The sequence below is a fragment of the Bacillus sp. ISL-45 genome, from assembly GCF_018613195.1.
Lineage (GTDB): Bacteria > Bacillota > Bacilli > Bacillales > Cytobacillaceae > Mesobacillus.
In genome coordinates this window covers 1-57671 of sequence record NZ_JAGGQQ010000019.1, presented here as the reverse complement: position 1 = coordinate 57671, position 57671 = coordinate 1, and the positions used below count along the sequence as shown (strand labels likewise).

The window sequence follows — 57671 nt, the reverse complement described above, 5'->3', positions numbered from 1 at the left end:
CACTCGCTTTGTCACTCTGACTTCAAGGACGCCTTCCTCATTCAAGGTTCCGGCAAATACTTCATCCTCGCTTTCTTTTGCTACAGGTATTGATTCACCGGTTATTGCCGCCTGATTGACAGATGAAATTCCTTTTACCACCATTCCATCCATAGCAATTTTTTTCCCTGGCTTGACGATCATGATATCTCCGATTTCAATATCATCCACTTTCACCAGTTGTTCTTGATTTCCTCTGCGGATCAATGCTTCTTTAGGAGCGATATTCATCAGTGACCGAATGGACTGTCTTGCTTTATCCATTGAATACGTTTCAAGCGCCTCACTGATTGCAAAAAGGATGACTACCATGGCCCCTTCCCCCCATTCGCCAATGGCCGCAGCACCAATCACAGCAATGGTCATCAGTGTTTTCATATCAAACTCAAGCCGGCCAAGGTTCTTCAATCCAGTCAGAAACAGGCGGGACCCGCCAATCAGCATGGAGGCTGCGTAAGCCAAAACAGATGGAACGCTGCCTTCTCCGTTCAATTCTCCTGCCATCCAGCCTATAATCAGAAAGATCAGAGATCCAATGACCGGACTATGTTTTTGTAAGAAAGGCTCTTTCTTTTCTTCGAATCGCTGTTTCTCGGGAATGACCTTTATATTTTCAAAAGCCCCAGCTTTTTCAAGCTCTTCTATCGTTGTATTTCCATATACCGTCAGCTTCGAGGCGCCGAAATTTACACTTGCATCAGAAACACCATCCAGGTGTTTTACGTTCGTTTCGAACTTTGTGGCACAGCCTGCTCAGGTAAAACCCTGGACACGGTATACACTTTTTTGCACATCTTTTTCTGTCATAGCATTACTCATGTGATTGAACCTCCTTCTGGTGGGCAAAAGCAACCTGGATCAATTGCTTTACATGCTCATCGTCGAGTGAATAGAACACCAGCTTGCCCTCTTTGCGATATTTAGCCAGGCCTAAATTCCGCAAAAGCCTTAGATGGTGCGAGGCAGTTGCTGTGGAGCAGCCGACGATATTGGCAACATCACAGACACAAAGCTCATCTTCCTCACTTAATGAGAAGGCAATTTTAATTCTTGTATCATCGGCCAATGCTTTAAATATCTGAGCTACAGCCATTGTATTTTGCTGAGAAAGAGAATTTTTTACTCGAGATACTTTTCCCTCATCCACACAGGTGATCTCACACATATCTTTGATTTGCTTCAACTCATTCACCACCCTTTATTCAAATATTCGTTTGATTATAAGTATATGTTAAAAATCGACAAACGGTCAAACGATTGTTTGTTTAATTTCGTTTTATCCTTTTATTGTTTTGCAAAACTCTGGCAATGCTCGTTTTTGTCCAGATTTACTGCCTACTGCCAATATTCCCAGTACATAAAAAAGTGAAAAGACTAATTGGTCTTTTCACTCTAGTACTGTCGTAGAAAAAGGCCAATTCTCTCTTTGCTAGATTCTTACTAAACTCTGCTTTGATGTTACCTAAGAATTCTTGAAGCTCCATGTTCTTTCCCGTAGATAGTCAAATACCTTCATTTCTTGGACGTATTTTTAATTTCACTGCACCCTTAAGCTGAATTAAAAAAAGAAACGGTATATATCGTGCATACCTATCAAAAAATAAAAAAACTATATATGAGAAGAGGGATATATTTTGGAACAAGAAGAAAAATTAAAAACTGCGGTAACAGCAATGGGAAGTGATTTAAAGGTACAAACCTTCGGAGGTGCTGAAAAGACGACCGATACTGTAGTCGGGATAAACATGGTCGAAAGTATTATAAATGATTGGAACGCTATGTCTAAAAACCAAGCAAATCATACAATCCAACAATATGGTCCGCCTAACGAGGCAACCCAGAGCAGGCTGATCTGGTATAACAATGGACCATGGAAGCGCACCATTGTTTATCGTGATGAAATTCCACACGACTTTCCACAGCCTCACACCGATGTAATTGAAAATTATATCAACTACACCGTTCCGCCTGAGATGTTCAGTGAACTTGCGAAATTTGATGGCAGTGTCATCGTTGAGAGAACAAGAGGAGAAGTATCTTCCCGTTGTGATATGGAGGCAGCCAATATTCTTGCTCTTAATTTAATGAATGATATTGTAACAGGCAAATTAAGTGCAGAAGAAGCCCGTGATAAATATTGTGAGGAAACTTCCGCCTTTATGATGAATAGACCAGCCCCTTATGCAGAGAAACTTCAATTCAACGTATCGAATATCGAAAAGTATGATACAGACGTAGTCATGATTGTCGATGAAATGGCGGAACAAGCTGTGGAAAAAATGAATGATATAGCAGATAACAATATTGCGAATAACAGACTTCATTAAACATTTAAAAAAACTGCCTTATGGCAGTTTTTTATTGGCAGCGTCTTACCTTTTGGGCCTTTTATAAATGAAGATTTTCACAATCTTTGTGTATGATACTAGCTATAACTTGCTAATGATATTGAGTTACTTACTTATAAAGCGTTTGACCGGTCATCATTTTAAAAAGCAAAATTGAATTATTAATAAATAAAATGTAACACTAATAAGAAAAAAATGGAGATGGCTTATTTGGATGACGCAGTAAAAGAGTTACTCTTTTATCAACAAGAATACTCAAATTTAGCTATTGAAAATTGGTTGGAACACTCCTTGTTTACTTGGGGTTGGTGGTTCCTTGTCTTTATTTTTGTTGTACCATGGATGATATTCGTAAAACTTCTTGATAGAGAGCATACCCTTAAGGTTTGGAGTTTTGGTCTAATTGTCATTATTTACAGCCTTTATTGATGATCTAGGCAGTGAATTATGTGCTTGGATTTACCCGACTAAATTTGTTCCAGTTGGTCTTCTTGCATTACCATTCGACTTTTCCATTATACCAGTGTCATGCATGTTGATATATCAATATTTTCATACATGGAAAACATTTAGTATCGCCCTTGTTTTTCAAGCTGCCATTTTTGCATTTATTGGTGAACCTATTTCAGTTATGCTTGGAACAGTTACATATTTAAAATGGAAATACATATATTCATTTGCTTTTTACATAGTCACTGGTATTGCAGCTAGGTTCATTATTCAGAAATGGACAGCAAATTAATTTTACACCCCCAAGCGTCCATCCTTTCTAGTTCATCGAAATTTAAGTTTTTAAGTTCATTAAAGTAAATAACCCTTCACTGAATTTGCATCAAACTGGCCCATAGAAAATCATCTACAAATATCACCGGGTTATAATCCTCCCTGGACAGGCATAAGGTTTAATGTAACTTGAATAAAAGGAGCCATTAAATTGATGCGAATATTAGGATTATCCGCTCTCTTGCTATTCTGTATATACCTGGTTTTTGCCTATCCCCCAAATGTCCAAAAAAACGCTGAGCTCGAATATTTGGAGACCGACGCCAGTGTCCACAATGACATTTTAGAGACTATCTTACCTGAATTTGAGTACCTGCACATAGAGTCTCTCGACAAGGAGGTAGACGGATATATCGTTGAAACCTACAGGGAATATGAAATTCACCGTGACCAGGAAGGCAAGATCCTAAAACAGATCCCCACTTCAAACTATGAGTATGTAAGATATAAAAGTTACTAAATAATAGGGTAAATTTATTCTGTATTATTTGTATTTCTTAAATGATGTTCAACTCAGCCTATAATTTTATACCGGTTTACCAACTTTTTTGTACGGGATCAGAATATGTGGCTGATCTGGAGCTGTAAAATCTTCAATTCCTGATTGGTTTATATCGGGAGTGAAATATTTCCGCCCCCACTTCATGAAGACAGTTCCAGTAATTCCTTTTTTGACCTGCTAAATGGAGTTAAATTCCTCATTACAAGAAATGAATACTCAGTAAAGTATTGTGTATCTATTATTATTTGTATTCTGTAAAGGTTTTTTTCTAAGCCTATCATGCCATCACCTACAATAAATTCAATAATAATCTCTATGTATAAGATGATAAAAGGTTTCTATATCAACTTAATAACAATAAAATTAACAAGCCAATATAACAAAAGAGCCCACAGCAGGATGATCACCGCACCTGCTATCCAATTCTTCTGTTTTACCTTCCCTGCAGCAGCCACTTTTTCACGTGAATCCTGTATAACCTGATCTGGCAGTAGTTTTAAAAGAATGGCAATTCCTAAGGGGATTAGGATCAAATCGTCCAGATACCCAAGGAACGGGATAAAGTCAGGAATTAAATCGATGGGACTGAAGGCATAGGCGACAACTATTATTGCGATTAGTTTTGTATAAAAAGGTGTATCGGGATGTTTGTATGCCTCAGCTACAATAAAGATGTCTTCTTTGATTTTGCTCATCCGCTTTTTAAATGTTTGCCTAGCTTTCCCCATAATATTCCCTCCGGCTTTCTATTCTAATTATCTATTACTATATAAATAAACAGAGCCTGGCACAATGGCCAGACTCCTCAAGCTTTTGTGAGAAAAGAGCATGCAAACTTAATACCGACCTGCAAAATGGCTTACATTACGTTAAAATCGGCTTTAGGATTTTAACAACAATCTTTACGAAAACAGCCTTTATTTAACAAGCAGCTTCGGTCTTCATCAGACTGTCCCATGCCGAACATCTTTCATTCCCCTACTGCAAAATAACGTTCAATCAAACCACATTCTGCTGATGCTGTTCGATGAAAGCTGCTAATGCTTCTTTAAATTGCTGGATTTCTTCCATGGTATTATATGGAGCCAACCCGATCCGCACCCATCCGCCTGTTGGATAGACATCGAGTACCTCAGCCATCGTGGAGGCATAGAAGTCCCCATCTGCGACACACATATTGTATTTTTCCGAAAGCCATGCCGTGACCTCGTGGGAGTTGTGACCTTCAATAGTAAAAGCAAATGTTGGTGTCCTCCGCCCAGAAGCTGCGCGATATAGTGTCACTTCCGGGAGGCTGTGCAAAAAGCTTTCCACTTCTAATGCAAGTCCACTTTCATATTCATCGATTGCTTGCATTCCGGACACCAATCGTTCCCTTCTCGTTTCACCATATCCCAGCTCTTCGATAAACTGAATAGCTCCCATCACCCCGGCGATGCCTTCATGATTCTGAGTTCCTGTTTCAAGCTTGTAAGGTATTTGGGCAGGTGCAGGCTTCAGCTTGTAGACCTGAAGTTTTTCAAATAAACTCTCCCTCACCACAGCGATGCCGACATGCGGCCCGAAAAATTTATAAGCTGAACATAGCAGGATGTCACACCCAAACTTTTGAACATCCATTGATAAATGCGGCACTCCATGTACAGCATCAACAACCGCCAGGGCGCCAACTTCCCTCGCACGTTCAATTATTGGCTTTAAATCCGTTACAGTCCCTGTCACATTCGATGACATTCCAGCGGCCACCAGCTTTGTTTTATCTGTAATGATTCCGTCTAAATCATCTAATTTCAAAGTAAAAGTTTCATGATCCAGTTCGATGAATTTTACCGTTGCTCCACAGTCCCTCGCAAGGGTAATCCATGGATCAACATTCGCACGATGGTCTAGCTCTGTGACCACAATCTCATCACCCTCATTGATAAAACCAGCCAGACTCCGTGCAATCGCAAAAGCATGTGTCGTCATATTGGCACCAAACGCCACTTCATTCGCCTGGCATCCAAGCAAATCCGCAACAGCCTCCCTGGCTTTGTCCAGCATACTATCTGTGTCAGCACTGGTGTTGAAGGTCCCATGAAGATTTGCCATGCCATTCCTTATGTACCGATACATAGACTCCATTGCAAAATCGACCATTTGTGTACCGCCCGGCCCGTCAAAGTAAATCACTTGTTTTCCATCGTCTTTTCGATTTAATGCCGGGAATCTTTCCCTCACCTGTTCAATTGGAAATAAATTAGCCAACCCCCATCACTCCTTCTGCCAAACTGATATCAACATAATTATGTCATAATTTTCTAATAATTTCAGTTTAATCTTTCGACAAACGAAAGAGGAACCATAAACAACGGCTCCTCATCTGCTTCTTCTCGAACAGGAATGATCCTTAATCTTAGGAATAAATGGAACGCTATTCACTTCATGGACGCAAAAGAAATCAGCTAAATCATCCTCTTTTCTATCCATCCTCTCACCCCCATATTACCAAAGGTATTCATGGAGGGAGGCAAGGGTATGGATGTTCGGTCTTGAATGAAGGAATTAGGCGCTCTCCATCACTGCTTATTAATTACAATCGATAGCTTATAGCTCACATAATTGCTCAAGTCTGTCAGAAATTCATCCAAAATTTCATTGGATGGAAATTTGCATTCTAAAAGGTAACAGCTTTCCCCACTGACTTTATAATTGTTCATCACGTATGTTTTTTTTTCTGTCAAGAACGTGAGGTAAGGCTGATGATTCGTCGTTTTCGTAAAAATATGTATGATTGCATAAATTGGATACCCCATTTTTATTTGGTTCACTTTAATGGTATACCCTTCAATGATTCCGTGATCCTCTAACTTGGCGACCCTCGCTGAAGCAGCCTGGCCAGTCAAATGGACCTTTTCACCAAGTTCCTTCATGGTGATCCGGCTGTTCATGGTAAGCTCTTCTATAATTCTCATATCGGTGGAATCCAACATTGTCTCAAATCCTTTCAATAATCAAGTAAAAGAAGAAAAAGACTTGATTTTCACTATGTAAGTCAAAAGCGGTCTTATTATAAACTATATATACATTATAGAAAAGGAGCTAATGAATATGAATTTACAACAAATTCGAAATGCAACTTTGGTTGTGCAATATGCTGGGAAGAAGTTTTTAATCGATCCATTTTTGGCAGAAAAAGGAGCATATCCTCCCTTTCCCAATTCATTAAGGCAAGACCAGAATAATCCTTTAGTCAGCTTACCGGTGTCCATTGATGAAATGATCGATGATATAGATGCTGTCATTGTAACTCATTTACACCTCGACCACTATGATGAGGCTGCCAAAGAGGCGCTTCCGAAGAATCTAAAAATGTTCGTACAAAATGAGGAAGATGCCAATGCAGTCCAAAATGACGGTTTTAAAAATGTTGAGGTTTTACAGGAAGATACAGTTTTCGAAGCCATTCAATTAATTAAAACAAAAGGCGAGCATGGCAGAGGGGAAATATTAAAACTTGCCGGCCTCGTGTGTGGTGTTATATTTAAACACGATACCGAGAAAACCTTATATGTCGCTGGAGACACTGTCTGGTATGAAGGTGTACAAGAAGCCATCGATACCCACACGCCAGAAATCATTGTTGTAAATGCAGGAGATAATCAATTCCTTGAAGGTGGATCACTCGTCATGGGTAAAGACGACGTGTATGAAGTGCAAAAAGCCGCTCCCTCTGCAATAATCATCGCCAGCCATATGGAAGCTGTCAACCACTGGACACTTTCAAGGGAAGAATTGAAAAGTTTTGTTGATGAAAATGGGATCTCCTCAAGTGTTATCGTCCCAAATGACGGTGAGTCATATAGATTTTAATAAACCAGCAGTGCACACAAAAGCTCGGGAGCCTTCTAAAAGGCCCTGAGCTTTTACTGTAATTAAAACTAACTAGAAACAAAAAATGTTCCAATACAAAGAGTTTGAAAGTAAATACATATTAACAACCAAGTATGATACACTTTATTGATAATCTGTTTTATTCGATGGGGTGCTAATTTGGAAAGTACGCAGTTAATGAAAGTTAATGAACTTGCAGGCCTTACCAAGGGACACGGACTATATTTCTTTGGAAACCAAGAACGGTATGTTACTCGAGTGGTTGACTTCGTCATTTCGGGTCTGGAACGTGGTGAATATTCCATCATTGTAGAAAATGACCGGATGATACCCTTGATTATCAGAAAACTCATGGAGTCAGTGGATGAAAGCAGTTTGGAAAAAGTAAAGTTCATCAATAACTTTGACTTTTATTATGCCAAGGGAGACTTTAGCGTAAATTCCATATTTGATTTCCTTCCGAACCTGATCGAAGGTTATTCAAAGCTCGATGTAGTCATTCGTAGCTGGGCTCATGTAGAATGGCGGGATGAGCAGCAGATCAACAGAAAATTAATCGCTTCTGAACAAGAAGCCGATACCATTGTGACCGAAGCAAAATTTCTAGCTGTTTGTGCCTACGATTCTGAAAGGGTTAGCCAAGAATTAATAGAAGGCCTTATAAATTGCCATAACTTTATTATTAATGATGAAGGATGAAAGAAATCAGGCTCACCTATCGGGTGAGCCTGATTCATTATTTTCTAGGTACTTCATTTTTGCAGAAGCTTGATGGCCGATCATGCATGTATAGAACAGGATACCTTTTTTCGACAGAACCAGAAGGTACATACACTCTAATTTTTCTTTCTTCTCCAAACAATGACACTGGAAAACTTTTAATCATTTCTTACACATACTTTCCTATTAAATTGAAGGATATTTTACCGTATCATTGGAGTCCATACTAGAAAAAGTTGCACAAAAAGCATTTTGCATGGTCACCTCTCGCTGCAAACGAGATCCGTCCAACGAAAGAAAGGCAAGGGAATGTCTCCCTTGCCTTTCATTATCAACCTGCTTTCCTAGCTATGCAAACTCCCTTTTAACCATTGACGTGGTCGATATGAGCCGATTGGTATCTGGATTAGGCTGGTTTTTCCTTTCATTCGATAAAGCTCGTCGGCCCTGCTTGCATCGAACCCTAGCAGGGGATGGCCTCCTAACCCAAGTGCAGATGCTGTTAAAAGTAAATTTTGAACAAGCATTCCTGCTTCCATTTGTAAGATCCGGTAGCCTCTGTATCCTAATTCTCCTTGAAAAAATTCCTTATTGCCAGCGACATGCAGGCAAATTGGTACCTGCATCAGGTTGACGTTATCAATTGACAACCCTGTTTGTAAACCCAAACGATGGTCCCCTTGCTGAATTTCTTGTAAAGCATGTTCTGCAAAGTTGTAGTAGTAGGCTCCATTGGGGATACCATCTGTATTATAGAAACAGCCGTATATTGAAACTCTGGGATCCTGACTGCAATAAATTTCGTCCAAATCATTCCTGTATGAAAAAGCTGCCATTGACTCTTGCAGTAGGGATGCCAGCTTCTGCTGACTAATCCTGGTTAAAACAAAATCCATTTCTGGAGAAGAACGTTTTTTGCTTGCCTCTGCCAAATCGAATGGTAATGACTCAGTTTGCGGGAGTGTGATCTTTCGATTTCCCTCTACTTCACAAGGCGGGTTACATAGCCTGTTAAACGACTCGGTCGACTCCAGTTTTGAGGCCTCTTTCAATGCTATTAATTTCGGAAACTCTAAAACTTTCCTCGACCTTTCATATCTCTTAAATACAACCGGTTTCAGTTCCCTTTTCAAATCCTCAGACATTATGTTATTGCGTGAAGCTGCTCCATTTGCAGACCAGTTGGTCGTTTTCACTGATAGGGGAATAATTGAATATACACTCTCCTCCTGCTCACATAATCCGAGAAGATGATTGATTGCCGAATCCAGATACTGAAAGTAAACACCAGAAGCGAAACCAAAACGTTTTGCCGTTGCCAGAAGCTGCCCCATAAGTACCCCAGCATCCAGTCCTTGCAGCCGGTAGGAAAAGTTATTGTATTTAAAGAAGTTTTTCCAAAACATCGTAGAAACGAATGCAGTCCCAAAGCAGGAAGAGATATCGCAACGGTCTCCAAGAGCGGAAGCAATATAGGAATCGAAGTTTCCAGCCCGAAGCAAAACAAGGCGGTGATGGGCTGGGTCATAATGGTAGATCCCTTCAGGCAGATCCTCTAGCTTTAAATATAGATAAAGTTCGTTAGGATAAAGGCCCCCGCCCGAAGGAGCATGCCTCCTATAGGTATGGGCTGGATATACCTCATCAGAAAAAAGCGACTCGCTTACTTGCGTAATTCCATAAACATACCAGAGGAAATGTCCAATCTCCTTGATACCCGGCGTTGCTGGCTGGCTGTTTTCTGCCAGGGACAAAGGCACCTCCCCTGACAGAGGCACTACTGGCAATCCTCGATAAAGTTTATATGGTAGTGGAGCGTCTTCCCAGTTAGGTTCCCAGTTTTCCTGATTGGCACGTTCTATATTAAACTGAAGATCCATTAAAAATTGTTCAAGATTCATTCTGCTGCCTCCTAAGGGAACGGATGCGGAAAGTGATTTAGTTCTTCAAATGACAATGGTTTATTCACATAACCAAGCTTCATCGGGACGTACAGCACCCGCTCAAGCCCTTTGAGGCGAGTCAGATGGTGCCCAAAGGTCATTGGCAGCATCCCCGGTATCAATACTTTCACACAATAAAGCCCATTTTTCCTTAATTCGGGAGGAGTCTGGTCGACAACGATGACATTGAGCTCCAACCGTCGGAATTCTATGAGGATATCCTTCAGATCCTCCGTCAGGTCCACATGACGTGATTCTTTTTGAAAAGCGCCTTGAAAACTTTGTAATGGCCGGTCATCATCGAGCAGGAACCCTAGACGACCCTCTGCCTGCAGCAATCCGTATAACATTCCATGGTCATCCATTTCCCGCACTAGTGAGTCATCATCAAGCATTTGCAAGTATTTCTCCTTGTTCCCTTCCAATTTCCCATCGAGATTGAGCATCATACCCGCGAGCTCCTGAACAGCACTTTTGGCAGCCTTAACCGGATCAAGATGGGCCCCTGCTGCACATATTATGTTCAATCCTGTATCCTTCCTGTTCTTTGCCAGCGCCCAGACACTTGGAATACCATGCTCCATGGTGGCATTAAATAAATATAAATCATATCCAGCTACAGCTCGCATCCGCTCCGTCATCAATAGCAGTTCTTCATCTTCAGCCGTTTGAAGATCGAGGCGTGGCAGTTTCAATTTTGAATACCAGGACAACAGGAAGGAGTCACGCTCTACCACTTCCATGATGCCGTAGAAAATCGCCTCTTCCCTGCTTCCGCCAAGCGCACAGCCATTTGACGTTTCATAGACAAATCCGGCTGACCCGCATCCAAGACTATAATAGGAAAGCAGCTCTGGAACGAGAATCGCCCGCTCTTCTATCAGCGAGTAGCCCCAAACCCAATCCATCGGCCTGTCTGGGTCGAATTTTTGAAAAGGAAATCCGGGCTTTTCATATTCTTCATCTGCATGGATACCTACTTCTAATGGGTTCAATGCCTGCTTTTCGAGGTTTCGGTAACTATCATGGATGACGGTCCGCTTCCCGCGGGGCTGAAGACCACAGTGGCGCTCAAGTCCTTCCAGTATGGCAGTCAATTCGCTTTCTGCGTAGCACTGTGTCCTGCCGGCTGTGCCTTCATTGCCGCCAGTAATCATTGGCAGATTGACGCTCGCATCGGCGAATGGGGTGACCAAATCGTACATTTTACTGTTTAACAGCCCTGTCCGATTGTCAAAATAATCGGCAACGAGCACTTCCTTCATCTTATCAAGCGGTGTACATCGGTAGCTGCCGGCACTGATCTTCGGACTTGGATTTAATGCGATTTTCGCAAGCGAAGCTGAATCGTCTGGAATGGTACTGCATACCTGGCACAGCGAATCTGCCAGGAAGGAATGCCAGGATCCACTCAATGTTTTTAAGTCTGTAAAATACATCCGTCCTGCCAAAAGGCTCTTCTTGCCCGCTAGAACCCGGTCTGCTTCGGTTACAATTAAATGAACGAGATGCAGAAGGCCATTTTTCGATGCCCATGAATCCGAAGGTGTTTCTTTTTCGGCTTCCAGCTTTCGCTTCACCTCACGCATTTCGCTCCGCTCTTGCCCCCCAAGCAGCTTCCTCAGGTCAGCACATTGCGAACATCCAGGTGTGCCAGGCCTGACGAGCGGCCCAATGATTCCCTCTCCAAACGAAACAAAGGCTCGGAGCCAGGGACTGCCAGTCAGTTTTACAGCTTCTTCAGCTTTTTGATGCGCTATGGGGTTCCAATAATCATGAAGGACAAGCATCAACTCTGACTTTTCGGGCAGCCCATTCTCAAAATCAATCCTTCTGAACACTTGATAGCGTGCGGATAATTCCTCAGCAACCGAATCAGCCAGCCAGCCTTCTCCTATAATTATTACGAAGGAACTCAACTCGATCCCTCCCCGCGCAGCGATACACCATATACCCCTTCAAGTTGCTTATTGAAAATCGGTTCAATACTTAATTCATACACTGACATTTGGGTTTTGTTTTGTTTAAGAACCTCAATGGCTGCCTGCAGGATTTCACGCTGGATCCTTCCAGTATCTTCTGGAATTTTTAAGCTTTGCATACCTCTTTCTGAAAAATGAACTTCTGGCTCTTGCAGGGCTTGAGCTCCATCCCCAGCTGGCTCATTTTGATAATCGAATAAAGCATTCTGCAAAGCGTTTCTTAATGCCAAAGTCGTATTCAGGCCAGCACTTCCATACCAGCCTCTCTTTGTTCCGATCCAGATAACAGGGAAACCACGAACTTCCTTTCCGATCCCTGCTAGAGGTGCTCCCTGTATCGTAGTGAGAGCCTTAATATAAAAAGCGCAACGCTGGTCTTCAATCGGCTCGAGGTCAACAAGGGAGATCGACTCTTTTTCAATGAGCATTCGATTATCCAGTTCTTTTGTGAGACACTTTTGCAGACCTCGCCCAACAGCTTCCGCAAAAGTTTCACCGGCACCGACACCCAGAATCCCGCCGTTTTCAATCATTTCTGCCAGGCGGGCAGCATATGATTCAATCCCCGTCAACGCCGCCTCCGTACGTGCTTCTTCATGTGTGACCCCTGAACAAATCCTTGCTGCCAGTAATTCAGACGGCCCATCTGACAGCAGATCGGCTGCCTGGACCCTGCATTGTGCCAACGGAAGCTGCTTAAGGTCCCCCTCCTCCCATTCATGTAATATCCCAGTCTCTTTTGAAGTCAATAGACTAAAATACTGGAGAAGTTTTTCAGGTTCAGCTTTCCTAAAATCCTTGTCAAGCCGATCTTCAAGATCTCCTACTTTTATGGATGAAAAAGCTCCAGTCACTAATGGATGTGGGGAAACAGGATGCCATCTTCCCTCAAAAGTTTCTAAATCTAGCAAATAGATCCGGTTTCTTTGTTCAGTTTTCGTAACGCCCGTAAGTTCTTTATATAATTCAAATGTCATAACGTTAGCCAGCAATGCTCCAGTGGTCAAGGATACGGCAGAGTCTATAGGCTCTTTTTCCAAAACAGTAAAATGCAATCGCCTCCACGCCGACTCCCAGCAGAGCTCAGAATCAGGAGCAAACAATGGACCTGCTACGCCTGTTTGTTTGAACTGGATAGCGGGAATGAATGTTTTCCTCTCCTCCTTGCAAATCGATTGCAAAAGCCTCAATTCTTCAACATTGCCATTTTGTGAAACATACAAGACCGAGTCGAAAGACATCAGCAGCTCGTTCCAGTCTCCATCCTTACAATTGAACTCCTCGTACTCCACCTCCAAATCTGTTTTTCGTGCCTGATTCACGAGCTCTGCCATCCTATTTCTATTGGTCCGGATTTCATCTGTAATAGCGACATTCACTTTCTGCAGACCTGATTCCAGCAAAGTGGAAACGACCGAATTCAACATGGGACCAGAGCCGACGGCCAAAACGTTAGCGTAGCGGAATGACTGGAATCTTGATGCTCCAGAACCAGCTAAATTGTCAACAAACTCTATTTGCGAAGCGAACTTTTTCAGGACTTGCTCAGATAAATGATGCTGTTCATCCTGGCTCACATCCCGGACAAAACCATTCTCAAGAAGAACCTCAGCAATTTGACAAACTTGCTTCCTATAAGGTTCAGGCAGGCCATCGGTCAATGTCCCAAGCGAATACTCCCCGTTAAACATTGGCAGCAGCTTTTCAACCCACTGGTCAATACCATTACCTTCAAGACGGAATGAACATGAATTATTCCTTAAATACACACCCCGGTTCGGTTCTGCGAGATAAAACGTATCTCTTTTCACCTTCAATATCATAGAAGGGTCCAGCTTCACCATTTCACTCCTCCTCAGGCGCAAATGCCTTTATTCACTTCATTGACTCCATTATCATCGTATGTAGCGCAATTTGTCCCTTATGTCTCGGGATGAAATAAGAAAAACCCCTGCAAGAACTTCCACAGGGGCAAAATTCTGGATTGGTTAACTTATCCACGATGGCAGCGGCCACAACCACCACAGCGTCCGCAACCACCGCAGCGTCCGCATCTTCCACAGCGGAAACAGCTAAAGCAGCTAAAGCAGCCAAAGCAGCTAAAGAAGCAAGAAAAACCGAAGCAACTGCCAAAACCACCCAATCCTAGAAAAATCCGCTCATCCCCTGATTGGTACTGGTTTTGATCCCAGCTAACCGGCTGAGTTGCCTGGAAATCACCAACATTCAGCATTTGCAGTTCATTTTGAAAGTTATTCATCATTTATTTACCTCCTCGATAAATTCACAGGGCTCCACTTAACCAGAAACAACGTTGAGCAATATGCAAATATTTCTGTATATAAGGTTAATACACTAATTAATAAGAATACTCTTCAACAATTTATGTAGACTAAGTGGGCATTGTCACATATGCAAGAGCCTATTTTGAGTTGTGAGGATCTCTAAAATGAATCGGATGATCTTCTTAAGGCGAAAATCCTAACTGTTTCGGCCTTTAAACTAGTGCTGAGACAGGGAAAGCAAGTGCTTACCATTAAAATGAAATTCTTGACGCATAACAGCCAAAATTATTCATGATTCCCGAAGTAATACCCTTTCAAAAATTCTGCAACTTCCAATGTAAAGTTGATGTTTCTTGAGGGAAAAGCATTGAGAAACCATGAAATTGATTATAAAATTTACGGCGATGGCATGCAGTTTGTAGAGGTTGAGCTCGATCCGAATGAAACGGTTGTAGCTGAAGCAGGCAGTTTGATGATGATGAATCAGCAAATTGAAATGGAGACGATTTTTGGCGAGGCTCCGGTAGTGGCGGCTGCTTGGTTGGCAAACTGTTTGGTGCCGGAAAACGGTTATTGACTGGTGAGAACCTATTCATGACCACATTTACGAACACTGGACGTGATGCGAAGCATATATCCTTCGCATCACCTTACCCTGGCAAGATTATTCCAATGGATTTAAGCCAAAATGGCGGCAAGATCATATGGTAAAAAGACAGCACTATTTGGCGGAGAAGGTCTTTTCTTTGCAACACTCAGATGACCAGGCACTGTTTGGATCCAATCACTTGCATTCAGCCGCCTTGCCAGCAGAGTATTTGCGGCCGCTTCACAAGCTGGAGGACAAAACAAAGGCGAAGGCAGTGCCCTTGGCGGAGTCTTCAGAATGATAGATGGCGAATAATGTATACAAAAAAGGATGGTTCCTGAAATATCGGAACCATCCTTTTTTACATTAATATTGTGTTACGCAAAGGCTCTGCAGCGGGAAGCATCAAGTTAGTATTGCAGGGCTCTCTGCTTTTACCGTTTTCATCTTCTGGGCACTTTTTCGGGCAATGCAGCGGCAATTTCTAATTTGTACCCTCACCTTGCAACGGTATATAACCAATTTCCTCAATCAGCTTCTGGCCTTCGGGACCCTGCATCCATTCAAGCATCGGCTGCACCGATTTTTTCGGATTGTCTTTTATCGTGATAGCATATAAGTTGACCACATAAGGATATTTACCAGACGCGATATTCTCTGGTGATGGCTCTATTCCATCCAGTGAGATCAGTTTGATTTTTTCATTCGGGTTCATGCCGGTTGTGAAAAAGCGGAATGAGTACCCGAGGGAGTTCTTATAATTGCGATAGTTGGCAACCTCCTCCATCAAATCGCCCATTCCTGCCACTTCTTCTTTCAGCGCGGGCATTAGTGGCGTATCACCCATGAAGTTTTCCATGATTGTCTGGCTGCCAGAGTCTGCTGGCCGCTGGAAAGCTAAAATCTTGTTATTTTCACCGCCAACATCATTCCAGTTGGCAATTTTACCAGAGTAGATTGATTTAACATCATCTGAAGTCAGACTTTTAACTGGATTTTTTTCATTTACAAAAAACACAAATGCTTCCTTCCCAACTGGAGTGAGGACGAGTTCCTTCCCCTTACTCTCTGCCAGGCTTTGTTGCGAAGCCGAGGGCTGGGCACCGAAAAATATGTCTACTTCACCTGATACTAGTCTTTCAAAGGCATAGATCGTATTCGTAAAACTAACGACCTCTTCACCAGTCGGAAGCGTGTTGTTACTTCTTATCTCCTTATATGTCGCGTTTGCGAATGCTGCATATACTGGATAAGCTGCCTCTGCCCCATCCAAAATCGGCATATCACTTTGAGTTTCCACACTAAAACTTGCCGGGCCTCCCAGCTTAGGTAATTTATTATTTGGATTCGTCACATAGTACGGTTCTAAGTCAACACTCGAGAAGCCATTGCCATAATCAAACCCATATGACGGCGGGAGGATATGCTTGCTCCGCTCAATATAGATTGACCCAATCACAGTCAAGAGCAGCGCAATAATACCGACGCCTGCGATCAGATTTCCCTTCTTGATGCTGACTTTCGTCTGGCTCCTCCGTTCAGAAGCGAAAAAGCCGATCAAAAAGAATAAATAATAAGAGAACGGCACAGCAAATGTAAGAATAAATTCTCCCATCAATGCTGAAATAAAAGAATTCGGCAAAAACGGGAACAGCCCGAATACGAAGATTCCCCAAACCTGATGACCGAAAAACCCTTTGGAAATAAGCATCCCAATGGAAGCAAGCAACACCGTCAGTAAAAGTGGAGCATAAACCGGAAGATACCGACCATGAAACGAGACAGCCTGTGGCCTTTTTCCAAAACGGTACCCTATAATCAGAGCAAGAATCGAGATGATCAATACCATAATGGGCGGCCCATAACTCTCAATTGCTAAAACCGCCATCCCTAAAAATGATAGAAAAAGAGGCATAAGTATTAAGTAAATAATTAAAAACCCGGCATCCTTCTTCATTTCGAAGACCCCCAGTAACATATATTATTTAGTGTAATTTTACACTAAATGAATATTTTAGTAAATATGTTATTGTGAAAGCAACCATAAATTTTGGAAACTAAATGAATGGAGTCGACATTGAAATCTATTGGTGATATAAAAAACTAGATTTTGAGTAAACGGGGCACCAATGAACACAATTGATGATCTAAATATCCAGATTTTGAGATAACATGGCACCAATAAACCCTATTGGTGACCTAAATATCCAGATTTCGAGAATACAGGGCACCAATTAGCCCTATTGGTGATGTAAATATCCAGATTTTGAGAATACAGGGCACCAATTAGCCCTATTGGTGATCTAAATATCCAGATTTTGAGAATACAGGGCACCAATGAACCCTATTGGTCACCTAAATATCCAGATTTTGAGAAATCAGGGCACCAATGAACTCTATTGGTGATTGTGTTCTCTTTTATCTCTTTCACGAGGGAAATTTCCTTGATCGACATCTCCTCAAAATAGAAAAGATAAATTGCTTCCCGATAGTTAACCGGCAGCTCCATGACGGCTGATGCCAGTTGCCCATCTTCTTCGCCCTGGATCACCGTTTGCTCGACACTTTCACTTTGGATTGAATCATAAATAGGCTGGTAATCGGTCGTAAAGACATTCTTGTTATACCACCTTTTTAAATAATCCTTGCAGTGATTGGAAGCAATTCTCCACTGCCAGGTCCGAAACTTTGATTACCGCTGTATGTATGAAGTGATTTATAGCATTTTACGAAAATTTCCAGAGTCAAATCCTCGGCGATTTGCTTATTTTTTATATACGAAAACGCGAGCTGCAGAATTTCTCTCCCAGATTTGTTCAGGATTTCATCTATAGCCTCTGCAGCATTCTCGATTTCTTTAATCTCTGCTGTTATTTCATCCACAACCGTTCCCCTTCATAGTTATAGACGACGCACTTTTCAAAAAATTTTTAGTGATTCAAAACAGGATAAAAGTTCTAATTTTTAAAAATTTTAAATAATATTCGTCCTATTTCTCTTTCGTCTAGTAAAATAGAAAGAGGATTTCAATCGCATTAACATATTATTCAGAAATAAATTGTTAGGGAGGCTTTTTAATGATGAAAGCAGAAACTCAACAAGCCTATGCCCCAGTTATAAAAGATATCCGTGATTTAAGCTTTGCACTGATCAACGCAAGAGATTTTCTCTCCTGTCATTCCCTGGATGGAAGATTTACATATTCATCGCCTTCCTGTGAAACTCTTTTTGGTTACACATCGGCAGAGCTTAATGATCAATCCATTTTCAGTTTTTGCCATCCATTGGACCAGGAAAATTTAGAGCAATATTTCTCTACATTTCGTTATGGAGAGATCCTGTTTCGTTTCAGACGGAAAGAAGGCGATTATCTGTGGCTGGAATCAAGCAGCACGAAGGGTCTTTCTCAGACTGAAATCGTGCTTATTTCTAGAAATGTTACGAATCGCGTAAATCGGGAGGAAAAATTAAAAGAACATCAAAGGAGAGATCGATTGTTCCTTGAGCATTCCAAGGATACCATGGGCATTATCACAAAAAACGGAGTGTGGACTTACATTAATGAACAAGGTAAAAAATTAATGGGCGCAACCAGTTTTGAAGAAATAATTGGCACGTCATTGTATGACTATACTGACCCCCAGGACTATAAGCTGCTTAAAGAAAGCCTGGATTCAAGAGACTCCAGTGACCTTGAAATCAGTTTAATCCGTAAAGATAATGATTCGAAGAGGGCTGAGGTGCAGCTCATTCCAACGGTCTTCAAGAATAGGGATGTTTCCCTTGTCATCATCAAGGATATTACAGAACAAAGGAAAACAGAGGACCAGTTGCAGGTAGCTGAAAAACTTTCTGTGATCGGCCAAATGGCAGCCGGGATCGCGCATGAAATCAGGAATCCATTGACTGCAATAAAAGGCTTTACCCAGCTTTTGAGTGAGCATCCTGCAGAAGAAGCAGAAGATTATGCAGAAATCATCCTTGATGAACTAGCTCGTATAGAGTCTATCGTAGGAGACTTGCTGGTCCTTGCAAAGCCTCAAGCTTCCAATCTGTCTCATGTAGACTTAATTTCCCTTGTAAACGGCATTGTTAATTTGCTTAATCCCCAGGCAACCTTATCAGATGCCTTCATAAAGGTCAAAACTGATACACCTAATTTATATATCAATTGTGAGCCAGATAAAATAAAACAGGTATTAATCAATCTCATCCAAAATTCGCTTGAGGCAATGGCAAAAGGCGGCGAAATTCTCGTTGCCATATCAAAAGACACTGGCCTTGCTTCAATCCAGGTTATTGACCAGGGCTCCGGTATTCCAGAAGACCGGCTGACTAAATTGGGAGAACCCTTCTATAGCACAAAGGAAAAAGGAACCGGACTAGGATTGATGATTTGCCAAAAAATCATTAAAAACCATGGGGGGAAAATTGATTTTTCAAGCATTGTTGATGAAGGGACCACTGTTACAATTACACTACCCTTAAATGATATCCCCTCCAGCCAGGAAGATCACAGTCATGACTTATAATAAATTGGCAAAATGAATGCCGAACCCGTGTGTGAGAAACGGGTTCGGCATTTTTTACTGACATGGAGTCAGCGGTTTGGATATTTTTTATTCTGCAGTAAAAATTCCGCCTCGCCTTTTATCATTTCTATGTAATGGTGCTTTTTAAAGGGCTTAGTGTGCTTAAGAATTCCTCTAAGACTCCCTTTTGTTATTATCCTATTATTAGGAACGTGAACGATGACAGTCAAATAGACTCTCTCCGCATGTTTTACAATTCCAGTAACTTGACCTTTATTCACATCAACTATATATTCAGGTACAATCTTTAATGGAGCAAATGATGTCCATCCTGCATTTTTAGGTTTTATTTTAAATAGCCTGAACAACATACTCCTATAAAATTCTTTATGTTTGTTCATTTACATCCACCCTAATTACTTTCATTACGCAGAATTCCCTAATTTAACTTATAAATCTAATCTTTGTAATTGCCCTTCTTTCTATCCACAACATCATAATGAAGCAGTCAGATTCATTAGCGAATGGAGAAACTGCTATTCTTCATAACTTTTTCAAATTATACTCTAACCTTTAACGACTGAGAACGACTGATTTTTTATAGTAACCAAAGGAATTGATTTGCTCTTCGATATTTTAAACAATCCTGCGGCCGCTTTTACCAAGGGCGTAGTAAATCCCGTGCTGAAGGGTTTGCATGCATTCATATTTTTTTAGGCCAGTCAGTGTATGTGATATCTCTATCGCCAATTCCGCAGATATTCCTACCAGGATGACTTCCACACCGAGGAGACGCGCAGCCGATCCTAGTTTATCAATCAATTCTGCTGTGTAAATGGAGATGTCTTTATTCAACCCTGTTAAATCGAGAAGAACATATCTTGCCCGGTATTTCGGCAGGTTGTTTAATGTGTTCTGAATCAGGTCATCCGCACGATCCTCATCATATCTCCCAATCAAAGGAACCACCACAATACCATCAAGTACAGGAATTAGCGGGGAAGAAAGCTCTTTTACCAGAACTTGAAGTGCTCTCGTTTTTTCTTCCACCATCGCTTCAAGCTGCATGATTTCTTCGGCCTCTTTTTTCCTCGCCATGTTACGGATATTTTGCTGTATATCGATCTCGGAAGGGAAGTATTTTACAATTGTATATTCATTCTTTTCACTTTGATGCTGGATAATCTTATACCAAAAATTCATCCCAAATAGACCGGTAAATACACCAGCATAGTGTGCAGGCACAAATATTCCATCTTTTTGCTGTTCATTCAGGTTATTCATTTTATATTCCCAGTCATCCTTGATATATAAAGTAAATATATTATTTTCCTGATCTATCTCATTAACTTTCACATATCCCCATCCTGCCGGAACATACGTATTGGACAGCCAATCGACTACATTGGAGGTATCAATATTTTTCATTTCCTTGAACCCTTCGCCCACTATGATTCCCTGACGGTAACCTGTAGTTTCAAGCACGAGATTCGTTGCCTCTTCACCTGAGATTTCATTAATGGTGTCGAAGAAGGTTTTCATGGCAGAAACCCAGAAAAAAACGACGTCCCCTCCCTCAAACAATACCTTTCCAGTCGCCAAATCCCACTTCAAATCAACGCCGCCAACAACAAGACTCTTTTGCATCTCCATTCATCCACCTACTAGTAATAAATTATGTAAAAAAAATCGAGATTTATTATCAATATAATTTCGACTCACTCTCTTTCATTTCCTGCCAAAAATGACAATTTAATCAGTGTATGAAGATAGCTTATATTCATACTCCAAGGGTAAATTAATATAGAACTGCATAACTCTATTTTACAAAATAAGGTAAATGGCTTGATTCAGAGCTATGTTCGAGAGATTAACGGTTTTTAACAGGAAATTAACCATCATTTTCGGGAGATTGTCTCCAATCTTTGCTCAATTAATAAGCGCTTTTAAGAGAATAATTTTTCCAGTAATGAAAGTGTGGTGAAAATAATGAAAAACACTCAAAAGGATCGTTTACTAGTCGGAAGTTCTATTATATCCGGTGTCATGAGTACGATTATTTTAGGTTTGACCATTTACCATAATGCTAAAGTTCAGAGTAAGCTGGATGAAATCAGAAAGGATTCGTGATTTAGTCACGATCCTTCTCCTTTTCTAAGCTCTTTTCGTAAATTTTGATACTTTCTAAAAACCGGCTTCTGGGTTTTACAAGTTACTCAGAAGTCACCTCGAAAAGAGCTCCATCCATGTACGAAGTGCAACAACCAATTAAAACTAGCCTTTTATTAAAAAAAAAGCATGAGAGGAATCCCATGCTTACTTCAAGACCCTGTTACCTGGCCGCCGTTCACGTGGAGGGTTTGCCCTGTTACGAAACGTTAATCGCCTGATTCCAGGTAAACAAAGGTTGGTGCTATCTCAAATAGCTGGCCTTGCCGGTCCATGGGATTTCCAGCCAAAGCTACCTGGTCTCCCGAAAAACTCGATGGAATGAGCGGTGTCCAGCCTTATTACACCTACCCGCGCTATGAGCAGTATTACCCGATTATTTAATGGGGAATACTCCATTCTCTAAGAAACTGAATAAAATGAAAAGGCTGCAAAGAGACAAAACTCCATGCAGCCAATTTCCAATTAACATTAATATGGACCTGTTTCGTGACTTTTCTTCACAGCATCTTTTGTTGCTTCATTGGCAGCTAATGAACCTTGTCCACCCTGGCCATATTTAGAGTTACCAGATTCACGGCCTGGAACTTTGTCTTCCTTAGCCATTGCTCCTAGTACCTTCATGCGCATTTCGATTCCTTCCTTCACGCGGCGGCCATAGTCTTCATCAGCTTGTGTGAAGTGTTCAATCATCGCATCCTGGATCTTTTTGTTGCATGCAGCAAGGGCGTCTGAAAGGTTATTGATCAACTCATCGCGCTCCCAGTCATCAAAGCTGCGATATGTGTGTCCAGCTTGTCCGTAGTTATTCGGACGGTCAATTGGCGCGCTCATCACCGCTGCATTATAGGATGGCTGATGTGGCGGGTGGCCTTCATTACCCGTTTCCTTAAAGCCTCCCAACATCGATGGCTCATAATTGATATGTGGATTGTCTCCTGACTCTTTCGGATCACGCACATCCATCTGGCCTCGATGCTGGTTAGTGCGAACTGGCGCTTTCGGGGCATTGACCGGCAGCTTCAGGTAATTAGCACCAATACGATAGCGCTGTGTATCAGAGTATGAGAAAGTGCGTCCTTGCAGCATTTTATCATCCGAGAAGTCCATACCATCAACTAAAACTCCAGTACCGAATGCAGCCTGCTCAATTTCAGAATGGAAATCAACTGGATTGCGATCAAGAACCATACGTCCTACCGGCAGCCATGGGAATTGATCTTCTGGCCAAAGCTTTGTATCATCGAGCGGATCAAAATCGAGTTCTGGATGGTAGTCATCCTCCATGATCTGGACAAAGAGCTCCCATTCTGGATAGTCTCCACGCTCAATCGCTTCATATAGATCCTGGGTTGCATGTCCTACATTTTTCGCCTGAATTTCATTAGCTTCCTCTTGTGTCAGGTTGCGGATTCCTTGCTTCGGCTCCCAGTGATATTTCACCAGCACTGCCTCACCTTTTTCATTTACCCATTTATAAGTATTAACACCAGAACCCTGCATGTGGCGATATGTAGCCGGAATACCCCATGGTGAGAATAGGAATGTAATCATATGTGTAGCCTCAGGTGTTCTTGAGACGAAGTCAAACATGCGCTCTGGATTTGGCACATTAGAAGCCGGGTCAGCTTTGAATGCATGAATCATATCAGGAAACTTCATTGCATCTCGGATAAAGAAAATCTTCAGGTTATTGCCGACTAGATCCCAGTTGCCATCTTCTGTATACATTTTAACCGCAAAGCCGCGAGGATCACGTGCCGTTTCCGGTGAATCCTTCGCTCCAGCAACCGTCGAGAAACGGACCATTAGAGGTGTTTTCTTTCCTGCACCTGAAAAGACTTTTGCACGAGTATACTTCTCGACAGGCTCATCGCCTACTTTTCCGTATGTTTCAAAATAACCGAACGCACCAGATCCACGGGCGTGTACCACCCGTTCAGGTACCTCTTCACGGTCGAAGTGGGAAATTTTTTCGATAAAGTGATAATTCTCAAGAGTTGCCGGACCTCGATTGCCAACAGTGCGGATATTTTGATTATCCCTAACCGGATGCCCCTGGCGTGTCGTCAGCTTCTCTCGTTTCATGTCATCTCCGCTTGAAGAGTATTTATCCATGTTCTCAGCCAATTTGAAAAAACCTCCTTAAATTCTTCCACCATATCATATCTCCGTGTGGGAAATTTATACAATGTATCAGGATTCCATATGCATTACAACCTATATGGATAATTAAGTTGATACATTGTTGTACCTTTGTGAACGGATTCCCCAGGTTCACAATCCATATATTTTTGTTTTCTTCAGTATGTAAGGCATCTTTTAAGAAGGAACCATATAGTCTTCATAAAAAAATTCCATTTCACCCAGTTTATACCCTAATAAACTATTAACTAAACGAGCTCTTTTAACAAGTTGTGAATATTGCACTCAGGCCAAAAAATTCGAGAAAAAAAGCGCCGGATTCACTCCCTGCGCTTTTAATCTATGTATCTATTCAATCCTGTGATGACATTGTTTATAAACTTTAAGTCGTCTAAAGCTGTTTCGGTTTCCACCCATTTTCTTGCCATTTCTGGACGTACACCGCTAATTAAAACTTCTACTCCTAGCAATCCAAGGGCTTGTTTGGCTTTTTTTAGTGATTCTATAAACTCTGCATCAGGTTCTCTGACAGTTGATAAATCAATGATCAACGATTTAACTGTTTTTTCAGTCACTTGTTTCAGTGTCCGTTCGAGTTTCAATCCTGACTGCCCTGGAGCCCAATAAATTGGAAGTAGGGCGACCTTATTTTTTAGCGGAATAAGCGTAGCAGATAATTCATCAATTCGTTCATTTAATTCCTTTTGGATGGAAATCGTATCTGTAACGTCCATGAAATACACCGCTGCACCCATAAATTTTGATTTATGTTCTAAAATGGAGGTTCGGATATCCAAATATTTATCATACTTTCCCCATTTATAAGGCATTGCCTTTACATAATATTCTTCTTTATCCCTGACTGTTTTCTCTACAAAACGGACATCGTCTGGGGCATCCGGCCAAACATCATAAACGTTTCTGCCTTTTACATTATCATTCTTTACACCTAGAATTTCCTTTGCCAAATCATTAATAAATATCACATTATATTGAGGGTCAAGGGCCATTGCTGCCTCAGTTACCGAGTTTAACATTGTAGAAAGAAAGATTTCTGATTGAACTACACTAGACATTATATTTCCCCCGTATTTGTCTGTCTTTTTTCCGCCGCCTTGATTTTCGACAAAAAAATGAAGCCAGCCATCCTGTATCAGTTCTGCAGAGCTCTTTTTCCTGTTGATAAAAGTGTCTGTAATGAGATTCTTCTATTAATCTTTGGAAGGAGCCACTAGGTTACCTGTTGAAGAATTTATTTAGATTTATGCGATCGAGCGCGTTCACTTTTACCTGCCTATCGTCCGTTTTTTTTTCATTATACCAAATCTTACTATTCACACCTAGGGTTATCTGCTAAACACTTTAGGGCATTCTGCTCAAAGCAGAGAAGGTTGCAATCTTTCCGAAGTAAGACATATACAAAGCAGGAGGTGATTGAATGACATTCAAAAGCCTGGGCAGTGGCTCTTGGTTCCCTCCTTTTTACAACTGGTTTCCTCCACTTAATCGGACAAATTTTTACAATTCCCTGGTTGAAGCTTTATTACGAACATACTGCGGAAGTGGAGGGTTTCTTTATTTCTCGCGGGTCAGCCATTCCTTTCAAATGGTTTTAGTGCGGAGAAAGTCTATGTTTATAAGCAAAAGGAATAAAAAAAGCGCTGATCCAGTGGATCAACGCAATTAGTTACTCACCAATTATCTTCATTTCTTTTAAAGGATAATAAACAAACTTTGTTGTTCCAACTATACTATCAATCGGAACAGCTCCAATATGCCGGCTGTCTCTGCTATCTCTTCTGTTATCGCCCAGCACAAAAATATGCCCTTCTGGAACTACATCACTCCCAACTGGTGTTTCGCTTAGTGTGAACGAACCGGTTAGTGGCCCATGATTAACCTGCTTTTTGTTTTCATCCAAATAGGGCTCAGCATACGACTTTCCATTTATATAAAGTACATCATCTTTGTATTCCACCCGATCTCCAGGAAGTCCAATGACCCGCTTGATATAATCCGTGTCCTCGGTTGCATGGAAAACAACTATATCAAATCGTTTCGGTTCGCCGATTTTCGTTACGAACATCCTTTCCTGGCTGTGCAAAGTTGGCTCCATAGAGGCCCCTTTTACTTCAATCGGAGTCATCAAAAAGGCTCGAACAACAAAAGCCAGTATTATCGCAATTAGAATTGCCTTCACCCATTCCCAAATCTCATTCCGCTCTTTTGCCATATCCCGTCATCCTTTCCTAATGTCTCTATGGGATTTTATTCCACATTCGTCATTGGAATTCCTTCCTCTCGATTAAATTTTCGCAGGCTCCTGAAAAAACAAGACTGTTCGTAAAGATTGTTGATAATATCCTAAAAGCCGATTTTAATGTAATGTAAGCCATTTTGCAGGTCGGTATTAAGTTTGCATGCTCTTTTCTCACAAAAGAGGAAACTTTTCGAATAAAAATAGGTCATTCAATCCTTTTTTGTAGTCAATAGCAACAAAGTTTGAGAATAGAGCCAAAAACAAAAAAAGAGGCGTAAGCCCCTTTTCTGGTTAAGATTATTTTTTTACATACTGCATTAGTGTATCCGGGTCAAAACCGAGAACCCAGTTGCCATTCACCTTTGTTTGCGGCACACCCATCTGGCCGGTTTCTTCAACCAGTTTTTGCGCAGCCTCTTGATCGTATTGGACATTTACTTCTTTGTAGTTTAATCCTTGACCCTCAAGGAATTGTTTCATCATTGTGCAGTAAGGTCAAGTGTTTGTAGTGTAAACAGTAATATCGTTCATTGTGTATGCCTCCTTCATTATTTTCAAATACCCTATATTGTATTTTCCCAGAAATGCTAAAATTATGCAAAAAAGAAGCATCGGGATACCTATGTTTTTCCCTATTTCACGAAAAAAAAACAGGATAGGAGGTATCCAGCTAAGAGAGAGAAAGGACTATAATCAAAGCGGCAAGTTCGATGATGCATTACGAAAAAAATGATCTTTTCACTATCAGGTCCTGGACACCAAGCACGATTAAAGTGAACGCGAACAATATATGTACGTGCTTAAATTCGTTCATTGTTGCCAGCCCCCCTCCTATTCGCCAATAAAACGGTTTTCCTCCTTAGCCTCCGCCAATTTCGGCTAATCCTGCCAAAATGAATAATATTATCGCGCTAAAAATGAAAATCACTTCCTAAAATGGTTTGTACTTGCTTTCTAACGTAATTTTACGATCTAGATTTAGAACTTAATCATGCTGCAAGACAGTTTTATAGCGAGTTTATCTTTTTTATAGCGAGTTTCCCTTTTTTATAGCGAATTGGTAATTTTCAAGTATTTTTTCCATTTTCAATTTTGCTCATGATAAAATAAAGAAAAAAGAAACGTCAGGCGGTAAATCCATGTTGAATTGGCAATATGTCAGAAGTGTCAGCCTCAAAAGAGATGATGTGCCCTCTTTTCAGGAATATCCGTTCAATCTCCCGAGCTTCAAAGCATTGGACGAACTGATACTCCACCCAAAGGTCACCTTTCTGATTGGTGAGAATGGGATGGGAAAATCGACTTTACTTGAAGCTATTGCAGTTGGTCTTGGTTTTAATCCTGAAGGCGGTTCATATAATTTCAATTTTTCCACCTATGACTCCCATTCAGATTTGGGGGATTATTTACGGATTGTGAAAGGAATAGAAAGACCGCAGGATGGATTTTTCCTCCGTGCCGAGAGCTTTTATAATGTGGCTTCAAATATAGAAGAGTTGGATCGTGAGGGTATCGGCCCAAAGGTTATTGATTCATTTGGCGGAGAGTCCTTACACAAACAGTCACACGGAGAAGCTTTCTTCTCAACCTTTCTTCACCGTTTCCGCGGGAATGGCATTTATATTTTGGATGAACCTGAAGCTGCTCTCTCTCCGTTACGGCAGATGTCGATGCTGACAAGAATTCACGATCTTATCAATGAAAACTCCCAGCTGATCATAGCCACGCATTCTCCCATCATCATGGCCTATCCAGATGCAGCAATCTATGAGTTCAGTGAAGAAGGCATTTTTAAAAGAAAGCTCGAAGATACGAATCATTATCGCATCATGAAACAATTTTTCGAAAATACACCAAGGATGATTCATCATTTATTGGAAGACTAACCGTCTTTAAAGGACACGAAGCAGCTAAACCGCTATGCTCCAGTAAAAAAAGGTCACCAATTCCGAATAATTGGTGACCAACTTGGCTTAATGATTTACCAACAGACTGCTTTGCATGCCAGGTTACAACTCCTCGTCCTCGTCACTAGCTGTTTCTTCTTCATCCAGTTTATAATCATCATTATTAAATTCCGAATCAGTATCTTCAACTGGCCTGTCTTCGGCTGGTTCTTCTTCATGGACTCTTTCGTCCTGCCCTTCGGAACATCCTCCAAGAACAAGGGATAGTCCAAGCGGGACCGCGATCAGTAAGTTCTTTTTCAAGGTAATCCCTCCATGATCAGTTATTTTTCCGATGAGTCTATCAGGTTTCCAACTAGTACATAACGTTCAGGGGCATCACCGATGTAGGTGAATGGATAGCAGGTTGTTAAAGTTAAGGTTGCCTCAGGCTTCGGGACGATAACAGTTGGATCTTCCGCATCGACAATCCTGACCTTTTCGATTCGATAGGTATATTTTCCTTCGGCTGTTTCGACTTCAACTAAATCATTTTCTCCGACATTCTCCAGACTGCGGAAGACGGTATCCCGATGTCCTGAAATGACGGTGTTATTCTCTTCACCTGGCATGACACTGTTCGAGTAATGTCCGGCTCCTTTACCAAGCTCTTCCTCATTGGTTCCTTCGTAGATCGGAACGGACATGCCCAGCTTTGGAATGGAAATTTCCCCAATCTTTTCACCTTGTTCAGGTCTTTCGGGATTTGAACTTCCTGATTTTCCATCCATTTGTTTTTCCATATTCCTGATGCTTACTCCATCACTATCCTTCTCCACGGCCATGAAACCTTTTGCCCAGCTATATGCGTGGGTTCCTGCCAAATACATACCTGATATGATCAGGAAGAAGGCAATAGCGGGAACAATCCATTCCCGCTTACCATTCTTTTTACCTTTGCTCATTAGTTATCACCGAAACGTTTACGCGCTCTCAATGTAATCCCGCCAAGCGTTATGAGTCCGGCTCCTAGCAAAACATAGGCAAGGGAATTTGTGGCCGTATCAGGCATGTCACCGCCCTTTTCTGTCCCTGCTTCCTCAGGCTGATCGCTTGTATAATAGTCTAGAGACTCTCGCAGATCATTGAGGAAATAATAATCATCCGGACTTTCCCCGTATTCCGCCAACAAGATTTCGTACTCTTCAGGTGTTAACCCGTATTCTTCAATTAGTTCTAATTCGTTCTCGTCGGTAATTAGCGGGCCAACCTCAGCTTCCAGGTCCTTAAACAAAGTGTAATCATTCAGGTCTGTTTCGTAATTGTCACTTAAATATTGGTTGAATTCATCAACCGTCCATCCCAGAGGTACCAGGTAGGTTTCCTCTAGCTGGGCTTCATCCAGTGTATCTGTTGTTGTATCTTCGTTTTGGCTATTAGCATCAGTTTCATTAGTGGTATTGTCTTCATTGTTATTATCTGTAACTGCAGCATCACTGTTTTGATTTGAATCAGTACCTTCATTGTCATTATCTGAAACTAGGTCCTCATTATTATCTGATCCAGCACCCCCATTGCTATCGTCTGTACCATTTTCGTCAACGAATCCACCTTCATCCAAGGCCTTTGCCAAATCGCCAGCAAAGTGGATATTGTCCTTGTTGTCGTATTCCTCTAAGAATGCTGCAAGTTCACTGGCATCCATGTTGTACCTTTCAATGATGTCCAGTACATTCTGATCTAGATTACCGTCAGCTAGTTGATTGACATCTATTGGTTCACCAATATCAGCTTCCAATTCATTCATGGTGTCATAATCATCTAATTGTGACCCAAAATTATCCTCAAGATAATTGTTCCAGTCCACCTCTGTCCATGACGTCGTAGCTGGATATTGCTCTTTTACGTCATTATATTCAACTGCTCCCGTAGTTAGCGGTGCAAAAACTAAGGTTGATACTACTGCAAAGGGAATAACCTTTTTTTTCATGATTTTGCCTCCTTCATTTCTGTTATCAGTTATCAGTTGTCCAGGTTCCTAAAAAATTACAGCGCCTATAGATTCAATAGGCGCTGGTTTTTTATTTTAAATGACCAAACTTTAGTTTCCGTTTGCTTCTTCAGAAGGTTCCTCATCCAGATCAGGCTCTTCTTCGTCCATTCCAGCGTTCCCTTCTTCTTCAGATGGTTCTTCATCCAAATCTGGTTCCTCTTCATCCATTCCTGTATTGCCTTCTTCTCCATTCGATTCCGTCCCATTTGATTCTGATTCTAGTTTATTGTGTTCTACTTCAACCTCTTCAGTATTCGGTTCCTCTGTATCCTCCTGCGCACCTTCTGCGCAGCCTCCCAAAACCAAACCTGCTCCTAAAGGTAAAGCTAGTAGTAGATTTCTTTTTTTCATAGATGACTTCACTCCTTTTAATTTGATTAGCAAACTAATGCTTTAGCCTTATATTAATCTGTTACCCGACACAAAATGCGATAAACGTCTTCTTTAATCCTAGGCTTCTGTCAGTGTAAATACGGTAATCTCCGGGGGTGTATTGATTCTCAGCGGAAGATCACTAAAACCGATTCCCCTGTTTACATACAGATGGTTTCCCTTGGCTCCAAAATCGTCGATCCATCCATCTACCGTAGCCCTGTCTTCAGCCACCAGACTTTTATAGGACCACTCCGGTGCAAACGGAATTCTAAATTGCCCTCCGTGCGTATGTCCGGCGACTGCAATTGGTGCAGAATTTGCCGGAAGCTTCGCAAATGTTTCTGGGTTATGCATCATAATCATTCGGGGAGCAGCATATGGAATATCACTCACTGCCTTCGCTGGTTTTGCATTATCAGGCCAGCGTGCCCCTAATCCGGCTAAATAAAAACTACTTTCTTGGGGCTTTCCGATTACTACTTCATTTTCCTTTGTCAAATTTAAAGGAACAGAGCGGTTGTGCAGCACTGTGATTCCCATCTCTTCAAGTGAGGCCTTTACATGTTGGGCAGATTCTTTCTTGGGATCGTCCTTTTTGTTATGCATATTGTAATCATGATTCCCGAGCACAGCGAATATAGGAATATCCGTTTTTACCAGAGGGTTGATCAGCTTTTCAACCTTTTGCATTTCTGCATCTGGATCCTCAAGCGAATGGTAGATAAAATCTCCGATAATCAGGACTACATCAGGCTGCATTTCGGCGATTTTTTCAGCAGCATCCTCTACAGTTTTTGTGTTATCCATCCACATACCGACCTGAAAATCTCCAAACACCGCCACTTCCTTCCCTTCCCATTCTTGTGGAAGGTTCGGAATAGCTGCCTTCTCATTCTCAATATCTAAAAAATAAGGTTCCACTAATCCCCAAATCAGGATGCCGACGAGAATCAGCCCTACGATTTTTCCTAGTTTATTTTTTTTAAAAATTTTGACCGTCTCCCTTCTAACTTAAAAAATTCAAATGTTTCCCTATGAATCTCTTAAAAACTTGTGTTGGGCTTATGGAGTTGGCGCTTTGCCACTCTACCCATTCCAGTGCAAGAATGGTCAGAATCAACCAAATAGCTCCAGCTAAATGACCAGCCAAGACATCACTTGGGTAATGAGCACCCAAATAAATCCGTGTCGACCCAATCCAAAGTATGAGAAACCCTGCAGCCAGAATCACCAGCCACTTGAATGCTCTCTTTTGGATAGACCGGACAATGAAATAGGCGATAAATCCATAAAAGATCAGCGAACCCATCGAATGCCCGCTGGGAAAGCTATAGCCAATCGCATCGATTTCCGGATTGATTGATGGACGTCCCCGTTCATATAGGTGTTTTAACAAGGTTGTCAGCAGACCTCCACCACCGATTCCGACCACGAGGAAAAGAATCCCCCATTTATCCCTTGCTGTTACCCATAATCCGATGATGGCCGCAATTGTACATACTGTTAAAAACCAAACAGAGCCAAGCTCCGTACCAAAAATCATAATTTGGTCCAATGTGCCGTTTTCTATCGATTTAAACCAGTTGATAATTGCCTCATCAAAGGCGTCAACCTCTTTTTCCAGCATTTCCTCCGCCAAATTGGCAAATAGAATAATAAAAAGGACAGAAAACGCAATCCCTGCAATCATCAACAGGAACGGAAATCCGACCTTCTTTGCTTTTTGTTTGTTCGTTTCCAAGGCGACACTCCTTTCTGCTAAACCGTTATTTTTGTTTTAGTTTTGCTTTTACAAGCATTAACGGCCCAGGAAAAAATTCGAAACTCTATAAAAAGTTTTGGAATAATTTTGCCAGCGTCCTCTTCACTCTTGAGGGAGCCCCTCTCCCCTGCACATTATGGAGCTCTTGCTTCTCACTATTTTCAAAGTCAGCTTGAAGATTATCAGCGATTTCTTCCAGCATTTTCTTATCCCTCGTAAAAAGGATCATTTCATCATTTGTGCGGAAACTGCGGACATCGAAGTTGGAAGTTCCAACATAAGCAGCATTATCATCTAAAAGCATGATTTTGGCATGGTAAAATCCTTTTTTGTAGAGGTACAACTTGATTCCTTTAGGAATGAGGTCTGAAAATTCTTCAAATGCTCTCTCCTTGACCAAAAGATGGTCTGACTTTTCTGGTAAGACAATCTTAATCTCCACTCCGCGTTCTTTTGCATTCACCAGGGCCGTCTTCACCTCTGGAGTTGGAACAAAATAAGGAGAACCCAAGATTATACTCTTGTCTGCAGAATGAATCAGCGGTAATAATTTCTCATCGAGAAATCCTCCACATGAAGAAATCATCCTGAAGTATGAATCTCCGTCTTCCTTTTGAGGATAAAGCGAGTCGCTTTCATTACACTCCATTCCAGCCTTTACCCAATCCTCCAAAAATTCTTTTTGTAAATCCTCCGTACCGCTTCCATTAATCCTAACCATGTAATCACGCCAGAATCCGATTTCCGAATCCTTTTCTGCATAGTTATCGCCAACATTAAAACCGCCCAAATACCCAATCTGTCCATCCAAAACGATAATTTTATGATGATTTCTCCTGTTAAGAGTAGTGAAGAATAAGGGAAATGAAGGTTTATGGGAATAAGCGAACTCTATCCCAATTCTCTTTAAATCGTTGACTGCTTTCCTGGGGAAATGGATGCTTCCGACTAAGTCTAGCAGAAGCCGGACCTTTACTCCCTCCTTTGCCTTTTTCTCTAACAACTCAAGCAATTTCATGCCGAAAGAATCGTGTTTAAATCGATAAAATGATAGATGAATCGTGGATTCCGCTTCCGTAATATCATGAAAGAGTTTATCGAAATAATAAGTTCCATTCCCGAAAAACTCTGTCTCACCGCGCCGCACTGGATATTCACGAAGCTGCCGGGACCTTAACTTTTTTCCCAGCATAAAGTCCACTCTCATCCAAATGAATAATAAACCTACTAACCGTAAAACCCTCACAATACCAATCTCCCTCCGACAAAACATCCTATATTCGCCTATACCCGCCAAACTAGGGAGTAAACGAAGTCATAACGCTCGGTTCTCTAACATCTTGTTACCAGATCCTTTAAATGCACACTTTTGAATTCCTCTTTGAATTTGAAAGCCCGTCCACCATAGCCCTGAATACTTTACGGCTAAAACACTGTTGCATCTTGGTCCCTGACCTATATAGGGTAGCTTATGGGATTTTATTTTCTCAAACATAAATTGAACAAATCCTAATATGCTGTGATAGACTATTTTTATAAAAAACAACATGAGACTGATAGAAATAGGTTTAAGGGGGAGTAAGCGTGTTTAGCAGTGGTCTGATTCTTGAGGGTGGAGGCATGAGAGGTGTCTACACTGCGGGGGTATTGGAGTATTTTTTGGAGAATGAGTTGTTTTTCCCGTATGTGATCGGGGTTTCTGCAGGTGCTTGCCAGGGGTCTTCCTATGTTGCCAGGCAGCCGGGGCGAAACAGGCAAGTAACGATTGATTATGTTCAACATCGTGATTATATTTCCTATCGGAATTTGCTTTTCAAAAAGGAATTATTCGGAATGGACTTTATTTTTGATAAGCTTCCAAATGAGCTCGTTCCGTTTGATTTTGAATCCTTCAACAGTGCTGCGGAAACCTTTCTTGTCGGCACAACTGATTGCGTTACCGGCGAACCCGTTTATTTTGATAAAAATGATATACCTGACGATTTCCTAAAAATCATCAGAGCATCCAGTACACTGCCATTCATGGCCCCGGCCATCGAGTTCGAGGGAAGAACGCTTATGGATGGCGGCATTGCTGACCCAATCCCTGTAAGGAAAGCAATGGCTGATGGTGTACTAAAAAAAGTCATTGTCCTGACGAAACCAAAAGGGTATCGCAAGAAAAAATCGTCGTTGTCCCGGATGACCCGTTATGTGTATAAGGAATATAAAGGGCTGCACACTGCCCTTGAGACGCGCTATAAGATGTATAATGAAACGCTTGACTACATTGAAGAACTTGAAGCCAAAAAAGAGATATTCGTTATTAGGCCCTCAAAAGATCTTAAGGTAGGACGAGTTGAGCGCAATCCTGATAAGCTGACTCAATTGTATGAAGTCGGATATGAAGATGCTAAGGAAAGTGTTGATGTGTTGACAGACTGGCTGGGAGAGAAATGATGACGTTAAAAGATGCACTTGAAGTTTTAGCGAGCAGCCTTAAACATGACCCAAGAGTTCAAGCTATTTTTGTGAAAGGATCAGTCGGGCGCGGTGAGCAGGACGAATTTTCTGATTTAGATTTGTATTGCCTTGTTGATGAAAAAGATTTGAATGGTTTCCTGCAGAGTCGCATAAGCCATCTTGAGTCATATGGAAAATTACTTTTTCTCGATGACATTTTCATCGTTGCGCCGCAAATACTAGCCGTATATGAAGATATGCTTCATGTAGATTTGTTTACTGTGACAGAGACAACTTTCATTGAGAAAGACTTTTTCAAGATCATACACGACCCGCACCATCGAATGGAAAAATACAAGGCATCGCAGAGCCTCAGCTTATCTCCCGGGGAGTACCAGGATGCAGTGGATGACATTGCCTGGTTTCTCTATCAATATAAAAAATCTGCGGCACGAGGGAATGATTTATGGTCAGTTAACCTGCTCAATCATGTTATGACACATCTAGCCAGAGTCCTGCTCTACAGATACAAACCAGAACGGGCTCAGTTAGGAATGAAAACAGTGAAAACCTCACTCCCTGATGCCGTCATTAAAAAATTGCTTGGAATCCAAGAAAACATCACTCCGCAAAAACATCAAAACGCTGCAGTTTATCTTCTTGATTTTTTGAATCGTGAAGGAGACTGGATGTTTAGAGAACTGCCTAACCCTGAGAAAATTAAACCATTATGGGACAAGGTAATCTCGAATTAGCTCGGTATTGATCGGAGCCTTCCATGAAAGTCTGGCAGGTTCCTGATCCCCCTCACTTAAACTTTCCAAATTCAACTTGAAGGCTAAACCCTCCAATTAATTAATACAATTCCGTTAATCTCACTACCAAACCTTGTTTGTGCACTAAATTCTCGGTTCTTCATTATGGTCACACATCTTGCTTGGTATATGCTTTAATTTTAAGTTTCCTCCCCCGTGGGTCACATGATGTTCTTGGAGGTGAATGAAATAGCTTTATCAGGAAAAGATGATAAAAAGAACTTCGCACGGGGGAACTAATGGACAATTATACTAACGACAACACTGCAAGAAGGTACATCGCACATGTCAGCACACTGGGGACCACCCAGATTCATCTTAGAAACCCTTATATCATCGCTTGGTGGAGTGCTGCCTTTCCTGGATTTGGACATCTGATGTTATCAAAGTATTTGCGGGGTTTTGTTTTATTTATCTGGGAAGTCGTGGTAAATATAAAAGCTAATGTTAATCTAGCAATGATTTATTCTTTTCAAGGTGAGATTGATATGGCAAAGGACATATTGGATACAAGGTGGTTATTACTATATATCCCGGTTTATATATTCGGAATCTGGGATAGTTACCGGACAACCGTAGATTTAAATAAAATATACTTAATGGCAGAACGTGAGGAGCACAGATTTAACTCCTTCAGTATAGGCGCAATGGAAATTAATTATTTGGATAAAAGAAATCCTTTCATGGCTGTAATTTGGTCCTTATTTGTACCCGGCTTAGGTCAACTTTATATTCACCGAATCGTGACTGCTTTTTTTGTCATCCTTTGGTGCGTTGTCTTTTTTTATTACTCCCACGCTCTGGAAGCTATTTCACTTTTATTTTTAGGAGAAATAGCAAAGGCAACTTCAGTTGTCAATCCTGAGTGGCTCTTATTCTTCCCTTCTCATTATGGCTTTGCAGTTTTTGACGCTTATATAAATACTGTTGAAAATAACAAGTTATACGAGAAAGAGCAGCGCGCCTATTTCCAGGAAAAATACCAATCTCCTTCCTTTCGTGTGCTGAAAGGACAAAAGGTGGACTAACAATGCAGCTATTTTCAACCTTTGAACACAGTGTGCATATTGAAATGGCTATGGCCACTCTTGAAAAAAAGGGAATTAAAAAGGAGGATATTTTTGTAGTCCCTCTTGATAACCGTATGGAGGAGCGCAAACTTTTTGATAATATCCATCGTTCAGATGGAACATCACTAATCGATATTGGGGCAGCACTGGCTACTGCATTTTCAGTCATTGGTGCCAGTATCGGGTTCAAGCTGGCGTGGGGACCTATTTATTGGGGGTTGATCGGTGCAGCTATCGGAGCACTGATCGGATTTGCCATTCGCCTGTTTACTGAAATAATCATTAAAAAGAAGCGAAGATTGTTAAAAGGGTTTCAATCCGAATTGATTGTTATTGTCGATTGTGAGGATTCTCAAGCCGAGATGGTTGAAAATATATTATTTGGGCACTTTGCACTAGGAGTTGCAAAAGTGAAATAATACGAAAAATAGCTAACCAAAAAAGGAAGCCTTTAAGCTTCCTTCTTTTTACAGACGAACCCCTATAAACTTCAATTCAGTCATCTCTTCCATTGCATACTTAACGCCTTCTCTTCCAAGTCCGCTCAATTTCACTCCTCCGTATGGATAATTATCCTGGCGGAAGACGGAGGATTCATTGATCCAGACGCCGCCCATTTCCAGGCTGTCTGCGACCCGGTAAGCACGGCTGATATCTTTCGTGAATACGCCAGCCTGTAGTCCATAGATCGAGTCATTTGTATTTTCAATCGCTTCTTCTTCCGTTTTAAATGGTATCACGGTCACAATCGGCGCGAACGCTTCTTCTTTGACGACCTTCATGTCTTTTTTGACGTTGGTAATGATTGTCGGGTACATCAATGTGCCCTTTCTGTCTCCGCCAGTTTCGATTGTTGCTCCTTCACTCCTAGCTTCTTCAACCCAATCCTGGATTCTTTTCGCGGCGTTTTCATCAATCATCGGACCAAAATCGGTTTCTTCCCCAAGCGGATCACCGATTTTTAAATTTTTCGTTGCCTCAACATACTTTTTGAGGAACTCGTCATAGACACTTTCCTGGACATAAATTCTTTGGGCCGATACACAAACCTGGCCTGAGTAACCGAACGCAGCATTCACAAGGCGTTCGACCGCATCATCAATATCGGCATCTTCAAAAACGATGTTTGGTGAATTGGAACCAAGCTCCATTGTGACCTTTTTGAAACCGGCTGTATCGCGGATGATTTTTCCGACTGTCAGGCTTCCTGTAAAGGTAATTTTCGGGACATCCTTGTGGGGAACAAGGGTGGATCCTGCTACCTTACCGGTACTAAGCACAAGATTCAATACCCCGTCTGGAAGGCCTGCCTCCTTGAAAAGCTTCGCAAGCATATACGCTGATACAGGTGTTTTTTCAGCCGGCTTAAAAATGACCGTATTGCCGGCAGCAATAGCCGGGGCAATCTTATGCAGCGAAAGATTAAGCGGGAAATTAAAAGGAGTAATCGCGCCTATAACACCCATGGCCACGCGTTTAACCATGCCCATACGGTTATCCCCGCGGAGAGCTGCATCCATGGGCAACACCTCTCCCTCCATATGCTTGGACAGTTCACTTGAGAAACGGATAACTTGAATCGAGCGTTTGATTTCCGCCCGGCTATGCTTGATTGGCTTGCCGGCTTCCATAGCGATAATTTCGGCAAACTCTTCCTGCTTTTCCTCTAGCAGATCCGATGCCCTGCGCAGAATATCCGATCTTTCATGAGCAGGCATCTTTTTCATTGTTCGCTGGAATGCCTGACGGCTGTTCTCGATCGCTTCTTCCATAAGCTTTTCATTCGCAAGGGTCATCTCGGCAACCAACTCGCCGCTGTAGGGATTCCTCACTTCCATCGTCTCACTGCTGCTATCAATCCTTTCAGCACCATCGATGATCGACGCAATTTTCATGACATTCCCTCCTGTTTCTAGCATAAAATTTCACCTAGTTTCTCGGTTAGCTTCATATTCTCGCTATAGTCAACAGGGCAATCGATTAACACTGGCTTATTCATCTCGGCCGCTTTCTTGATGGCATCCTTCAGTTCTCCCCCTTCTTCTATCCCAATCGCTTCGAAACCGTATGATTTTGCAAGCTGGATAAAATCAGGGTTGCCGAACTTGATATTCGACGGTCTGTTAAACTCCTTCATCTGCTTCCATTCTATCAGGCCATAGCCGCCATCTCGCCATAAGAGGATGATAATGGGCAGATTCAATCTCTTTGCCGTTTCAAGTTCGGCACTCGACATTTGAAAAGCACCGTCACCAACGACGGCGACAACATTACGTTCCGGATGGACCATTTTTGCAGCGATGGCGGCCGGGACGGCTATTCCCATGGATGCAAGACCATTTGAGATCAGGCAAGTATTCGGTTCAAATGTATGGTACATTCTCGCCATCCACATTTTATGGGCCCCGACATCCGAGATGACAATGTCTTCATCATTCATGACGGACCTGAGATCTGAGATGATTTTCTGTGGTTTGACAGGAAACCCAGTGTCCTCTGCATAGGACTGGAATTCATCAAGTGTTTTCTCTCTTACATGGGAAACCCACTTATTATCTCTTTCCATGGATGAGATGACATTTTCCAGCTGCAAGAGGTTTTCCTTTATATCTCCAATCACGCTATGCTTTACAGGATAATTAGCATCTGTTTCGGCTTCTATTGTATCGATGTGTAAAATAGGGCTTTCTCCATGGGGGTTCCAGTTTTTCGGCGGATATTCAGCCATATCAAAACCGATCGCAATGATTAAATCAGCTTGTTCGAATCCACAGGTAATGTAGTCTTTGCCAGCAATGCCTGCCGTCAGCAGACTTAAATCATTTTTCCAGGAAATCGCTCCTTTCCCCATGAACGTATGAACGACCGGAATATCCGCTTTTTCAGCGAAACCTCTAAGGCTATTCTCAGCCTGTCCCCTTTCAACACCCATTCCAGCAAGGATCAGTGGATGCTTAGCCTGTTCCATTAGCTTAGCAGCATCCTTGATGACTCGCTCTCCTGCTTCCATCATTGTCGGTTCACTTATTTCCAGAGGATTTCCTTCAACTTCCATTGCGGCAATATCCTCCGGCAAGTCTATATGGGTGGCTCCTGGCTTTTCACCCTGTGCCACATCAAATGCTTTCCGGACAACCTCAGGAATGATTTCAGCCTTTTTCACCTGTGTATTCCACTTCGTCACCGGCTCGAAAATCGAAACCAGGTCATAATATTGGTGGGAAATCTTATGCTGGCGGTCCAGCCCTGCCTGTCCTGTAATTGCCACAATGGGACTGTGATCCATATTTGAATTGGCCACTCCTGTTAAAAGATTCGTCGCGCCTGGTCCAAGAGTCGCAAGGCAAACACCCGGCTTACCCGTTAATCTTCCGTATGTCCCAGCCATAAAAGCGGCATTCGTTTCATGCCTAGTAACTATGAATTCAATACTCGAATCGAGGAGAGCGTCCATAATGTCAAGGTTTTCCTCACCGGGAACACCGAATATATATTCCACTCCCTCACGTTCCAAACATTTAATCATTAACTCTGCTGCGTTCATACCAACACTCCTTTACTTGGAATAGATAATTGAGTTCTTATAAAGGACTATTCCACGCGGGAGTACTGTTAAACTTTCAGGAGATTCCGGAGGCTCAAGAGCAACAAAAAAAAGTGCGGAAAATCCATTCTGGATTACACGCACTTTTTGCTTCATTCATTATAAAGAGTTGCCTTCACCCTTAGTTTTTTTGGCTGGAGCAAACCAACCTAGAAGGGCTATTGCTATTAATACACCATAGAAGATGGTTGTCCAAAGTGTGCTATGAGGGAAATCATGATGCAATACCGCAATGTCTTCATGTGCAAGAGTAATGACTGCTAGTTTCACACCAACCCATGCCACGATTGCATATGCGGTTGTTTCCAATGCTGGACGCTGATCAAGCAGCTTAACGAACCAGGTAGCTGCGTATTTAATCAAGATCAGGCCTGCGATTCCTCCAAGAACAACTACAAGGAACTTTCCGCCATCCATTCCGCCAAAATCTCCTAGCGGTGAATCTGGAAGCCCGAGCGCAAGAGCTACCGCTGCAAGAATGGAATCAATCGCAAACGCAAGGTCTGCTAAACCAATTTTACCAACAGTCGGCCAGAAGCCCATTCCTCTTGCTTCCTTCTCCTCTTCCTTACGAATATTTTCATTTTCCTTACCAAATTTAGCCTGGATGACATGCTTCAGTCCCAGGTAAAGCAGGTAAGCTGCACCGATTGCCTGTACCTGCCAGACGTTTGCAATGAATGATATCGCAAATAGAGCCCCAAACCTGAAAATAAATGCCATCATGATTCCGTAACTTATCGCCTTTTTCTTCTGATCATCAGGTAAATGTTTTGCTATGATTGCCAGTACAAGAGCATTGTCAGCCGATAGCAAACCTTCAAGACCGATCAATATCAATAATGCCCAGGCATATTCAAGCCAAATTCCTTCCATCAAACTCTCTCCTTCCTTTTCCACAATTCATATGTAGATGTCTCATTAACAATAGAATTACCCATTAAGCCTTGCAAAATCCTCACGAATATTGCTTAGTTTACTGAGCGTTATTCTATGTCTTCCTTATTTCCCTATATCCATATACCTTTTAAAAGCAATAGATAAACTTACCAACAGAATAATGGTTGAGACTATAATACTCTATATTTTTTCAAGAAAATATTCAACATTTTTGTTTTTCAGAAACAAAAAATAAACAGACAGCTTGTCCGTTTGGATAATGGCCCGAATACCTGGCAACCAATGGAGAATACCGGAATCTTTCTGCGTTATCCTTTTTTCCTTTGTTCTTTATGTTCCCTTAACGCCAAGCTTATCGCCATCAACAATAATATTAATTGCGAAGCGAAAAATATCAAAGAAAACATCGAATTCAACGCTAAAGCAATCGCCACAGATGAAGTTGATAAGAAGATTAACCCAACAATCGCTCTCCTTTGCCCCTCGGCCCTGGTTTTAAGGATGAAAATGGTAAGGGAAACAATAGCTATAAAGGCAATTGCAGACAGCGTAAGCTGCATAGGTAGCCCTCCCTTTTTCATGCTAGCTTTTTCACACTTTCCAATTATACCACTTTTTTCCGATAGTGAAATAAAAAAATGCCAAACCTGGCAGCTTGAATTAATCCGAAAGGAGACCAAAATACAAATTCACTTTTTTAACCTTCATCTAATTTTAAAGTATCTAATGTGTTTGACGATAGAACTTCCTGGACACTTTATGGCTAATAATGGCGATGGTGTCCTTTATGAACATAGTCTGCTGTACAAAATCTCTTTGGTTTCTTGGCAGCTTTTCTTCGGTGGCATCAAAAGCTGGCTTAATTCCTTCGGATTCATGACAGCTTTTCTTCGTTTTGTACCCAAAGCTGGCTTAATTCCTGTGGATTCTTGACAGCTTTTCTTCATTTGCACCCAAACCTGGCTTAATTCCCTCGTTTTCTTGACAGCTTTTCTCCATTTGCACCCTAACCTGTCTTAATTCCCTCGTTTTCTTGACAACTTTTCCTCGTTTACACTCAAACATGTCTTAATTCCTCCGGTTTCTTGACAGCTTTTCTCCATTTGGCGCAGACCGCGCTAGTCTTCTGGCAGTGACCACACGTTTTGATGGATGCCTTTTACCTGAATGACCCCTTGAATCCATCTCTGCACCCCCTGATTACAACTGTTCCTTCCTTATTATTTTATCATGATTGTAATTGTCCTATTATTGAACATCTAAGAATTTTTTCAAAAGAAGTATAGGGCCTTTTCACGCCAATGAATTATCACCTGACTAAGAAATTTTTATATATATTTTTCCTAGAAAACCCTTTTATTTGGTGTAAATTTACACTATATTGTATGTATGGTAAACATAAGGGGGATGACCAGTGAAAAAGAAGGCTTTAGTGGGAACCATGGCAATTGTTGCTTTGTTGTTGATATCGAGTATCACCTATCTACTATTGGGTGATCGAGATACTTACAAATATTATACAGGGCTTGGGAGCGGACTGGCTATCTCTGAGGATGATCAGCACATTGCTGTTTCGTATTTCAATAATGGCAGCTCTGCGATTTATACAGCCAGGCAAGATGGATCAGATGTGAAAAGAGTGAGCAATCCTGACCAGGTTTATCACTCTAATCCACAGTTTTCACCTGATGGCAGCAAGATTTTATATTTGTCACGCAATAAAGACCGTATTCAGTCCCTTTACACCGCCAATGTCGATGGAACCAACCCTAAGAAACTTTCAGAAGACTCACAGCATATTTCTAACGCTGTCTTTTCAGATGACAGTGAAACGATTTTCTTTTCGAGCATGCCGGCTGAAGAATCTCTTAAGTCTGAAGGGGAAACTCAGGAAGGTTTTGACCTATTTTCTGTAAAGGTTGATGGCACTGGTATGCAGCAGTTAACTGATCGTGACTTTTATACAATGGAAAGCCTTTTCTTTTCGGCTGATAAAAAGGAAATCATCTTCAAGGATTTTAATGATACGAATGCCTTTGACCTTGAAGACCAACGGGTGTATACAGCGGATATTAACGTGGGAATGCCCGCAGATATTTTCCACTTAACTTTATCTCCTGAGAAAAATGCAGTTGTTTATACGACTGTTGCTGATGAATCGAGGAACACTTCCTTGTTTGAATATGATTTATATCACAAGGATTTGGAAAATGGGAAGACAAAGAGGCTTACAGACTTGAATTCATCTGTCGTTTCTCCGGTGTTTTTTAACACAAGAAATGAGATTCTCTTTCTTGAGTATTTCAATTGGCCAGCAGAGCCAGAGGAGTACAAATTGAGGACCGTGCACCTCGAAACCAAAAAATTAAAAGAGATTACACTTGAAATGCCGGACCTGCAAACCAGTAACTTTGTCATGAAAGCCATCGATTATTCGGTGAATAGCTGGACGGTTGGCCTGTTGTATACGGTGCTTTTCATGTTGCTCACAGTTTACCTTTTCCCTGGGAAGGTGTTTTTGCCTTCATTCATCAGCCTGTCCAACAGCATGCTCACGATAGCTGCCAGCATTGTTGTTGCTGCCACGATCGATCAGTGTGGGGAGGAATCGGTGTGGGCATGCTGGCATTTGGGGTGTTGGTCTGCACGGCTTTTGTATTTCTCTTCGCCTTGGCCCTAAAATTTTTCCGAAAAGGAGTAAAGAAATAATGTCCGAATCTGTTGGAACAGTCTTGACCCTTTTGATGAATATTGCCCTTTTTGGCTTGGCGAATTTTTTTGCGGTGAAGCACTCTATCAGGAATATAAAAAAACGAATCATTGCAGGGATCATTTTCCTCCTTTGCACTCCCGTAATCTTTTTCAGTACCCTTTATTTCAGCGTTATATGGAACGACAGCGGCTGGGGTGCCGGAATACTGACTGTCATTTTTACCGGTTTGTATCTACTGAATGGTCTGATCCTGCTGTTGTCCGCCATTCATATTTATTTCAGGAAATGATTCAACTCTGTTCGGTCATAATCTGCCGAACAGTTTTTTTGGAAAAAAAATCAAAAAAGCTGCCAATGGCAGCTTTTAATCATCAACTCTTTTTATCTTTTTCGTCTTCTCTCATTTCTTTCTTGATGTCATCAGTGAGTCCACTCGTCGCATTCTTGAACTCTTTCATCGACTTGCCGACCGCTCGGCCGATCTCTGGCAGTTTGTTTGGCCCAAAGATGATCAGGGCGATTACGAGAATCAGGATTAATCCTGGAAATCCTATATTTGAGAACATTGTATCTCTCCTATTGAAAAAGTTACGTCTATTATATCGAATCATTCTCGTAAATTAAACCCATAGCCTATTACGTATCAAATTCCCCGCTATGAAAACAATAAGGTTGATCATATTTTATAAGGGGTGTTTAAAAATGAATGCAAAATTAGTTCAAGTAGCAGCCTGCTTGTTTTTATTCATCAGTTTTTCCGGTGCTGTCCATGCTCTAACTGAGGTGCCTGCTGATTTTGGTGCAAAGGGGGCTCTTCAGGATACCTCTGTTACAATGGATGAAGCATTAGTATATGCCATCCAGGACGAATACCTCGCACAGGCCAGATACGATGCCGTGATTGGGAAATACGGCAGCATCAGGCCATTCAGAAATATTAAGGCAGCAGAACAGCAGCATATCAGTGCTCTCGTTACTTTGTTCCAAAAATACAATAAACAAATTCCTGAGGACAATGCAAAACAATATGCTTCAGTACCTGGTACTTTGAAGGAAGCATTTAATGAAGGAGTTCAGGGCGAAATCGACAACATTGCAATGTACGATAAGTTAAAAACCATCCCTTCCCTGCCAGAGGATGTAAAAGCCGTATTCACCCAGCTAGGAAATGCTTCAAAAAACCACCTGAGAGCCTTTCAGAGAGGTGCAGGCAGGAATTAAAAGGTTAATCATGACAAAGAAATCAAAAGTTAGCATTTTAATTTTAAGAAAATGAACTCAAATACTATATAAAAAGACAATAAAAAGTGCCGCTCGGATTTGAAAAGATCCAAGCGGCGTTTTAAATATTCATTTGACTATGTTTTAGTTATAATCTTTACCCCATTAGGGTCCTGTATTTGTTTAGCTGAATCATCCTTGATAATAGCTTCTTTAATGGTCACTTTATCACCGACTACTGTTTTAATTGTGTCCACAGTTTTACCGAATAGAATATGTAAGTCATTTTCCAGTCCTTTTATCTTCGTTTCTAACCTTAATTCTTGTATTTTGATGTCTTTGGCATCAGAATCTACTATGTCAATATTTGTTTGAAGTTCGATTCTGAAATTATAAGGTGTTGTAATAAAAGTTCTTCGCTCACCTTTTTCAACTTTCCAATTCAGTTTATTTACATTTTCACATATGTTGTCATGTTCATTGTTTGATACTAAAAAGCCAATATGGTCGAAAATCACCTTTTTTCCATATCCGAAAGTAATATTGACGTTTCCTTTCCTTACTTCGATAATACGAAAAAGTACTTTCTTCTCCCGAAAATCATCCCACATTAAGGGTGGATCAAAATTCAAAAAATCTCCCTGGTATTTTCCTATACGCTGGGATACCCGAAAGCCATTACTAACATAAAAACTCTCAGTTTCTTCAACATATGGGGTCCAAAAATGATAATGAAAAAGCATAAAACTCACCTCATCTAAGAAGTATATAAAATATTTAAAAATCCTGCTTGGTTAGCCAAGTTGGCTTTTTATTCAGATGAAGCATTACACTATTTAATGACTGACGCGAAACCATGCTTTATTTTTCCAAAATTGGTTCAATGGTTTCAAGCTTTCCCCTGTCCGTTTGTGAATTCCAGACATATGACCCAAAATATTCTCTGTTCACTTCGACTAAATGAAACTCATTCCTTGATACTCTGATTTTTTTACCATTCAGTACAAAAAAATATTTGTTTTCTTCTTGTATTTTCTGTTCAATGATAAGGATCCCACCTGTAGAAATTTCGTTAGATTGAGATGTTATGATTGAAAATATTGTTATAAGGGAGACTATAACGAAAACTGCTTTAACACTAGTCATTATATTCGGCTTGTGTACTCCCCATTTCCGCAAGTATTTTATAACGAAATATATATAAATTAAAAGCGCTATAGGAACAAGGAAAAAAGATAAAGTTGCGGGTATATATAACATCTCATGCAATGAATAATTGAAATCACTAATAGCCTGTACCCTGCCAAGCTGCATACTTAAAAAAGTAATATAAATAATTCCTAGCAGCCAATATAGTGAGGTTCTTTGATCCTTCCATACCTTTTGTTTTTCTTGCTCCTCTTCATTATTAAATTTCATCTCCATTTTCATTCGGTGATCCTCCTGAAGTCACTTTACTTATTTATTAAAATGCACAGCATATCCTCTATTTAAATTTCAACATAGTTAACAAGAATCCTCCAGAAAAATCATTAATACGTTGACAACAACAAGATGAAGTAGTTCCTCCGAGGAGTTTTGACATAAAATCAGCATGTTCATTGATTATTATAGGCTGTTTTCCCTTTGCATTTCGTACTTGATCCTGCACACGCATTTTGAAAGGCATCGGGGCTCTTTTCGAGGAGAGTTCAGAACTTTAAATGCTAAGTAGAGTCGTAAAAACCTAGAAGCCGATTTTCACTTCGGATGTGAAAGCAACAAAGTTTACGAAAAAATTCTTGTTTAAAAAATCAAAAATAGACCAAATCATGTGGGATTTGGCCTGCAAAACTAATTTCTCTTTTCCAAATATCTTACATTTTGTTCGGTGGCATTTTACCTTGTGGAGGTGTCCCGTGCATATGAGTTGGTGCCGGAGCCAATTCCGGGATTTGTCCCATCGGTTCAGGATTTTCAATATATTCGAATTGCGCTTTTCCATCTGGGGTGGCGCCAGAAGCCCATTTTCCTTCAGCACTTTCCGTTCCTTTTGAGCAGTTCATGAAGGAGTAGCTCACTTCCTGCTTTTCATACTGCGGGTTAAAGGTGCTTGGAACGACAAGCCCTTCTTTTTCCTCAAGCTCTGAAATCGCGGCGATCCATTGGAGCTGATGCATGTGGTCTCTCGCAATCAGGAATGATAGCATGTCCCTGACACCCGGATCATCTGTCATTTCATACAATCTTACCGCTTGAAGTCTGCCCTGTGACTCTGCATTCAAATTGGCACGAAAATCGGCCAGCAAATTGCCGCTTGCGATTGTATATCTTGCATTCCATGGATATCCCTGACTGTCATCCGGCTTCGAGCCAAGCCCTCCGACTATCGCATGCTGCGGATTCATTCCACCCATTGCTGCGAGAATAATTGGATCTTTTGCAGCTGCTTCCTGTTCCTCTACTGGTGCACCATCGAGGAGCTGGGCAATCATCGTCGCTAGCATCTCAACATGAGCAATTTCCTCCGTACCGATATCCAGCAGCATATCCCGATATTTCTTTTCGCCGCGGCAATTCCACCCCTGAAAAAGGTATTGAATCATGACGCTCATTTCTCCATATTGTCCGCCGAGGATTTCCTGAAGCTTCTTAGCATATACAGGATCCGGCCTGTCCGGCTTGGCATTATACTGCAATTTTTTAACATGATAGAACATCTGCTAACCTCCAAACTTTTTAACATACATGGTTAACATTTGTTATCAAGAACAAAAATATGCAGCATAAAAAAGGACAGTACCCTCTAGGCACTGCCCTTGAAACTATGAAGCTTTCCTCTCGGATTCTGTTTCATAACTTTCTTTTTTGACAAATTCCAATTTAAAACCGAATAGTGCAAAGATAATCGATAAAATCGGAACCGTGAAATTCAGTACAGCATACGGCGCGTATTCAAATGGATGGACAGACAGTGCTGAAATAATGAACACGGCGCAAGTATTCCATGGAACAAGCGGTGATGTCACCGTGCCTCCATCCTCAACGGCACGCGATAGGTTTTTCGAATGAAGCCCCTTGTCATCGTACGCTTTTTTATACATTCGTCCTGGTAAAAGGATCGACAGGTACTGTTCCCCTGCTGCAACATTTGTTAAAAATGAGGTTGCAACCGTCGACACAACTAAACTTCGTGCTGTTCGTGCCAGCTTCAGTATTTTCTCTACGATTGATTGCAGCATACCGGTCTGCTCCATCACACCTGCAAATGCCATCGCTATAAGAGCGAGAGAGACGGTATACATCATATCCTGTATTCCTCCTCGACTGAATAGCTCGTCGACAGAAGCGTTCCCCGTTTCAATCGCAAAACCGTTTTGAAGTGTATTAACCGCATCAGCTATCGCTCCACCTTGTACGGTAAACTGCGTAAGCCATCCTAAAAACACGCCAACGATTAGGGCTGGAAGTGCTGGCACCTTAAAGGCTACCAGTAAAATAACCGCCGCGGGAACTAAAAGCAGCCAGGGTGATACCACGAAATTTTTTTGAATCACATTCATGATTTCAAGAATCTGCTGATTATCGACTCCTGCATTGCTAAAGTCTCTCCCAAGATACCAGTAGACACCCAGGGCAATCAAAAATGCAGGAACTGTCGTATAAATCATATGGCGAATATGCGCGAACAGATCTGTTCCCGTAATCCCTGCCGCCAGATTTGTCGTATCAGATAATGGTGACATTTTATCTCCAAAATAAGAGCCTGATATAATCGCCCCTGCTACCATTGGTGCAGGAATTCCCATGCTCATGCCGATTCCCATGCCAGCAACACCAATCGTACCCATTGTCGACCATGAACTCCCTATAGCCAGGGTGATCAATGCCGTAATGATACTGATGGATACAAGAAACATGGACGGACTCATGATTTTAAGGCCATAATATACCATCGTTGCGACAATTCCGCCGCCAATCCATGAACCGATGATCATTCCAACTGTGATAATAATAAGAATTGCCGGCAAAGCCATTTTAATGCCTTTATATATACCTTCTTCGATAAAATTCCATTTAAAGCCTGCAAACCAGGCAACAAGACCTGCCACAACCGTTCCAATAATCAACGGAATATGCGGGTCTCCTTCAAATTTTACAATCGTTACTGCCATTGATACTACCATAACCAACAATGGGATAACGGCAAGTCCAAATGGCACTTTCCTTTCAATACTTTTCCCCATTTGTTTTCCTCCTTGGTGTCTCGTTAGCTATCTTTACCCATAAATCAGGACAGTTAGACAAGCAAGAATTTGGAAAATCAGAATGTAAGAAGGAATTTTTATAAACTTTATCTAATTACACTTAAAAAAGGAGGTCGTAACTTTGAATCCATTTGTTTATGCTTGTATTGCTCCCCACGGCGGTGAGATTATCACTGAACTGCAAGGGTCCAACCCCGAGCGGATGGCTGTCACCAGAAAAAGCATGGAGAAGCTAGGACAGCAAATGGCAGCTGCCAAACCTGATTGTATCGTTGTTCTTAGTCCACACGGAACAAGGATCAATGGCCGGTTTTCCATAACCGATTCAGAACGTCTTGAAGGAAGCTGGACTGAGAACGAGGCAGCTTTTACGATGAAAAAAAGAGTAGAACGGCACTTAGCGCGAAAAATTAACGAGGAAGCTATAAGAAACGGACTCCCTGCTTCTACCATAAATTTTGGGACTTCAGCAGGCCCAATCTCATGCCTGCCGCTGGATTGGGGTGCAATTGTCCCTCTCCGTTTCATGCCAGATGTTCCAGTCATTGTGATTACACCATCAAGAGACCTCTCCTTCCAGGATCATGTTGTATTGGGTGAATCTCTTCGTTCAGCAGTCGCTCAATACGATAGAAGAGTTGGTTTGATTGCCAGCTGCGATTGGGCTCATGCTCATGATGAACAAGGACCATATGGGTTTGATCCGGCAGCCGAAGAGTTCGATAAACAAACTGTTGAGCTGATCAAGACCAATCAACTTGAAAAAATGGCAGACTTCAATGCAGATTTCATTGAAGCCGCCAAACCTGATGGAATATGGCAAACCCTTATCCTTGCTGGTGCAATACCTCTCGAGGAAAGGCATATAGAATTCCTATCTTATGAAGCACCAACATACTTCGGTTTGATCTGTGCAGGGATTTTGCAAAAAGAAAAACCTAGTATTGTTAACTAGATTTTCCTACTTATATCTTCTTTAATTAACTCGATTAGGTCTTCGGAAAGGTTTGCAGGAAGGGATGTACCATTTTCGAGAACCCATGCATTCATTAATTCAAGATCCGATTTCTGAAAGGTTAACATATAGTCTTTTTCCTCAAAGGTGATTTCAGTGGTTACATGCTCTTCACCATATGATTCCTGATCACTGTACATTTCTTTGATTGAATAGGGCTTCATAGGAAAACTCCTTTGCAAGATGTTTTGTTACTAAAAAAATACCCCAAATCCAGGAGGTTTAACATGGTAACTGAGAATCTATTTTCCTTTCTGCCGATCGTAACACTGTTCTTTTCTCTGGCTCCAGTTGTATTTTTAGTTTGGTTCCTGCTCAAATTCCTCAAAATTCAAAAGGAGAGAAACGAATTCTAAAAACTATTTCGTATAAGCTGGACGATTTGAAATAATAGAGAAACTTTTACCCTCTCTTGTATTTTCCTCAACTCGAATTAAATTATTTATAAGAAATCTATGTTGTTCGGAAAATGATATAAAAAAAGCTGAAGCAGTTACTCTTCAGCTTTCTTCATTATTGTAATGCATTAAAAACGTTCACCAATCCATGGCCAAAATACTCGTCATGACCCGGCTCCCCTAAATCTTCAGCAGTTCTTTGCAGGTGAGTTGAAATCTGCTGAGCTGACAAATGAGGAAACTGTGATTTAACAAGAGCAGCAGCAGCAGCTACTTTAGGGGCAGCCATACTAGTTCCGATTTTCCAACCGTACGAACCCTGGGAAACCGGTATGGTTGATAAAGTCCGCGCCTCTAAATCCCTCTGGGTTGTATCTCCGGCTTCATTCGGCCAGTTAGGTCCATAATCTCCCCCTGGTGAGGCAAGGTTCACGTTTGATGATCCATAATTCGAATAATAAGCTAAAGTGTCACGGTTTGTTGATGAAGATACACCAATCACACCTGGGATACTGGTAAAAGTATCAAACAATGGACCGTCATATACTTTGCCAGTCTTTTTATCCGTTTCCATTCTTTTCCCTAAATCCATTCCATTGTTGCCATTCGCCCCAATAATCAGCATACCCTTTTTCAGAGCATACTGCACAGCCCGTTGAGAGGACAGGTGAAGCGCGCGGTCCTGCTTATCATTCATAAGGCTGTAAGTTCCGAGGCTTAAATTCGCTGAAACGGCACCATCATCAGCAGCAGTCGTGATCGCCGTTAAGATTCCCGTCCAGTTCATTCGACCCTGATTATTAGATACACGATAGGAAGCAATCGCAAGCTCGGGTCCGACCCCCATCACTCTTCCGTTAGCCGCAATTGTTCCAGCTACGTGCGTGCCGTGAGATCCTGCATCTTTAAATGCATCTTCAGGCTGTGCTCCAGGGAAGAAAGCCTTGCCGAATACAAGGTTCTCTTTCAAATCAGGATGGCTAAAATCCACACCCGTATCGATAACCGCAACTAGTGTTTCCTTGTTCCCAGCGTTGATCGACCAAGACTTTCCATTTTCAGTCACTCGTTTAACATCCCATTGATATTGTTCATACAGATCAGCTCTTTCATGGGATTCCGTTCCACTCTCATGAAGGCTTAAAACTGACCCTTCTTCTTCGTTAACACGGATATCTAAATCTTCGGAAACAGCGAGGATATGTGAGTTTCCTTCCAGCTTTTCAAGAAACCCCGGATCATAGGACCTTACGTTAACAACGCCAATTTGCAAAGCGTCCATAAGAATTTCAGCACCAGAATCCTTTAGTAATTGCAGAGAGGCATTGTCAGTTTGACCCGATTTTAATACTACAATGTAATCCTTCCCGGCCGATTCCTGTGCGGTCGCCGGAAACTGGCCTGTCCCCAAAGCTAGCAGGAAAACAGTTAAAAGCAATAGAACCTTTTTCATAACATCCTCCTTCGAATCTCGAATATGTACAGTTTAATTATAAAAACTGTTGCATGATTATGTAATTGGGCGAAAGAAGTGTTTTCGATAATAAAAAGGAAGAAAAAGGTTACATTGGTACTGGGGTGGAAGACCCAGTGTGGGCATCAAGTTATTGAGTTAAATACTCTTTATAAATTTATATAGCAAATGAAGACTTTTTAGTTGTTTACATAATAATTTTATATTTAACTTTATCATTTTAATAAAACATAGTCGTAATGAATCATCAGTTAGCTCATATACTAGATTAATAGTCTTTCCTAAGGAGGAAACTGATGAAAAATTGAAAAAAACCTTTGATCGTTATCCTGCTTTCAACTGCAGGTCTGCTGGTGCTGCTGGTTGCTGGAGCGGTACTGTATGCTAACTTTTATGTGAATGATGAGAATATCCGGGTTTCGGAGGAGCTTTTGCCTGATGGAGCGCCTCAAAGAATCATGGCCATCTTTGCTCATCCAGATGATGAAATCATGATAGCCGGAACGTTCCATAAGTTGAATAAAGATAAAGATGTTACCTCTGTCCTCGCTACTTTTACCAGAGGGGAGGCCGGCGGAACTGGTGGACTTGTGCCTAAAGAGAAGCTGGGGGAAACACGGACAAAGGAATTGGAGAAATCAGCGGAAATCCTCAATATTGACCATCTTGAAGTCTATGATTACCCTGACAGCGGCCTGGCTGATGCGAATCATGAGGACATCAAGGAAACAATTACTGAATTAATTGATCAATATAAGCCTACAACTGTCATTACCTACGATGATGTAGTCGGTTTGTACGGACATCCTGATCATGTAGTAATGAGCAAATTGACAAAAGAAGTCGTTACAGCGGAAATGAAAAAAGAGGATTCTCCTGTGAAGCGGCTTTATTTCGCCACCCTTCCCAAACCAATGATTAATCTTGTTCTCAAGCTTTCTCCTACTTTTAAAGAGAGATACCCACGGGATAAGGGTTTGCCAGAGCCAACCATCGCCTTCCCAATGGCATCCGAGGCATCATCACGCAAACAAGTACTGCTTGCACATGAAACACAATGGAAAACCGTAGCAAGTGTGCAGCCATATCATGACAAAGTTCCATCTTGGATTTATTATCGAATCTTCGACCGTGAGTATTATCATTTAGTGAAAACTAAATAAACAGTCGTCTATATTTCTACTGTACGTTTTTATCCAGAGTATTCCTAAGAGACGAAAAAGAGTGCTGGCTGTCATTTTACAGAAGCATTTTAAAATTTATGTTAAAACACACAACAAGTGTAAAATTATGGTAGTATAAAAACATTATATATAAAGGAGAATTTGAGTGGATGCTTTCATAACTATATTAGGACTGATTCTTCTAACTCTATTTTTCATCTACCTCAACCAAAATAGAGACGTGGATGAACAGGGTTTACCTTTGAAACTGATAGGATACTATACCCTTGGAATTTTCAATCTCAAAGTCAATGGACTTCTGATACCTCTGGGCTTTATTATTTCACTTTTTATCAAGCCCGCAGCAAACAAAAAAATAAAAAGAGTCTCCAGTGTAGCCGGTCTTCTCGTTATGCTTCTATTCCACTTTTTTCAATAGACTAATCCGATTAATCTGCTCAATCCTTGGGCAGTTTTTTTCTTAATCAATTTCGCTTACACAAATCCAACTCTTCTCTAAAAAACGTAATTACTCACAATAAAAGCGTTAATCCCAGATGATGGATCAACGCTCGTTTATATTAAATATCTATTTGATAGGGAACATTTAAATTCGTCAAATAGTTAATTCTGCATTATTTGAATAAGGTTGCCGCATGTATCATCGAAAACCGCAATTGTAAGTTCGCCCATTTTTGTCGGCTCCATCGTAAACCTCACACCGTTTTTCACTAATCGCTGGTACTCTTTATGTATATCCGCAACGCCGAACATTGTTACTGGAATACCTTCAGCAAATAACTTCTCTTGATACTCTTTAGCAGCTGGGTGGTTGTTCGGTTCGAGCAAAAGCTCAGTACCATCTTGCTCCTCGGGCGAAACAAGCGTAATCCATCTAAATTCTCCTGCGGGAACATCATGTTTTTTTACAAATCCCAGTGTTTCCGAATAAAATTTCAATGCTTTCTCTTGGTCTTGAACAAATATACTCGTAACAATGATTTTCATACAGTTTTCGCCTCCTTCGATTTTCACTTTCCCCTTACAATTTATCCCTCTGCTTTTTCCCATCCGCTGTACATTTGCAAAACCTTGCATTTCACTTTTCCAGAAGGAACTGATAACACCGTTTCGTCACCAATCTTTAAGCCTATCAGCTTCTTCGCAACTGGTGTATCATAGAATATCTTGTTCTCGTCTATATCCGACTCGCCGTAACCGACAATTTCATATACTTCTTCTTCCGTAAAATCTGTGTATTCAAATGAGCACTTCACGATTGAGCCAATCTCTACTGTTTCAGTATTACGCTCATCAACCGTAATCAATTCAGCTGTCTTATATACATGTTGGATCTCTTGAATGCGTTCAACCAATACACGTTCATCCTGCTCTAATTTATGAAAATTAGGATTAGCAATCTTATCGTCCCCGCAAGCATTAAAGGCAATATTTTTATCCAATCGCACTTGCTTCAGCTCTTGTTCCAAATTTGCTATTTGTTGAAGAACCAGCTGCTCTCCCTTAGGTGTGATTTTAACAGACATTATAATCTCCTCTAAATTTAGTATTAACTTAACCAGTAATAAGAAATCTCTCAACCAATCGCTCTAAAATTAAAAAGCCATCGACCATTCTAATATACCCCGAAACTCGGTTTAAATATAATCTTACGCTTGTCAAAGATACGGGTTTCGTACTTAAGGTATGAAGTATAAATTATTTATCTACATTATTGAATTACAGACTTAGCAAATCTGGTTTGTTAAAAATATAGAAAGAATTTTGCACTATACAAATTCCATAGTGAATGGGAAATAAACGATGGAATCAAAGATTTAGTTTTATAAGCTGTCAAGGATAAAAGCACGCCTGTAGCTAGGGTAACAATCCAATACATAGGATGAAATAATGCAAAAACAACTCCAGATAATGAAATTGCCAAGACTGGTTTGGTGAACTTTAGTAAAGTGAATAGCAAAACACCTCTGAAGAACATCTCTTCCCATATCGGAGTAAGTAAAACTGCATTTAATAGACCAATGGAAGTCTTTCCTTCTAAAAGTCCGTTTTTATAGTAAAAGATTAGCCGCTTGTCCAATAATACTTCATATTGAAAACTCAACATAAGAATCATATAAGGTAAAATTAACGTAACCAGGATATAAAAATATGTTGATAGGTTTTTCATGACACTGAGGTTTATTAATGAAACAATGATTTGTCTTGTTACACCAAAACAGAATGTCACAGATAAAAATGTGGATAGCCAGAATACAGTTTCAAACTCACTTAAGTCAGTGTTTATTTTTGAGAGGTTATTAATTAAATAACCAGTAAATATTAGGGTCAATATGTACAGAGTGGCTTTGGTTTTTATTTCTTATCCCTCCGACCACTAATATGTCCCTGTATTGGAAGGTTCCACGTTATACTCTTTTTTCACATCAAATCTTTTGACTAATTCGTAAGGTCTTGCTTTAAATGCTTCATATGGGATGTAGTTAGCATCCATTGCGTCCAGAACCCTGTTTCTAAATTGTTCCCTCGTAATAATTTGTTCAATATTTTCTTTCGTTATTTTTGTAAAAAAGACTTCTGAAGTTTCACCCTCAGCTGTCCTGGTTTCACCAGACTGATACTCACCTCCGAAAACTACACACGTAACTCCGCTCGTCACGTTTTGGTAAATGCCTGTTATACCATTTAAGATCACCTTAATTCCAGTCTCTTCAAATATCTCGCGGTGAATGGCCTCTTCCAATGTTTCACCTTCTTCTACCTGGCCGCCAGGCATTTCCATTGTATCGGACCGGTGAAAATTCCTGACTAGGAGTACATCGCCATCTTTGTTTGTGATATATCCGCTAACAGACAATATATGTTTAGGCGGATGATAGGAAGCAGTTGAAGACAAGAAATCTTTTTCTGCTTCTATTTGAATTTCGCCTAACTCCTCCATCGCTGACTGGTACTCTTCACTATTTTCAATTAAACTATTGATTCTTTCATAAAGCTCCATGCTGCTATATTCCCAAATAACCAGAATTTCTTCTTTTGTATCATTCACCCAGCGCCCAATTAATTTAGCTCCATTTTTAATATGGATTGGGTAAACATATGAATGAAAGAAATGATTCATTTCATTCAATCTTTCAGGCTGTATACTGTATGTATTTCTCATAAAAATCATTATCCAGCTCCCCTTTCTCTTCCTTTAATTTCCACATCGATGATGAAAATCCTTTTTTTTTAAAGTACCGAACGGTTTTTTAGAAATTTTTAAAAGAAACATCACGGGACTTGGTTATTCTGATATTTTATTTATAGGAATAGATTTCCCTGCAGGTAAAATTATTTTTGAGGTGAGACAAGTGGCGATCAAGGGGATTAACCATTTATTATTTTCTGTTTCTGATTTGGAAAGATCAATTGCTTTTTACAAAAACGTATTTGAGGTAAAATTGTTAGTAAAAGGCAAAACTACCGCTTACTTCGATCTTAATGGTATATGGCTAGCCCTGAATATGGAGAAAGACATACCTCGTCAAGAAATAAACCAATCTTATACACATATAGCTTTTTCAATTGATGAAGCAGAGTTTGAACCCATGTATAACAGGTTGAAAGAATTAGAAGTGAATATTTTACCAGGCCGCCTTAGAGATGAAAAAGATAAAATGTCTATTTATTTTACGGACCCAGATGGCCATAAATTCGAGTTCCATACGGGGACGTTACAAGATAGAATTGATTATTACAAACAAGAAAAAGGACATATGGAGTTTTTTTAGATTTAGAAAGAAGTAAAGTGTTCGAAGCTCAAGCTTGATTTAGACAACTTGTTGCTGGAAACTTCCGATTTTGTCCGAAGTTGCCTTGGGTTCAGACAAAAGTCCGGCGGTTTCCCCCGATTTTGTCTGAAGTTGCCTTGGGTTCAGACAAAAGTCCGGCGGTTTCCTCTGATTTTGTCCGAAGTTGCCTGGAGTTCGGACAAAAGTCCGGCGGTTTCCTCTGATTTTGTCCGAAGTTGCCCGGGGTTCAGACAAAAGTCCGGCGGTTTCCTCCGATTTTGTCCGAAGTTGCCACGGGTTCAGACAAAAGTCCGGCGGTTTCCTCTGATTTTGTCCGAAGTTGCCTGGAGTTCGGACAAAAGTCCGGCGGCTTCGGCTGATTTTGTCCGAAGTTGCTCTGGGTTCAGACAAAAGTCCGGCGGTTTCCTCCGATTTTGTCCGAAGTTGCCACGGGTTCGGACAAAAGTCCGGCGGCTTCCGTTGATTTTGTCCGAAGTTGCCTTGGGTTCGGACAAATTCCCTTTGACTTGCTCCGATTTTGTCCGAAGTTGAGTCAAGTCCATATTAAT

58 protein-coding genes and 4 pseudogenes (1 of these 62 running past the window's edge) are annotated in these 57671 nt (G+C 41.1%); 21 read left to right on the top strand and 41 right to left on the bottom strand.

Annotated elements, in window-relative coordinates:
* Both J7E35_RS19415 and J7E35_RS19410 read right to left on the bottom strand, forming a co-directional pair.
* Positions 1-846 carry the start of a heavy metal translocating P-type ATPase gene (locus J7E35_RS19415; RefSeq protein WP_214783609.1) on the bottom strand. The gene continues 1275 nt to the left of window position 1, outside the view, so only the first 846 of its 2121 coding nucleotides appear in the window; it begins with the start codon at positions 844-846; its stop codon lies off the left edge, out of view.
* A gap of 4 nt (positions 847-850) precedes the next feature.
* Positions 851-1204 (bottom strand): ArsR/SmtB family transcription factor, encoded by a 354-nt coding sequence (locus J7E35_RS19410; RefSeq protein ID WP_214783612.1) that lies wholly within the window; start codon positions 1202-1204, stop codon positions 851-853.
* A gap of 469 nt (positions 1205-1673) precedes the next feature.
* Between J7E35_RS19410 and J7E35_RS19405 the strand changes: the two genes are divergently transcribed.
* From J7E35_RS19405 to J7E35_RS19390, 4 genes are all read left to right on the top strand, one after another.
* Positions 1674-2366, top strand: a complete 693-nt coding sequence (locus tag J7E35_RS19405; protein ID WP_214782751.1) for a hypothetical protein — start codon at positions 1674-1676, stop codon at positions 2364-2366.
* A gap of 231 nt (positions 2367-2597) precedes the next feature.
* On the top strand, positions 2598-2816 hold the full coding sequence (locus J7E35_RS19400; RefSeq protein WP_214782749.1) for a hypothetical protein: 219 nt from the start codon (positions 2598-2600) through the stop codon (positions 2814-2816).
* Positions 2791-3129, top strand: a complete 339-nt coding sequence (locus tag J7E35_RS19395) for a CBO0543 family protein (RefSeq protein WP_214782746.1) — start codon at positions 2791-2793, stop codon at positions 3127-3129. Before J7E35_RS19400 ends, J7E35_RS19395 begins: the two co-directional genes overlap by 26 nt.
* 192 nt (positions 3130-3321) lie before the next feature.
* Positions 3322-3630, top strand: coding sequence for a hypothetical protein (locus J7E35_RS19390; RefSeq protein ID WP_214782743.1), 309 nt, complete (start codon positions 3322-3324; stop codon positions 3628-3630).
* 380 nt (positions 3631-4010) lie between these two features.
* Here the strand turns inward: J7E35_RS19390 and J7E35_RS19385 are convergent, their stop codons facing one another.
* The 3 genes from J7E35_RS19385 to J7E35_RS19375 all read right to left on the bottom strand — a co-directional run bounded on the left by J7E35_RS19385 (position 4011) and on the right by J7E35_RS19375 (position 6644).
* Positions 4011-4400, bottom strand: a complete 390-nt coding sequence (locus tag J7E35_RS19385; protein WP_214782740.1) for a YkvA family protein — start codon at positions 4398-4400, stop codon at positions 4011-4013.
* 271 nt (positions 4401-4671) lie between these two features.
* Positions 4672-5919 carry a cysteine desulfurase-like protein gene (locus J7E35_RS19380; RefSeq protein ID WP_214782737.1) on the bottom strand — a complete coding sequence of 416 codons (1248 nt, stop codon included), beginning with the start codon at positions 5917-5919 and terminating at the stop codon, positions 4672-4674.
* Between the two features lie 311 nt (positions 5920-6230).
* On the bottom strand, positions 6231-6644 hold the full coding sequence (locus J7E35_RS19375) for an Lrp/AsnC family transcriptional regulator (protein WP_214782734.1): 414 nt from the start codon (positions 6642-6644) through the stop codon (positions 6231-6233).
* Positions 6645-6762: 118 nt separating this feature from the next.
* Here J7E35_RS19375 and J7E35_RS19370 point away from each other — a divergent pair, with 118 nt between their 5' ends.
* Entirely contained in the window at positions 6763-7524 is a 762-nt protein-coding gene (locus J7E35_RS19370; RefSeq protein WP_214782731.1) for an MBL fold metallo-hydrolase, read from the top strand.
* Positions 7525-7722: 198 nt separating this feature from the next.
* Entirely contained in the window at positions 7723-8244 is a 522-nt protein-coding gene (locus J7E35_RS19365; RefSeq protein WP_251041099.1) for an MEDS domain-containing protein, read from the top strand.
* A 365-nt stretch (positions 8245-8609) separates the two neighbouring features.
* Here J7E35_RS19365 and J7E35_RS19360 read toward each other — a convergent pair whose 3' ends face one another.
* From J7E35_RS19360 to J7E35_RS19345, 4 genes are all read right to left on the bottom strand, one after another.
* Positions 8610-10166, bottom strand: coding sequence for a SagB family peptide dehydrogenase (locus tag J7E35_RS19360; RefSeq protein WP_214782726.1), 1557 nt, complete (start codon positions 10164-10166; stop codon positions 8610-8612).
* A gap of 11 nt (positions 10167-10177) precedes the next feature.
* The gene (locus J7E35_RS19355; protein ID WP_214782723.1) at positions 10178-12127 is read right to left on the bottom strand and encodes a TOMM precursor leader peptide-binding protein; all 1950 of its coding nucleotides are present in this window, start codon (positions 12125-12127) and stop codon (positions 10178-10180) included.
* Entirely contained in the window at positions 12124-14034 is a 1911-nt protein-coding gene (locus J7E35_RS19350; protein ID WP_214782720.1) for a putative thiazole-containing bacteriocin maturation protein, read from the bottom strand. Before J7E35_RS19350 ends, J7E35_RS19355 begins: the two co-directional genes overlap by 4 nt.
* A 149-nt stretch (positions 14035-14183) precedes the next feature.
* Positions 14184-14423 carry a heterocycloanthracin/sonorensin family bacteriocin gene (locus J7E35_RS19345; protein WP_251041151.1) on the bottom strand — a complete coding sequence of 80 codons (240 nt, stop codon included), beginning with the start codon at positions 14421-14423 and terminating at the stop codon, positions 14184-14186.
* Between the two features lie 419 nt (positions 14424-14842).
* Here J7E35_RS19345 and J7E35_RS19340 point away from each other — a divergent pair.
* A pseudogene (locus J7E35_RS19340) lies at positions 14843-15379 on the top strand (AIM24 family protein).
* A 169-nt stretch (positions 15380-15548) separates the two neighbouring features.
* On the opposite strand, the gene J7E35_RS19335 reads toward J7E35_RS19340, so the two are convergent.
* Both J7E35_RS19335 and J7E35_RS19330 read right to left on the bottom strand, forming a co-directional pair.
* Complete coding sequence (locus J7E35_RS19335; protein ID WP_214782717.1) at positions 15549-17021, bottom strand: substrate-binding domain-containing protein; 1473 nt, start codon at positions 17019-17021, stop codon at positions 15549-15551.
* A 387-nt stretch (positions 17022-17408) separates the two neighbouring features.
* Positions 17409-17947, bottom strand: a pseudogene (locus J7E35_RS19330) (sigma-70 family RNA polymerase sigma factor).
* A gap of 194 nt (positions 17948-18141) precedes the next feature.
* On the opposite strand from J7E35_RS19330, the gene J7E35_RS19325 reads away from it, so the two are divergent.
* Positions 18142-19596 (top strand): ATP-binding protein, encoded by a 1455-nt coding sequence (locus J7E35_RS19325; RefSeq protein ID WP_214782714.1) that lies wholly within the window; start codon positions 18142-18144, stop codon positions 19594-19596.
* 68 nt (positions 19597-19664) lie between these two features.
* Here the strand turns inward: J7E35_RS19325 and J7E35_RS19320 are convergent, their stop codons facing one another.
* Both J7E35_RS19320 and J7E35_RS19315 read right to left on the bottom strand, forming a co-directional pair.
* Complete coding sequence (locus J7E35_RS19320) at positions 19665-19997, bottom strand: hypothetical protein (RefSeq protein ID WP_214782711.1); 333 nt, start codon at positions 19995-19997, stop codon at positions 19665-19667.
* Positions 19998-20232: 235 nt separating this feature from the next.
* A complete protein-coding gene (locus J7E35_RS19315) occupies positions 20233-21249 on the bottom strand; it encodes an STAS domain-containing protein (RefSeq protein ID WP_214782708.1) in 1017 nt (338 codons plus the stop codon).
* A gap of 336 nt (positions 21250-21585) precedes the next feature.
* Here J7E35_RS19315 and J7E35_RS19310 point away from each other — a divergent pair, with 336 nt between their 5' ends.
* The gene (locus tag J7E35_RS19310) at positions 21586-21726 is read left to right on the top strand and encodes a hypothetical protein (RefSeq protein WP_214782706.1); all 141 of its coding nucleotides are present in this window, start codon (positions 21586-21588) and stop codon (positions 21724-21726) included.
* Positions 21727-21974: 248 nt separating this feature from the next.
* Here the strand turns inward: J7E35_RS19310 and J7E35_RS23370 are convergent.
* From J7E35_RS23370 to J7E35_RS19290, 5 genes and pseudogenes are all read right to left on the bottom strand, one after another.
* Positions 21975-22100 (bottom strand): annotated as a pseudogene (locus J7E35_RS23370) (NAD(P)-dependent oxidoreductase); the annotation flags it as partial.
* Positions 22101-22236: 136 nt separating this feature from the next.
* On the bottom strand, positions 22237-23895 hold the full coding sequence (locus J7E35_RS19305) for a catalase (RefSeq protein ID WP_483297669.1): 1659 nt from the start codon (positions 23893-23895) through the stop codon (positions 22237-22239).
* 350 nt (positions 23896-24245) lie between these two features.
* Positions 24246-24986, bottom strand: a complete 741-nt coding sequence (locus J7E35_RS19300) for a PAS domain S-box protein (protein WP_214782703.1) — start codon at positions 24984-24986, stop codon at positions 24246-24248.
* Positions 24987-25597: 611 nt separating this feature from the next.
* Complete coding sequence (lepB, locus tag J7E35_RS19295) at positions 25598-26143, bottom strand: signal peptidase I (RefSeq protein WP_214782700.1); 546 nt, start codon at positions 26141-26143, stop codon at positions 25598-25600.
* 324 nt (positions 26144-26467) lie between these two features.
* On the bottom strand, positions 26468-26701 hold the full coding sequence (locus J7E35_RS19290; RefSeq protein ID WP_214782697.1) for a glutaredoxin family protein: 234 nt from the start codon (positions 26699-26701) through the stop codon (positions 26468-26470).
* A gap of 608 nt (positions 26702-27309) precedes the next feature.
* Between J7E35_RS19290 and J7E35_RS19285 the strand changes: the two genes are divergently transcribed.
* The gene (locus J7E35_RS19285; protein ID WP_214782694.1) at positions 27310-28056 is read left to right on the top strand and encodes an AAA family ATPase; all 747 of its coding nucleotides are present in this window, start codon (positions 27310-27312) and stop codon (positions 28054-28056) included.
* Positions 28057-28179: 123 nt separating this feature from the next.
* On the opposite strand, the gene J7E35_RS19280 is transcribed toward J7E35_RS19285, so the two are convergent.
* From J7E35_RS19280 to cls, 7 genes are all read right to left on the bottom strand, one after another.
* Complete coding sequence (locus J7E35_RS19280; RefSeq protein WP_214782691.1) at positions 28180-28380, bottom strand: hypothetical protein; 201 nt, start codon at positions 28378-28380, stop codon at positions 28180-28182.
* Between the two features lie 20 nt (positions 28381-28400).
* Entirely contained in the window at positions 28401-29021 is a 621-nt protein-coding gene (locus J7E35_RS19275) for a class D sortase (protein WP_251041097.1), read from the bottom strand.
* Positions 29021-30046: a processed acidic surface protein gene (locus J7E35_RS19270; RefSeq protein WP_214782688.1), complete on the bottom strand. Its 1026-nt coding sequence runs from the start codon at positions 30044-30046 to the stop codon at positions 29021-29023. The genes J7E35_RS19275 and J7E35_RS19270 overlap by 1 nt, the downstream gene beginning before the upstream one ends.
* Positions 30047-30157: 111 nt before the next feature.
* On the bottom strand, positions 30158-30460 hold the full coding sequence (locus J7E35_RS19265; protein ID WP_214782685.1) for a hypothetical protein: 303 nt from the start codon (positions 30458-30460) through the stop codon (positions 30158-30160).
* Between the two features lie 99 nt (positions 30461-30559).
* Complete coding sequence (locus J7E35_RS19260) at positions 30560-31405, bottom strand: metallophosphoesterase (RefSeq protein WP_353049977.1); 846 nt, start codon at positions 31403-31405, stop codon at positions 30560-30562.
* Positions 31406-31490: 85 nt separating this feature from the next.
* Positions 31491-32225, bottom strand: a complete 735-nt coding sequence (locus J7E35_RS19255) for a phosphatase PAP2 family protein (RefSeq protein ID WP_251041095.1) — start codon at positions 32223-32225, stop codon at positions 31491-31493.
* Between the two features lie 85 nt (positions 32226-32310).
* Positions 32311-33492, bottom strand: coding sequence for a cardiolipin synthase (gene cls, locus J7E35_RS19250; RefSeq protein WP_214782683.1), 1182 nt, complete (start codon positions 33490-33492; stop codon positions 32311-32313).
* 338 nt (positions 33493-33830) lie between these two features.
* Between cls and J7E35_RS19245 the strand changes: the two genes are divergently transcribed.
* From J7E35_RS19245 to J7E35_RS19230, 4 genes are all read left to right on the top strand, one after another.
* The gene (locus J7E35_RS19245; protein WP_214782681.1) at positions 33831-34685 is read left to right on the top strand and encodes a patatin-like phospholipase family protein; all 855 of its coding nucleotides are present in this window, start codon (positions 33831-33833) and stop codon (positions 34683-34685) included.
* Positions 34685-35443, top strand: coding sequence for a nucleotidyltransferase domain-containing protein (locus J7E35_RS19240; RefSeq protein ID WP_214782677.1), 759 nt, complete (start codon positions 34685-34687; stop codon positions 35441-35443). Before J7E35_RS19245 ends, J7E35_RS19240 begins: the two co-directional genes overlap by 1 nt.
* A 299-nt stretch (positions 35444-35742) precedes the next feature.
* A complete protein-coding gene (locus J7E35_RS19235) occupies positions 35743-36531 on the top strand; it encodes a hypothetical protein (protein WP_214782674.1) in 789 nt (262 codons plus the stop codon).
* 2 nt (positions 36532-36533) lie between these two features.
* The gene (locus J7E35_RS19230; protein WP_214782671.1) at positions 36534-36992 is read left to right on the top strand and encodes a hypothetical protein; all 459 of its coding nucleotides are present in this window, start codon (positions 36534-36536) and stop codon (positions 36990-36992) included.
* Between the two features lie 48 nt (positions 36993-37040).
* On the opposite strand, the gene J7E35_RS19225 is transcribed toward J7E35_RS19230, so the two are convergent.
* The 3 genes from J7E35_RS19225 to J7E35_RS19215 form a co-directional block, all read right to left on the bottom strand.
* The gene (locus J7E35_RS19225) at positions 37041-38468 is read right to left on the bottom strand and encodes an aldehyde dehydrogenase family protein (protein WP_251041093.1); all 1428 of its coding nucleotides are present in this window, start codon (positions 38466-38468) and stop codon (positions 37041-37043) included.
* A 17-nt stretch (positions 38469-38485) separates the two neighbouring features.
* Positions 38486-40117 carry an acetolactate synthase large subunit gene (locus tag J7E35_RS19220; RefSeq protein ID WP_214782666.1) on the bottom strand — a complete coding sequence of 544 codons (1632 nt, stop codon included), beginning with the start codon at positions 40115-40117 and terminating at the stop codon, positions 38486-38488.
* 159 nt (positions 40118-40276) lie between these two features.
* Positions 40277-41053, bottom strand: coding sequence for a TerC family protein (locus J7E35_RS19215; protein ID WP_214782663.1), 777 nt, complete (start codon positions 41051-41053; stop codon positions 40277-40279).
* Positions 41054-41359: 306 nt separating this feature from the next.
* Here J7E35_RS19215 and J7E35_RS19210 point away from each other — a divergent pair, with 306 nt between their 5' ends.
* Complete coding sequence (locus J7E35_RS19210; protein ID WP_214782659.1) at positions 41360-42010, top strand: hypothetical protein; 651 nt, start codon at positions 41360-41362, stop codon at positions 42008-42010.
* Here J7E35_RS19210 and J7E35_RS19205 read toward each other — a convergent pair.
* Complete coding sequence (locus J7E35_RS19205; RefSeq protein WP_214782656.1) at positions 41990-42142, bottom strand: hypothetical protein; 153 nt, start codon at positions 42140-42142, stop codon at positions 41990-41992. The two genes, J7E35_RS19210 and J7E35_RS19205, sit on opposite strands and share 21 nt — an antisense overlap.
* A 349-nt stretch (positions 42143-42491) precedes the next feature.
* Between J7E35_RS19205 and J7E35_RS19200 the strand changes: the two genes are divergently transcribed.
* The gene (locus J7E35_RS19200; RefSeq protein ID WP_214782653.1) at positions 42492-43757 is read left to right on the top strand and encodes a TolB family protein; all 1266 of its coding nucleotides are present in this window, start codon (positions 42492-42494) and stop codon (positions 43755-43757) included.
* Positions 43758-43785: 28 nt separating this feature from the next.
* Positions 43786-44079, top strand: a complete 294-nt coding sequence (locus J7E35_RS19195; protein ID WP_214782650.1) for a hypothetical protein — start codon at positions 43786-43788, stop codon at positions 44077-44079.
* Positions 44080-44161: 82 nt separating this feature from the next.
* Here the strand turns inward: J7E35_RS19195 and tatA are convergent, their stop codons facing one another.
* Entirely contained in the window at positions 44162-44356 is a 195-nt protein-coding gene (gene tatA, locus J7E35_RS19190; RefSeq protein ID WP_214782647.1) for a twin-arginine translocase TatA/TatE family subunit, read from the bottom strand.
* A 136-nt stretch (positions 44357-44492) separates the two neighbouring features.
* Here tatA and J7E35_RS19185 point away from each other — a divergent pair, with 136 nt between their 5' ends.
* The gene (locus tag J7E35_RS19185) at positions 44493-45011 is read left to right on the top strand and encodes a ferritin-like domain-containing protein (protein WP_214782644.1); all 519 of its coding nucleotides are present in this window, start codon (positions 44493-44495) and stop codon (positions 45009-45011) included.
* 137 nt (positions 45012-45148) lie between these two features.
* On the opposite strand, the gene J7E35_RS19180 is transcribed toward J7E35_RS19185, so the two are convergent.
* From J7E35_RS19180 to nhaC, 4 genes are all read right to left on the bottom strand, one after another.
* Positions 45149-45754, bottom strand: a complete 606-nt coding sequence (locus J7E35_RS19180; RefSeq protein WP_214782641.1) for a hypothetical protein — start codon at positions 45752-45754, stop codon at positions 45149-45151.
* 118 nt (positions 45755-45872) lie between these two features.
* Complete coding sequence (locus J7E35_RS19175) at positions 45873-46442, bottom strand: hypothetical protein (RefSeq protein ID WP_214782638.1); 570 nt, start codon at positions 46440-46442, stop codon at positions 45873-45875.
* Positions 46443-46867: 425 nt separating this feature from the next.
* Complete coding sequence (locus J7E35_RS19170) at positions 46868-47710, bottom strand: manganese catalase (RefSeq protein WP_214782635.1); 843 nt, start codon at positions 47708-47710, stop codon at positions 46868-46870.
* Between the two features lie 105 nt (positions 47711-47815).
* Positions 47816-49225, bottom strand: a complete 1410-nt coding sequence (gene nhaC, locus J7E35_RS19165) for a Na+/H+ antiporter NhaC (protein WP_214783591.1) — start codon at positions 49223-49225, stop codon at positions 47816-47818.
* 154 nt (positions 49226-49379) lie between these two features.
* Between nhaC and J7E35_RS19160 the strand changes: the two genes are divergently transcribed.
* Positions 49380-50213, top strand: a complete 834-nt coding sequence (locus J7E35_RS19160; protein WP_214782632.1) for a DODA-type extradiol aromatic ring-opening family dioxygenase — start codon at positions 49380-49382, stop codon at positions 50211-50213.
* On the opposite strand, the gene J7E35_RS19155 is transcribed toward J7E35_RS19160, so the two are convergent.
* Together J7E35_RS19155 and J7E35_RS19150 are read right to left on the bottom strand one after the other, a co-directional pair.
* A complete protein-coding gene (locus tag J7E35_RS19155; protein WP_214782629.1) occupies positions 50210-50437 on the bottom strand; it encodes a hypothetical protein in 228 nt (75 codons plus the stop codon). The genes J7E35_RS19160 and J7E35_RS19155 overlap by 4 nt on opposite strands.
* A 349-nt stretch (positions 50438-50786) precedes the next feature.
* Positions 50787-52124: a S8 family serine peptidase gene (locus J7E35_RS19150; RefSeq protein WP_214782626.1), complete on the bottom strand. Its 1338-nt coding sequence runs from the start codon at positions 52122-52124 to the stop codon at positions 50787-50789.
* Between the two features lie 338 nt (positions 52125-52462).
* Here J7E35_RS19150 and J7E35_RS19145 point away from each other — a divergent pair, with 338 nt between their 5' ends.
* Positions 52463-53308, top strand: a complete 846-nt coding sequence (locus tag J7E35_RS19145) for a PIG-L deacetylase family protein (RefSeq protein ID WP_214782624.1) — start codon at positions 52463-52465, stop codon at positions 53306-53308.
* A 624-nt stretch (positions 53309-53932) separates the two neighbouring features.
* Here the strand turns inward: J7E35_RS19145 and J7E35_RS19140 are convergent.
* From J7E35_RS19140 to J7E35_RS19125, 4 genes are all read right to left on the bottom strand, one after another.
* Positions 53933-54316 (bottom strand): VOC family protein, encoded by a 384-nt coding sequence (locus tag J7E35_RS19140; RefSeq protein WP_214782622.1) that lies wholly within the window; start codon positions 54314-54316, stop codon positions 53933-53935.
* Positions 54317-54357: 41 nt separating this feature from the next.
* On the bottom strand, positions 54358-54855 hold the full coding sequence (locus J7E35_RS19135; protein ID WP_214782619.1) for a GreA/GreB family elongation factor: 498 nt from the start codon (positions 54853-54855) through the stop codon (positions 54358-54360).
* A gap of 218 nt (positions 54856-55073) precedes the next feature.
* Positions 55074-55436: a CPBP family intramembrane glutamic endopeptidase gene (locus J7E35_RS23780; RefSeq protein ID WP_353050390.1), complete on the bottom strand. Its 363-nt coding sequence runs from the start codon at positions 55434-55436 to the stop codon at positions 55074-55076.
* A 270-nt stretch (positions 55437-55706) separates the two neighbouring features.
* On the bottom strand, positions 55707-56501 hold the full coding sequence (locus J7E35_RS19125) for an NUDIX hydrolase (protein WP_214782615.1): 795 nt from the start codon (positions 56499-56501) through the stop codon (positions 55707-55709).
* 181 nt (positions 56502-56682) lie between these two features.
* Here J7E35_RS19125 and fosM point away from each other — a divergent pair, with 181 nt between their 5' ends.
* Positions 56683-57102 carry a FosM family fosfomycin resistance protein gene (fosM, locus tag J7E35_RS19120; protein ID WP_214783588.1) on the top strand — a complete coding sequence of 140 codons (420 nt, stop codon included), beginning with the start codon at positions 56683-56685 and terminating at the stop codon, positions 57100-57102.
* A gap of 299 nt (positions 57103-57401) precedes the next feature.
* Here the strand turns inward: fosM and J7E35_RS19115 are convergent.
* A pseudogene (locus tag J7E35_RS19115) lies at positions 57402-57671 on the bottom strand (hypothetical protein); the annotation flags it as partial.

What these genes read in the sequence shown, in the direction of transcription:
- J7E35_RS19410 (WP_214783612.1), bottom strand. Translation starts at nt 1,204, where the DNA reads ATGTGTGAGATCACCTGTGTGGATGAGGGAAAAGTATCTCGAGTAAAA.
- J7E35_RS19385 (WP_214782740.1), bottom strand. Translation starts at nt 4,400, where the DNA reads ATGGGGAAAGCTAGGCAAACATTTAAAAAGCGGATGAGCAAAATCAAA.
- J7E35_RS19375 (WP_214782734.1), bottom strand. Translation starts at nt 6,644, where the DNA reads ATGTTGGATTCCACCGATATGAGAATTATAGAAGAGCTTACCATGAAC.
- J7E35_RS19370 (WP_214782731.1), top strand. Translation starts at nt 6,763, where the DNA reads ATGAATTTACAACAAATTCGAAATGCAACTTTGGTTGTGCAATATGCT.
- J7E35_RS19365 (WP_251041099.1), top strand. Translation starts at nt 7,723, where the DNA reads ATGAAAGTTAATGAACTTGCAGGCCTTACCAAGGGACACGGACTATAT.
- J7E35_RS19360 (WP_214782726.1), bottom strand. Translation starts at nt 10,166, where the DNA reads ATGAATCTTGAACAATTTTTAATGGATCTTCAGTTTAATATAGAACGT.
- J7E35_RS19350 (WP_214782720.1), bottom strand. Translation starts at nt 14,034, where the DNA reads ATGGTGAAGCTGGACCCTTCTATGATATTGAAGGTGAAAAGAGATACG.
- J7E35_RS19345 (WP_251041151.1), bottom strand. Translation starts at nt 14,423, where the DNA reads ATGCTGAATGTTGGTGATTTCCAGGCAACTCAGCCGGTTAGCTGGGAT.
- J7E35_RS19335 (WP_214782717.1), bottom strand. Translation starts at nt 17,021, where the DNA reads ATGAAGAAGGATGCCGGGTTTTTAATTATTTACTTAATACTTATGCCT.
- J7E35_RS19325 (WP_214782714.1), top strand. Translation starts at nt 18,142, where the DNA reads ATGATGAAAGCAGAAACTCAACAAGCCTATGCCCCAGTTATAAAAGAT.
- J7E35_RS19320 (WP_214782711.1), bottom strand. Translation starts at nt 19,997, where the DNA reads ATGAACAAACATAAAGAATTTTATAGGAGTATGTTGTTCAGGCTATTT.
- J7E35_RS19315 (WP_214782708.1), bottom strand. Translation starts at nt 21,249, where the DNA reads ATGGAGATGCAAAAGAGTCTTGTTGTTGGCGGCGTTGATTTGAAGTGG.
- J7E35_RS19310 (WP_214782706.1), top strand. Translation starts at nt 21,586, where the DNA reads ATGAAAAACACTCAAAAGGATCGTTTACTAGTCGGAAGTTCTATTATA.
- J7E35_RS19300 (WP_214782703.1), bottom strand. Translation starts at nt 24,986, where the DNA reads ATGTCTAGTGTAGTTCAATCAGAAATCTTTCTTTCTACAATGTTAAAC.
- lepB (WP_214782700.1), bottom strand. Translation starts at nt 26,143, where the DNA reads ATGGCAAAAGAGCGGAATGAGATTTGGGAATGGGTGAAGGCAATTCTA.
- J7E35_RS19285 (WP_214782694.1), top strand. Translation starts at nt 27,310, where the DNA reads ATGTTGAATTGGCAATATGTCAGAAGTGTCAGCCTCAAAAGAGATGAT.
- J7E35_RS19275 (WP_251041097.1), bottom strand. Translation starts at nt 29,021, where the DNA reads ATGAGCAAAGGTAAAAAGAATGGTAAGCGGGAATGGATTGTTCCCGCT.
- J7E35_RS19270 (WP_214782688.1), bottom strand. Translation starts at nt 30,046, where the DNA reads ATGAAAAAAAAGGTTATTCCCTTTGCAGTAGTATCAACCTTAGTTTTT.
- J7E35_RS19265 (WP_214782685.1), bottom strand. Translation starts at nt 30,460, where the DNA reads ATGAAAAAAAGAAATCTACTACTAGCTTTACCTTTAGGAGCAGGTTTG.
- J7E35_RS19240 (WP_214782677.1), top strand. Translation starts at nt 34,685, where the DNA reads ATGACGTTAAAAGATGCACTTGAAGTTTTAGCGAGCAGCCTTAAACAT.
- J7E35_RS19235 (WP_214782674.1), top strand. Translation starts at nt 35,743, where the DNA reads ATGGACAATTATACTAACGACAACACTGCAAGAAGGTACATCGCACAT.
- J7E35_RS19230 (WP_214782671.1), top strand. Translation starts at nt 36,534, where the DNA reads ATGCAGCTATTTTCAACCTTTGAACACAGTGTGCATATTGAAATGGCT.
- J7E35_RS19225 (WP_251041093.1), bottom strand. Translation starts at nt 38,468, where the DNA reads ATGAAAATTGCGTCGATCATCGATGGTGCTGAAAGGATTGATAGCAGC.
- J7E35_RS19220 (WP_214782666.1), bottom strand. Translation starts at nt 40,117, where the DNA reads ATGAACGCAGCAGAGTTAATGATTAAATGTTTGGAACGTGAGGGAGTG.
- J7E35_RS19215 (WP_214782663.1), bottom strand. Translation starts at nt 41,053, where the DNA reads ATGGAAGGAATTTGGCTTGAATATGCCTGGGCATTATTGATATTGATC.
- J7E35_RS19210 (WP_214782659.1), top strand. Translation starts at nt 41,360, where the DNA reads ATGGAGAATACCGGAATCTTTCTGCGTTATCCTTTTTTCCTTTGTTCT.
- J7E35_RS19205 (WP_214782656.1), bottom strand. Translation starts at nt 42,142, where the DNA reads ATGTTTGAGTGTAAACGAGGAAAAGTTGTCAAGAAAACGAGGGAATTA.
- J7E35_RS19195 (WP_214782650.1), top strand. Translation starts at nt 43,786, where the DNA reads ATGTCCGAATCTGTTGGAACAGTCTTGACCCTTTTGATGAATATTGCC.
- tatA (WP_214782647.1), bottom strand. Translation starts at nt 44,356, where the DNA reads ATGTTCTCAAATATAGGATTTCCAGGATTAATCCTGATTCTCGTAATC.
- J7E35_RS19185 (WP_214782644.1), top strand. Translation starts at nt 44,493, where the DNA reads ATGAATGCAAAATTAGTTCAAGTAGCAGCCTGCTTGTTTTTATTCATC.
- J7E35_RS19180 (WP_214782641.1), bottom strand. Translation starts at nt 45,754, where the DNA reads ATGCTTTTTCATTATCATTTTTGGACCCCATATGTTGAAGAAACTGAG.
- J7E35_RS19175 (WP_214782638.1), bottom strand. Translation starts at nt 46,442, where the DNA reads ATGAAAATGGAGATGAAATTTAATAATGAAGAGGAGCAAGAAAAACAA.
- J7E35_RS19170 (WP_214782635.1), bottom strand. Translation starts at nt 47,710, where the DNA reads ATGTTCTATCATGTTAAAAAATTGCAGTATAATGCCAAGCCGGACAGG.
- J7E35_RS19155 (WP_214782629.1), bottom strand. Translation starts at nt 50,437, where the DNA reads ATGAAGCCCTATTCAATCAAAGAAATGTACAGTGATCAGGAATCATAT.
- J7E35_RS19150 (WP_214782626.1), bottom strand. Translation starts at nt 52,124, where the DNA reads ATGAAAAAGGTTCTATTGCTTTTAACTGTTTTCCTGCTAGCTTTGGGG.
- J7E35_RS19140 (WP_214782622.1), bottom strand. Translation starts at nt 54,316, where the DNA reads ATGAAAATCATTGTTACGAGTATATTTGTTCAAGACCAAGAGAAAGCA.
- J7E35_RS19135 (WP_214782619.1), bottom strand. Translation starts at nt 54,855, where the DNA reads ATGTCTGTTAAAATCACACCTAAGGGAGAGCAGCTGGTTCTTCAACAA.
- J7E35_RS23780 (WP_353050390.1), bottom strand. Translation starts at nt 55,436, where the DNA reads ATGTTGAGTTTTCAATATGAAGTATTATTGGACAAGCGGCTAATCTTT.
- J7E35_RS19125 (WP_214782615.1), bottom strand. Translation starts at nt 56,501, where the DNA reads ATGATTTTTATGAGAAATACATACAGTATACAGCCTGAAAGATTGAAT.